This is a genomic window from Bacteroidota bacterium, from assembly GCA_005882315.1.
Taxonomy (GTDB): domain Bacteria; phylum Bacteroidota; class Bacteroidia; order Chitinophagales; family Chitinophagaceae; genus VBAR01.
This window is the reverse complement of record VBAR01000001.1, coordinates 115,344-173,014: the sequence shown is the minus strand read 5'-3', so window position 1 is coordinate 173,014 and position 57,671 is coordinate 115,344. Positions and strand designations below refer to the sequence as shown.

General features: G+C 38.7%; 48 protein-coding genes (2 of these 48 cut by a window edge). 19 read left to right on the top strand and 29 right to left on the bottom strand.

What is annotated here, in order from left to right:
• A protein-coding gene (locus tag E6H07_00720) for a hypothetical protein (protein ID TMI64472.1) crosses the window boundary here: on the top strand, positions 1-2,947 show its 3' portion. The gene continues 434 nt to the left of window position 1, outside the view; 2,947 of the gene's 3,381 nt are visible here — the last part of the coding sequence; its start codon lies off the left edge, out of view; it ends in the stop codon at positions 2,945-2,947.
• A 219-nt stretch (positions 2,948-3,166) separates the two neighbouring features.
• Here E6H07_00720 and creD read toward each other — a convergent pair whose 3' ends face one another.
• The 4 genes from creD to E6H07_00700 all read right to left on the bottom strand — a co-directional run bounded on the left by creD (position 3,167) and on the right by E6H07_00700 (position 6,190).
• Positions 3,167-4,579 (bottom strand): cell envelope integrity protein CreD, encoded by a 1,413-nt coding sequence (creD, locus tag E6H07_00715; GenBank protein ID TMI64471.1) that lies wholly within the window; start codon positions 4,577-4,579, stop codon positions 3,167-3,169.
• A 111-nt stretch (positions 4,580-4,690) separates the two neighbouring features.
• Complete coding sequence (locus E6H07_00710) at positions 4,691-5,194, bottom strand: hypothetical protein (protein ID TMI64470.1); 504 nt, start codon at positions 5,192-5,194, stop codon at positions 4,691-4,693.
• Between the two features lie 40 nt (positions 5,195-5,234).
• Complete coding sequence (locus E6H07_00705) at positions 5,235-5,537, bottom strand: transcriptional regulator (protein TMI64469.1); 303 nt, start codon at positions 5,535-5,537, stop codon at positions 5,235-5,237.
• Positions 5,538-5,545: 8 nt separating this feature from the next.
• Complete coding sequence (locus tag E6H07_00700; protein TMI64468.1) at positions 5,546-6,190, bottom strand: hypothetical protein; 645 nt, start codon at positions 6,188-6,190, stop codon at positions 5,546-5,548.
• A gap of 128 nt (positions 6,191-6,318) precedes the next feature.
• Between E6H07_00700 and E6H07_00695 the strand changes: the two genes are divergently transcribed.
• The 5 genes from E6H07_00695 to E6H07_00675 all read left to right on the top strand — a co-directional run bounded on the left by E6H07_00695 (position 6,319) and on the right by E6H07_00675 (position 13,198).
• Positions 6,319-8,814, top strand: coding sequence for a carboxypeptidase-like regulatory domain-containing protein (locus E6H07_00695; protein TMI66427.1), 2,496 nt, complete (start codon positions 6,319-6,321; stop codon positions 8,812-8,814).
• A 75-nt stretch (positions 8,815-8,889) separates the two neighbouring features.
• Complete coding sequence (glpK, locus tag E6H07_00690) at positions 8,890-10,386, top strand: glycerol kinase GlpK (GenBank protein ID TMI64467.1); 1,497 nt, start codon at positions 8,890-8,892, stop codon at positions 10,384-10,386.
• Positions 10,387-10,395: 9 nt separating this feature from the next.
• Complete coding sequence (locus E6H07_00685) at positions 10,396-11,955, top strand: glycerol-3-phosphate dehydrogenase/oxidase (GenBank protein ID TMI64466.1); 1,560 nt, start codon at positions 10,396-10,398, stop codon at positions 11,953-11,955.
• A gap of 11 nt (positions 11,956-11,966) precedes the next feature.
• Positions 11,967-12,680: an aquaporin family protein gene (locus E6H07_00680; GenBank protein TMI64465.1), complete on the top strand. Its 714-nt coding sequence runs from the start codon at positions 11,967-11,969 to the stop codon at positions 12,678-12,680.
• On the top strand, positions 12,677-13,198 hold the full coding sequence (locus tag E6H07_00675) for a RidA family protein (GenBank protein ID TMI64464.1): 522 nt from the start codon (positions 12,677-12,679) through the stop codon (positions 13,196-13,198). Before E6H07_00680 ends, E6H07_00675 begins: the two co-directional genes overlap by 4 nt.
• Positions 13,199-13,200: 2 nt before the next feature.
• Here the strand turns inward: E6H07_00675 and E6H07_00670 are convergent, their stop codons facing one another.
• Together E6H07_00670 and trpS are read right to left on the bottom strand one after the other, a co-directional pair.
• A complete protein-coding gene (locus E6H07_00670; GenBank protein ID TMI64463.1) occupies positions 13,201-13,839 on the bottom strand; it encodes a deoxynucleoside kinase in 639 nt (212 codons plus the stop codon).
• Positions 13,840-13,936: 97 nt separating this feature from the next.
• On the bottom strand, positions 13,937-14,941 hold the full coding sequence (trpS, locus tag E6H07_00665) for a tryptophan--tRNA ligase (protein ID TMI64462.1): 1,005 nt from the start codon (positions 14,939-14,941) through the stop codon (positions 13,937-13,939).
• A gap of 156 nt (positions 14,942-15,097) precedes the next feature.
• Between trpS and gatC the strand changes: the two genes are divergently transcribed.
• Genes gatC through E6H07_00650 form a run of 3 tightly spaced genes read left to right on the top strand, consistent with a single transcriptional unit; the run spans position 15,098 to position 16,742 of the window.
• Positions 15,098-15,394 (top strand): Asp-tRNA(Asn)/Glu-tRNA(Gln) amidotransferase subunit GatC, encoded by a 297-nt coding sequence (gene gatC, locus E6H07_00660; GenBank protein ID TMI64461.1) that lies wholly within the window; start codon positions 15,098-15,100, stop codon positions 15,392-15,394.
• A 59-nt stretch (positions 15,395-15,453) separates the two neighbouring features.
• Positions 15,454-16,164: an ABC transporter ATP-binding protein gene (locus tag E6H07_00655; protein TMI64460.1), complete on the top strand. Its 711-nt coding sequence runs from the start codon at positions 15,454-15,456 to the stop codon at positions 16,162-16,164.
• Positions 16,165-16,181: 17 nt separating this feature from the next.
• Positions 16,182-16,742, top strand: a complete 561-nt coding sequence (locus E6H07_00650; protein TMI64459.1) for a cob(I)yrinic acid a,c-diamide adenosyltransferase — start codon at positions 16,182-16,184, stop codon at positions 16,740-16,742.
• Positions 16,743-16,847: 105 nt separating this feature from the next.
• Here the strand turns inward: E6H07_00650 and E6H07_00645 are convergent, their stop codons facing one another.
• Complete coding sequence (locus E6H07_00645) at positions 16,848-17,498, bottom strand: ABC transporter ATP-binding protein (GenBank protein TMI64458.1); 651 nt, start codon at positions 17,496-17,498, stop codon at positions 16,848-16,850.
• 205 nt (positions 17,499-17,703) lie between these two features.
• On the opposite strand from E6H07_00645, the gene E6H07_00640 reads away from it, so the two are divergent.
• Positions 17,704-17,928 (top strand): DUF2795 domain-containing protein, encoded by a 225-nt coding sequence (locus E6H07_00640; GenBank protein ID TMI64457.1) that lies wholly within the window; start codon positions 17,704-17,706, stop codon positions 17,926-17,928.
• Positions 17,929-17,980: 52 nt separating this feature from the next.
• Here the strand turns inward: E6H07_00640 and E6H07_00635 are convergent, their stop codons facing one another.
• The 15 genes from E6H07_00635 to E6H07_00565 all read right to left on the bottom strand — a co-directional run bounded on the left by E6H07_00635 (position 17,981) and on the right by E6H07_00565 (position 30,134).
• Complete coding sequence (locus tag E6H07_00635) at positions 17,981-18,430, bottom strand: DUF1569 domain-containing protein (GenBank protein ID TMI64456.1); 450 nt, start codon at positions 18,428-18,430, stop codon at positions 17,981-17,983.
• 11 nt (positions 18,431-18,441) lie between these two features.
• Complete coding sequence (locus tag E6H07_00630; GenBank protein ID TMI64455.1) at positions 18,442-18,828, bottom strand: hypothetical protein; 387 nt, start codon at positions 18,826-18,828, stop codon at positions 18,442-18,444.
• Positions 18,829-18,842: 14 nt separating this feature from the next.
• The gene (locus E6H07_00625) at positions 18,843-20,246 is read right to left on the bottom strand and encodes an NADH-quinone oxidoreductase subunit N (protein TMI66426.1); all 1,404 of its coding nucleotides are present in this window, start codon (positions 20,244-20,246) and stop codon (positions 18,843-18,845) included.
• A 6-nt stretch (positions 20,247-20,252) separates the two neighbouring features.
• Positions 20,253-21,749, bottom strand: coding sequence for an NADH-quinone oxidoreductase subunit M (locus E6H07_00620; protein TMI64454.1), 1,497 nt, complete (start codon positions 21,747-21,749; stop codon positions 20,253-20,255).
• A gap of 63 nt (positions 21,750-21,812) precedes the next feature.
• Positions 21,813-23,732 carry an NADH-quinone oxidoreductase subunit L gene (gene nuoL / locus E6H07_00615; protein ID TMI64453.1) on the bottom strand — a complete coding sequence of 640 codons (1,920 nt, stop codon included), beginning with the start codon at positions 23,730-23,732 and terminating at the stop codon, positions 21,813-21,815.
• 61 nt (positions 23,733-23,793) lie between these two features.
• Positions 23,794-24,108 (bottom strand): NADH-quinone oxidoreductase subunit NuoK, encoded by a 315-nt coding sequence (gene nuoK, locus E6H07_00610; protein ID TMI64452.1) that lies wholly within the window; start codon positions 24,106-24,108, stop codon positions 23,794-23,796.
• On the bottom strand, positions 24,105-24,620 hold the full coding sequence (locus E6H07_00605; protein ID TMI64451.1) for an NADH-quinone oxidoreductase subunit J: 516 nt from the start codon (positions 24,618-24,620) through the stop codon (positions 24,105-24,107). Before E6H07_00605 ends, nuoK begins: the two co-directional genes overlap by 4 nt.
• Complete coding sequence (locus tag E6H07_00600) at positions 24,617-25,087, bottom strand: 4Fe-4S dicluster domain-containing protein (protein TMI66425.1); 471 nt, start codon at positions 25,085-25,087, stop codon at positions 24,617-24,619. The genes E6H07_00605 and E6H07_00600 overlap by 4 nt, the downstream gene beginning before the upstream one ends.
• Before the next feature lie 17 nt (positions 25,088-25,104).
• The gene (gene nuoH, locus E6H07_00595; GenBank protein TMI64450.1) at positions 25,105-26,181 is read right to left on the bottom strand and encodes an NADH-quinone oxidoreductase subunit NuoH; all 1,077 of its coding nucleotides are present in this window, start codon (positions 26,179-26,181) and stop codon (positions 25,105-25,107) included.
• An 86-nt stretch (positions 26,182-26,267) separates the two neighbouring features.
• Positions 26,268-26,765: a hypothetical protein gene (locus E6H07_00590; GenBank protein TMI64449.1), complete on the bottom strand. Its 498-nt coding sequence runs from the start codon at positions 26,763-26,765 to the stop codon at positions 26,268-26,270.
• Positions 26,766-26,799: 34 nt separating this feature from the next.
• On the bottom strand, positions 26,800-27,939 hold the full coding sequence (locus E6H07_00585) for an NADH-quinone oxidoreductase subunit D (GenBank protein ID TMI64448.1): 1,140 nt from the start codon (positions 27,937-27,939) through the stop codon (positions 26,800-26,802).
• A complete protein-coding gene (locus E6H07_00580; protein ID TMI64447.1) occupies positions 27,939-28,397 on the bottom strand; it encodes an NADH-quinone oxidoreductase subunit C in 459 nt (152 codons plus the stop codon). The genes E6H07_00585 and E6H07_00580 overlap by 1 nt, the downstream gene beginning before the upstream one ends.
• Complete coding sequence (locus E6H07_00575; protein TMI64446.1) at positions 28,397-28,969, bottom strand: NADH-quinone oxidoreductase subunit B; 573 nt, start codon at positions 28,967-28,969, stop codon at positions 28,397-28,399. Before E6H07_00575 ends, E6H07_00580 begins: the two co-directional genes overlap by 1 nt.
• Positions 28,960-29,310: an NADH-quinone oxidoreductase subunit A gene (locus E6H07_00570; GenBank protein TMI64445.1), complete on the bottom strand. Its 351-nt coding sequence runs from the start codon at positions 29,308-29,310 to the stop codon at positions 28,960-28,962. Before E6H07_00570 ends, E6H07_00575 begins: the two co-directional genes overlap by 10 nt.
• 101 nt (positions 29,311-29,411) lie before the next feature.
• Entirely contained in the window at positions 29,412-30,134 is a 723-nt protein-coding gene (locus E6H07_00565; protein ID TMI64444.1) for an oxidoreductase, read from the bottom strand.
• Between the two features lie 255 nt (positions 30,135-30,389).
• Between E6H07_00565 and E6H07_00560 the strand changes: the two genes are divergently transcribed.
• From E6H07_00560 to E6H07_00550, 3 genes are all read left to right on the top strand, one after another.
• Entirely contained in the window at positions 30,390-33,014 is a 2,625-nt protein-coding gene (locus E6H07_00560) for a T9SS type A sorting domain-containing protein (GenBank protein ID TMI64443.1), read from the top strand.
• Between the two features lie 132 nt (positions 33,015-33,146).
• On the top strand, positions 33,147-36,593 hold the full coding sequence (gene mfd / locus E6H07_00555; GenBank protein ID TMI64442.1) for a transcription-repair coupling factor: 3,447 nt from the start codon (positions 33,147-33,149) through the stop codon (positions 36,591-36,593).
• An 88-nt stretch (positions 36,594-36,681) separates the two neighbouring features.
• Entirely contained in the window at positions 36,682-42,045 is a 5,364-nt protein-coding gene (locus E6H07_00550; protein TMI64441.1) for a T9SS type A sorting domain-containing protein, read from the top strand.
• Between the two features lie 58 nt (positions 42,046-42,103).
• Here the strand turns inward: E6H07_00550 and E6H07_00545 are convergent, their stop codons facing one another.
• From E6H07_00545 to E6H07_00525, 5 genes are all read right to left on the bottom strand, one after another.
• Entirely contained in the window at positions 42,104-42,310 is a 207-nt protein-coding gene (locus E6H07_00545) for a hypothetical protein (GenBank protein TMI64440.1), read from the bottom strand.
• Between the two features lie 135 nt (positions 42,311-42,445).
• Positions 42,446-44,425, bottom strand: coding sequence for a DNA topoisomerase (ATP-hydrolyzing) subunit B (gene gyrB, locus E6H07_00540; GenBank protein ID TMI64439.1), 1,980 nt, complete (start codon positions 44,423-44,425; stop codon positions 42,446-42,448).
• A 269-nt stretch (positions 44,426-44,694) separates the two neighbouring features.
• Positions 44,695-46,098 (bottom strand): bifunctional UDP-3-O-[3-hydroxymyristoyl] N-acetylglucosamine deacetylase/3-hydroxyacyl-ACP dehydratase, encoded by a 1,404-nt coding sequence (locus E6H07_00535; GenBank protein ID TMI64438.1) that lies wholly within the window; start codon positions 46,096-46,098, stop codon positions 44,695-44,697.
• 55 nt (positions 46,099-46,153) lie between these two features.
• A complete protein-coding gene (gene lpxD / locus E6H07_00530) occupies positions 46,154-47,197 on the bottom strand; it encodes a UDP-3-O-(3-hydroxymyristoyl)glucosamine N-acyltransferase (protein TMI64437.1) in 1,044 nt (347 codons plus the stop codon).
• Between the two features lie 73 nt (positions 47,198-47,270).
• Positions 47,271-48,485, bottom strand: a complete 1,215-nt coding sequence (locus E6H07_00525) for an HD domain-containing protein (protein ID TMI64436.1) — start codon at positions 48,483-48,485, stop codon at positions 47,271-47,273.
• A gap of 213 nt (positions 48,486-48,698) precedes the next feature.
• Here E6H07_00525 and E6H07_00520 point away from each other — a divergent pair, with 213 nt between their 5' ends.
• Entirely contained in the window at positions 48,699-50,255 is a 1,557-nt protein-coding gene (locus E6H07_00520; GenBank protein ID TMI64435.1) for a bifunctional response regulator/alkaline phosphatase family protein, read from the top strand.
• Between the two features lie 3 nt (positions 50,256-50,258).
• On the opposite strand, the gene E6H07_00515 is transcribed toward E6H07_00520, so the two are convergent.
• Complete coding sequence (locus E6H07_00515; GenBank protein ID TMI64434.1) at positions 50,259-52,262, bottom strand: DUF3857 domain-containing protein; 2,004 nt, start codon at positions 52,260-52,262, stop codon at positions 50,259-50,261.
• A gap of 80 nt (positions 52,263-52,342) precedes the next feature.
• Between E6H07_00515 and E6H07_00510 the strand changes: the two genes are divergently transcribed.
• The 3 genes from E6H07_00510 (at position 52,343) to E6H07_00500 (ending at position 54,674) form a co-directional block, all read left to right on the top strand.
• Positions 52,343-52,624: a hypothetical protein gene (locus tag E6H07_00510; protein TMI64433.1), complete on the top strand. Its 282-nt coding sequence runs from the start codon at positions 52,343-52,345 to the stop codon at positions 52,622-52,624.
• A gap of 47 nt (positions 52,625-52,671) precedes the next feature.
• Complete coding sequence (locus E6H07_00505; protein TMI64432.1) at positions 52,672-53,457, top strand: MBL fold metallo-hydrolase; 786 nt, start codon at positions 52,672-52,674, stop codon at positions 53,455-53,457.
• Positions 53,458-53,534: 77 nt separating this feature from the next.
• Positions 53,535-54,674: an acyl-CoA dehydrogenase gene (locus E6H07_00500; GenBank protein ID TMI64431.1), complete on the top strand. Its 1,140-nt coding sequence runs from the start codon at positions 53,535-53,537 to the stop codon at positions 54,672-54,674.
• Between the two features lie 75 nt (positions 54,675-54,749).
• Here the strand turns inward: E6H07_00500 and E6H07_00495 are convergent, their stop codons facing one another.
• Positions 54,750-56,576: an ABC transporter ATP-binding protein gene (locus E6H07_00495; protein TMI64430.1), complete on the bottom strand. Its 1,827-nt coding sequence runs from the start codon at positions 56,574-56,576 to the stop codon at positions 54,750-54,752.
• Positions 56,577-56,659: 83 nt separating this feature from the next.
• Here E6H07_00495 and rbfA point away from each other — a divergent pair, with 83 nt between their 5' ends.
• The gene (gene rbfA / locus E6H07_00490) at positions 56,660-57,040 is read left to right on the top strand and encodes a 30S ribosome-binding factor RbfA (GenBank protein TMI64429.1); all 381 of its coding nucleotides are present in this window, start codon (positions 56,660-56,662) and stop codon (positions 57,038-57,040) included.
• A 35-nt stretch (positions 57,041-57,075) separates the two neighbouring features.
• On the top strand, positions 57,076-57,671 hold the beginning of the coding sequence (locus tag E6H07_00485) for an ABC transporter permease (GenBank protein ID TMI64428.1). 649 nt of this gene lie beyond the right edge of the window; only the first 596 of its 1,245 coding nucleotides appear in the window; the start codon lies at positions 57,076-57,078; its stop codon lies beyond the right edge, outside the window.

The window sequence follows — 57,671 nt, the reverse complement described above, 5'->3', positions numbered from 1 at the left end:
GGTAGATAATGTGCTTTTTGGTGATGATCTTGGTGAGTTTGCTGCCAACCAGGCACTGCTTGATCTACCCAAATGGCTTACCGACGGGTATGTTGCTTATGCTGCAGAAAACTGGAGTTCAAAACTGGATGATGAATTTCGTGCCGCCGTGCTTTCTGGTAATTATAAAAATTTTTACCAGTTTGGTTTTAAAAACCCCTTGTTGGCTGGTCATGCCTTCTGGAATTATTTTGCTTCAAAGTATGGAAAAAACAAAACAACCTATTTTTTATACCTGTCCCGGATCTATCGTAACCTGAATAATGCTTCAGTTAAGATCACAAAAAAGAAATTTAAAGTAGTGCTGGAAGAAATGATGCGGGATGAACAGGAACGATACTTTAAAGATATCCGTGGAAGAAGGAATGCACCAAAAGGTACTGTTGCTATTACCGAAGTGGTAGGACGCAAAGATTATTACCGGTTTAATGCCAACCCGGTTCCCCGCAGTTTTGCTTATGCAATGGTAGAATTTAAACAAGGCAAGTATTCAGTGATAATGGTTGAAAACTTTGTGAACCGCAAAGTGCTGCTGAAGTTTGGTGCCCGCAGCCGTGAAGAAGAAGTGAACCCTAACCTGCCCATCCTTGCATGGGATAATAAAGGAACAAGGTTGGCTTGTATTTATAATACCAATGGCAAATTGAAATTGTTTGTATGGGACAATGCCAACCGTACTAAATATATTAACGAAAGAGAGCTGACACAGTTTGACCAGGTGCAGGATATGAAGTATATGCTGGATGCTAATACGCTTATTTTAAGTGCTGTGAAAGGCGGGCAATCAGATATTTTTGTTTATCATCTTGATAAGGAACGTGTAGAGCAAATAACAAATGATGTGTATGATGACCTGGATGCTTCTTATGTTGCTTTTCCTAATAAATCAGGAATTGTTTTTGCAAGCAACCGTCCAAGTCCAAACGCTGCTTCTGCAGATGATTCATTGGCGGCAAAATACCGGTTCAATATTTTCTTAGTGGATAACTGGAATAAATCTGATATAAAACAGATATCACAGCTTACCAATATGAAATATGGTACTGCCCGTTATCCTTCCCAGTACAATACATCGCATTTTACTTTTATGAGTAATGAGAACGGTGTAAATAACCGCTATGCGGGTTTCTTTACTACCGAAAGAGCGGGACTCGATACACTGATATTTGTGGGAGATGAAATGTTGCGTAATCCACCGCAGGCCGAGTTGGACAGTGCTTTGAAAGAATGGGATAAGTCTGAGCCCGATTCCATCGGTTATGTTTCTGTAACGAATGACTCTACTTATGTGTTTCCGCTCTCCAATTACCAGAGCAGTATGCTGGAAACTCGCAGCGCTGGTGATAACAGCCATGTAAGTGAAACAGTGAAAGTGGGTGATATGAAATTACTGTACCGTTTAAGAGTAGATGAAAGTACACTACGTAAAAGAAATGTAACCGCCAAACCCACGGAATATATGAAGCGGGTATTGGAGGATGACAAGCTGAAAGAGGGTATAGAGGAAATAGAAAATCCAAAACCTACGATTGATGATAAAAAGAAAAAGGATGATTTCTTCCAGACAGAGTTTGATGAAAAAACAGATTCAACAAAAGCAGCTCAGAAAAAAGCAGATCCTGTACTGGTAGAGGCAACCACGGATGAAGAAATAAATGTGCTGAAGAATGCAAAACTGTATGAGTACCGTCCTCCGAAATATTTTACTGATTATGTAGTAGCTGGATTTAATAATACGGTGTTTACCGTTAATAAATTTCAGCCTTATGGTGGTGGCGCCGGACCGATCTATTTGTCAAACGGAAATAGTTTTAATGGGATGGTAAGAATGGGAACCAGTGATTTGTTTGAGGATTACAAATTTACAGGTGGCTTCAGGCTGGCTGGAAACCTGAGCGATAATGATATTGTATTCTCCTTTATGAACCAGCGGAAACGTTTTGACTGGGGGTTTACTTATTATCGCAGCAGCACATCAGTAGCTGTTGGTACTAATGCGGGTGTGTTTCCCGGTAAGCAGGTGCAGGTATATTACCTTGCAAATATTAAATACCCATTGGATAAAGTAAGAAGCATAAGGGCAACCGTGGGACCAAGATTTGACAGGCTATCATTGAACGCAAGGGATATCAGTACACTAGAGGCAGAGGATCTTAAAAATGTGTATGCACAAGCAAGCCTGGAATATGTATATGACGATGTGGTGAACCCTGCATTGAATATCTGGAAAGGGCTACGCTATAAAATATTTACTGACATATTTTCACAGATCAATGAAACAAGTTCAACCGAAGGCAAGTTACTTTTCAATGCCGGTTTTGATGCAAGACATTACCTGCCTATCTATCGGAATATTATCTGGGCTGTACGTGGCGCAGGCGATTTTTCATGGGGTGACCAGAAAGTAATTTATTATGTTGGAGGTATTGATAACTGGTTTAAACCAAAATTCAATAATGCAAATACACCTGACCCGGACAATAATTATACTTACCAATCACTTTCATTGAACCTGCGTGGCTTTAATCAAAACGCAGCCAATGGAAATAATGCAGTTACCATCAACAGTGAAATAAGAATTCCCGTGTTTACATCATTTTTCAATAAACCTATCAACAATGCTTTCCTGCGCAATTTCCAGATCGTTCAATTTATTGATCTGGGTACTGCCTGGAACGGTAAGTATGATAAAATAGAAAGGCCAAGTGTTATTTATGCCGATCCTGCTAATCCATTCCTGTATGTAAAAATTAAAACACCGGGGATAGGTCCTTTTGCCGGTGGTTATGGTTTTGGGGCAAGAAGTACAATCCTTGGTTATTTCTTAAGAATGGATTGTGCATGGCAAATGGATGGTTTCTTTAAAGGAAAACCAATCTGGTATTTTGGAATGGGTATAGATTTCTAATCCCGATAATTATAAAATTAGAAAGCCGTCCTCCTGCAAGTGGGACGGCTTTTGTTTTCACAAGCTCCGCCATTTTATATGGCATCACTGGCGGACAAAACCAACTGATTAGGTGCTATCTTATTCTATTATCGTAAAACAGGTTCTAATGGATGCCTTGCCTGTTTATTTTCAAAATATTTTGCCCAATATACATAGTTCATAAAATGAGTTTAAGTGTTACCATGAAATTTTTCTTGAGAAATACATGATAACTGCCAACGTAAGGAATAAACCGATGCTGCCGAATAGCAAAGCATAATCCTGCAATTGTAAAATGCTGAATACATAGGAATAAATAAGAACAAGAACTACAGACAATACAGTTGTTGGTTTGGTAGATTGTAAAATTCCTTTTACAAACCATGCAATCAACCCGATCGTGGCTACTGATGCTATCAGGTAAGCGGTATTAAAACCTGTGTATTCAGAAAATGAAAGCAGTAACGTATAAAACAATACTAAGGCTAAGCCAACAAGTCCATATTGGAAAGGATGTGCCGATTTTTTATGTACTGTTTCTATCAGGAAGAAAGCTGCGAATGTAAGCAGTATGCAGAGGATAGCATACTTAACTGTTCGAAGCGTTTTCTGATAGCCATTGACGGGGATAAATAAGTTAACTCCGAAAGTGGCATTACTTGTTGAATTTGATGCCTGATTAGTATCGCTGCCGCTTATCCTTACTGCGTCTCTGCTGAAATCATTTCGTTCAGAATAAAAAAGAACAGGTACATGCGAATCAATTTTAAAAGCATCATCGATCCATTGCTGGGGGAAGCTTCGTGTATGGGCCATGCTTTTCCAGGTAGCAGAAAATCCTGTGTCTTTTAATTCGGTTGCCTGGGGTAAAATACTTCCATTAAAACTCGGGTCTTTCCAATTTGAATTGATGTTTACAGTAGTTGATTTCCCCAACGGTGTAAAGAGCAGTTGCTCCGAGCCATTCAAATCAATATCAGCGGAAAAAGAAAGATCCTGCAAGTCATTAATGGATGCTGCATTAACCAAAGCGGAAACACCATCTTTAGCATTCACTGTATTCTGCGGAGAAAGTTCTATCAGGCTATCTTTCCATTTCAGTTTTATGGGGTCATTCAAACCTTTGATATCCGTCAGATTCAGTTTTACAAAAGCTTCATTCCAGATAAATTTATCAGCACCGACTCCAAGTTTCTCCAAAGCCAGCTTTCCAAAACTACCAGTTAATTTTGTTTTAGTATTATAGAGCATTACTTTAAAAATGCCGCGGTGTTTTTCTGTAGGGTTAATGGAAGAATTAACAGTTAATACATCGGGCAGAAAACTAGCGATATATTTTGTCGTAATGGATTTTCCTTCATTGGTGATATGGATTTCATTGTAAGGAACGCAAAGTACCGGCCCGGCAATATTCTGCGGACCTGCCCATTTGCTGCTGATCTCATTGGTTACTTCACGTTGCCGCTCTTCTCTTTCTATGATCAGGTTTTTTACATAAAGCATCGGAATCATAAATAGAATGGCCATCAGGCCTACAATACATCCTTTAATGATCCATTTACTTTTTTGCCAGACCATGCCGGCGGTAGAGGTTTCTGCTGTTGTTTCCATGGCTATACTTTTTATTATTTATAGAATTGTTTTTCGGATGTGGTGTTTTCAGTCTCAGGCTCAGAAAATATTTTGAAGAATTGCTTATACCTGATGAGCACAGTAAACCAGTTAATACGATAAGCTGTTTTCATAATCTATTTTTTTAGTTTCAGCGTTTTCGATGTGGTTTATTTTTCTGAGACAAATAGAAAGGGGAATAAGACCAACAATACCAAATGAACAATCAAGCAGCCGCCACCAGAAAGGAATATCTCGCATATAACCGGCTATAAAAGCAAAAGGAATAATAAGTACGCAGGCTATGATCCCAAATTCAATCACCCATTTATTTCTTACAGGATCTTTTAATGGACCTATAAAAAGAATTGCTAAAACAAAATGTGCAAAGGCAAGCCAATCATAACCATAAAACAAAAAAGGATAGTGTTGAGCGGTTGTATTGATCCCTTCATTCAACTTTTCCATCCAGGGTTGTATGAAATCAATGTCTTCTGTCCATTTATACAGAAAATTTATCTCTGCCTGAACTGGCATAGCTGTTAATCCGCTAATGAATAAGGCGACTATAAAGAAAATCAACCATTGTTTAATAATTCGTTTATCCCTTTCCATATAATCCACTTTGTAGTACAAAGTGAAAAGGCAAAAAAAATCATTTCACCCCTTTGATCATGCTTTCAAGTGCAGTGATATGATCTGTAAATGCTTTTTCACCTGTCTTGGTTAATGTATAAGTAGTATTCGTTTTTTTCCCCACAAACCCTTTATGTATTTTAATAAACCCGTTCTCCTCCAGGTTTACAAGATGCGTTGCCAGGTTTCCGTCCGTTACTTCCAGCATCTGTTTCAGGTCATTGAAGTTTACCTCCTCATTCATCATCAGGACACTCATCACACCGAGGCGGATGCGGCTTTCAAAAATTTTATTTAAACCTGTGATCGGATTTTTCAACATTAAATTTTTTAATTATTTCTTTCATACTTCCACCACATAATTGCGCCATAAATAATATGCAGGATACCAAAACCAATGGCCCAGAAATAAAGACCATAACCGATATAAAGCATATTGATCAATCCAAGTATTATCTGTCCATATCCTAAATATTTCACATCAGTGAATGTGTATTTGCTGGCATTTACCAAAGCCAGCCCATAAAATATTAAACAGGCAGGTGCTATAAATGCATATTCATCATATCGCAACATGCCAATAATAAACAACGCACCGGAGATCAGCGGAATCATCATATTCCATAATAGTTTCCGGCTCGTCATATTCCACAAGGGGATGTTTTGTTTTTTTGCTTTTTGCCAGGTAAAAATAAATGAGCCGATAAACGCTGCAAGGAAAGTGATAACGCCAAGTATCAGCAATTGAATTTTCAACTTACTGAATTCATCTCCTGAAAAAAAACCGGAGCTATTATAACCACCATAATAATTCTCGAGAATGCTTTTTGCCTTTAATGCACCAGCGAGGGCACAACCACCTGCGGCAATTCCACTCAAACCACTTAATGAAATAAAACGACTGCTGCGTTCCATCATTCGTTTGATGTCTTTCAGCTCCTGCAGGGGCTCTGATTGTTGGTTTGGGTCTAACATAAAAAAGTGCTTTGTAATACAAAGTAAACCTCTCTTTTGCAAACTCCCAAATGAATTTTATCAACCCGGTTACTTTAACGGCCAATTTAACATTCAGCCTTTCAGCTTTGTGGGCTAAATTTGTAACGATGCTGAAATCGTTATTTTTTTTTCTCAGTTTGTTCATTTTGAGCTTTTTCCTGTCGCCTGGTTCTGCATCAGGTCAGCAAAAAATCATATCTGGTATTTTAAAAGATAATCATAGCGAAGAACCGGTCCCTTTTTCTTCCATTCAATTTAAAAATAGTACCGTTGGCAAACTCAGTGATTCAGCAGGAAGATTCTCATTTATACTTACTCACTGGCCCTCCGATACACTGGAGATAACCAATGTTTCTTATCAGCAGGTATTATATATTATCGATAAATCGAAGGATTCTATATTTATTACAGTAATGCTTGAGCCGCGAAAGATAAATGATAATGCAACAGTAAAGATCAAGATCAACAAGGGGCTTTATTTATGGAGAAAAATAGTGGAGCATAAACCGCAGAACGATAAATTCCGCTTTGATAATTTTTCTTATGAACTTTATAATAAGCTGGAGTTGGATCTGAAAAATTTTAGTACAGCGAAGATATCTAAATTCAAACCGCTTCGGCCAGTCACCAACATTATCAACCAGAATATTGATTCCTCCGACGGGGTGAAATATCTTCCTGCTTATCTCACGGAATCAATTTCAGATTATTATTACCAGAAAAAACCATTGAGGAGAAGAGAGATAATTAAAGCCGCTAACACCAATGGTATAAAGAATGAAAGCATGCTGAAGTATTTGGGAGGCACTGATCAGAATGTAAATGTTTACAACAATTTCATTCCTGTATTTGATAAACAATTTGTAAGCCCTGCCAGTGATAATGGTGATAAGTATTATAATTACTCTGTTACAGATACACAGTATATAGGCAAGAAAGCTTATTTCCACCTTGTGTTTGCACCTAAAAGAAAAGGGGAGAATACATTTGATGGTGATTGCTGGGTACAGGCGGCAACATTTGGTATTCAGAAAATGAATCTTCGTCTTGAGAAGGATGCTAATGTAAATTTCCTTGAACGCCTTAGCATGATACAGGAGTATCAGTTATTAAATGATACTACCTGGTTTTTATTGAAAGATAAATTTGTTGCTGATGTTTCCCCGATTGGTGATGAGAGATTGGGATTTATTGGCAGAAAGACAACTACCTACCAGGATATTGTAGTGAATAATAGTTCAGTCATAAAGGAATTAGATAAGAACACTATCCAGGAAGAGATCATTACACTCCCCGGTGCTGCAGAAAAATCAAAAGAATTTTGGGATACGGCAAGACATGAAGAGCTTACCGAGAATGAGAAAGGTATCATTCACATGATTGATACACTGACTAATTCCCCCCATTTTCAAAAATTCACAAAAACACTTGCTTTTATTGGTACCGGTTATTTCAACGTAGGTAATTATCAGTTGGGTCCCTGGTATTATTGGGTTTCATCTAATGGTTGGGAAGGTTTCCGGCTTCGATTCGATTTAGCTACAAACCGCCACTTTGATAAAAAAATATGGCTACATGGTTATCTTGCCTATGGATTTGGAGATAAGGCATTCAAAGGAAAAGCAGAAGCGTTTTACCTGCCAAAAAAAAATCCAAGAACATTTCTCTATGGTTCATACACCGATGACCTTGATTTTGGACAGACCTATTATGGTGAAATAACAAGTGATAATATTTTTTCTCTGGCTATTCACAAACCTGGTATTCCAAGAAAATTTATACGCATCAATGAGAAAAGGTTTGAATTTTATCATCAGCGGAAAAATGGTCTTTCGGGCTTCTTTATTTTTTCTCATAAAATTTTTTATCCATTGATGGGTCTTCCGGGAAAAGAACAGTATGTCACACCAACAGATCCTGACCCATTGCGGACATTCGAAGCAACTTTTCGCCTGCGCTTTGCTTACCTCGAAAAATATTTGGAAAATACTTTTTTTCGCACAAGCCTTGGCAGCCCTTATCCGGTAGCAGAATTATATTTTACCCGAGGTATACAGGGTATTTTTAAAAGCGGTTATAGTTATTCTAAAGTTTTTGCGAATGTTTCGGACAATTTTAAAATATCACCATTCGGCACCATTAGTTATTTTGTCTTTGCAGGAAAAACATTCGGCACCCTGCCTTATGTTCTTCTGGACATTGCACCGGGAAATGATTTGTATTATTACAACAAATACGCCTTTAGTATGATGAACAGATGGGAATTCCTGCATGATCGTTATGCAGGATTAACTTTTGAACATAATTTCGGAAGCGGCATATTTAAATGGTTTGGGCCAACACGTAAAATGAAATTGCGTCAGTTCTGGACGGTAAAACTTTTAAATGCAGATCTTTCTGATGAGAATACTGCTCTCAACTTCAAAGCAGGGCATAATTTTCAAACTCTTGATGGAAAAACTTATATGGAGTTTGGAACAGGGATAGATAATATTCTCCGCGTACTGCGTATTGATTTTATCTGGAGGTTATTGCCAACACCTTTACCACCACAACGGATCAGGAGATTTGGCGTGTATGGAAGTGTTAGAATTGGGTTTTGATCTACTCCTTCTTCTTTTAATGAATCATAGTGGAATTGATTTTTTATCCTAACTTCCTTTCACTAAAGCATATTTATGTCTGATAAATTTATACTGGCATTAGACCAGGGTACTACCAGCAGCCGAAGCATTGTATTTGATAAGCAGGGGAATATTATAAGTGTAGCACAGAAAGAGTTTAAGCAAATATTCCCTCAACCCGGTTGGGTGGAGCATGATGCTGAGGAGATCTGGGGTACACAATTTGGCACAGTGGCTGAAGCAGTGGCGAAAGCGGGTATTACAATGAAGCAGGTAGCAGGTATTGGTATTACTAACCAACGTGAAACAACCGTGGTATGGGAACGCAGTACCGGTAAGCCAATTTATAATGCAATTGTATGGCAGGATAGACGGACTGCGGCTTTTTGTGATGAATTAAAAGATGCAGGTCATGCAAAATCGATACAAGAAAAAACAGGATTAGTGATCGATGCTTATTTTTCTGCAACTAAATTAAAATGGATCTTAGATAATGTGAACGGCGCAAGAGAAAAAGCAGATAAAGGTGAATTGGCATTTGGTACAATAGATAGTTGGTTGGTTTGGAAGTTAACTGTTGGCAATGTTCATGTCACTGATGTTTCAAACGCATCACGTACGATGTTGCTGAATATTCATACTTGCCAATGGGATGAGGAGTTACTAAAACTATTCAATATCCCAAAATCAGTTTTGCCTGAAGTAAAACCATCCAGTAAGATTTATGGAACTACAGGTAACATTGTTCCTGAAATAAAAATACCTATTGCAGGTATTGCCGGGGATCAGCAAGCAGCATTGTTCGGGCAAATGTGCACAAAACCGGGTATGGTGAAGAATACATATGGTACAGGTTGCTTTATGCTGATGAATACAGGCACAAAAGCAATTACATCAAAAAATAATCTGCTTACAACTATTGCATGGCAGATCGAAGGCAAAACAGAATATGCGCTGGAAGGAAGTGTATTTATAGCCGGCGCTGTAGTTCAGTGGCTGCGTGATGGGTTAAAAATTATCGGCAACTCATCAGAAGTTGAGCCATTAGCAGCAACCGTAAAAAATTCAGAAGGAGTTTATATCGTTCCTGCATTCGCCGGATTGGGTGCGCCGCACTGGAACCAGCATGCAAGAGGAAGTATTTTTGGCTTGACAAGAGGAAGCACTAATGCACATATTGCAAGAGCTGCACTGGACAGTATTGCATACCAGGTTTATGATGTACTAAAAGCCATGGAAGCAGATGCAGGAATAAGTATTGCAGAACTAAGAGTAGATGGCGGAGCTACAGTAAATAATAACCTGATGCAGTTTCAAAGTGATATACTCAATACAAAAGTGATTCGTCCGAAAGTAACAGAAACAACGGCACTCGGCGCTGCCTATTTAGCCGGGCTCGCTGTTGGCTACTGGAAAAACGTAGAAGAGATACAAAAGCAATGGCAGGTAGATAAAACATTTTCATCAGGCATGAATGACAAAGGAAGAAACGATTTAGTGAATGGATGGCAACGAGCAGTGACGGCAGCAATTGCATGGGCGGATGAGTAATAATTCTGTATGAAAAGACAAGAACAATTAGAAAAGCTTAGTTCGATAAAGGAATTTGATATTTGCATCATTGGTGGTGGCGCTACGGGTTTAGGTATTGCTGTAGATGCAGCATCAAGAGGGTGTAAAACTATTTTACTGGAGAAATATGACTTTGCAAAAGGAACGTCATCAAGAAGTACAAAGCTGGTGCATGGCGGTGTACGTTATTTACAACAAGGAAATATCAAACTGGTGATGGAAGCCTTGAAGGAAAGGGGCTTGCTTAAAAAGAATGCGCCCCATCTCGTAAAAAATCAATCCTTCGTTATTCCTAATTATAAATGGTGGGAAAATCCTTTTTATGGAATTGGATTAAAGGTTTATGATTGGATGGCGGGTAGTTTAGGTTTAGGGCCATCAGAATTTTTAAGCAAAGAAGAAACATTAAAACTAGCTCCTAATCTTGATGAAGAAGGATTACGGGGCGGCGTATTGTATCATGACGGGCAGTTTGATGACGCAAGATTGGCGATCCATTTAGCAATGACCGCAGCCGATCATGGAGCTGTTGTTTTAAATTATATAAGTGTTGAAGAATTAATGAAAGCAAATAACATCATTTGTGGAGTAAAAGCAAAAGATGAGCTTGATGGAAAAGAGTACGAGATCAGATCAAAGGTTGTCATCAATGCAACAGGAATTTTTTCTGATAGTATTGCACGAATGGATAATACAGAAGCAGAACCAATGATCTCTCACAGCCAGGGCATTCATTTAGTTTTTGATAAAGAGTTTTTACCAAGCGATACAGCGATCATGATCCCGAGAACAGATGATGGCCGTGTATTATTTGCTGTGCCCTGGCATAATAAAGTAATTGTGGGTACAACCGATACACCTGTTCCGGGAGCATCTATAGAACCGATAGCTTTGAAAAGTGAAATTGAATTTGTAATGCAGCATATTGCCCGTTATCTGAGGAAAGATCCTTTGCTATCGGATGTACGCAGCGTATTTGCCGGATTAAGACCCTTGGTAAAAAGTAATAGCAAAATAACAGCAGCTATTTCCCGTGACCATCATATCTCTGTTTCTGATTCTGAATTAATAAGTATTACCGGGGGTAAATGGACAACCTATCGAAAGATGGCAGAAGATGTAATGGAGATCGCTATAAACAAAGCTGGTTTATATGATAAGGAATGTGGGACAAGAGATTTGCATATACATGGATATAAAGAAAATAATGATTATAATGCTGCATTGTATTATTATGGCAGTGATGCGGAAGGAGTTGAATCGCTGGTAAAAAATAATTCAGTACTCGGAGAGTTGATTCATCCGTCACTGCCTTATATAAAAGCAGAAATTGTATGGGCTGTGCAAAATGAATTGTGCATGACGGTAGAAGATGCGTTGGTAAGAAGAACAAGAGCATTGTTACTGGATGCAAAAGCCGCTATTGAGTCAGCGCCTTTGGTTGCTGGTATGATGGCAAAAGAAATGGGTAAAGATGATACGTGGATAAAAAAGGAGATCGATAATTTTAATTTAACAGCAAAGAACTATCTTCCTATTATTAACTAAAACGATTGCTTATGTCTTCATTTATTCCTGAATTTGTCGGCACCGCTATTCTTATAATCCTCGGCGCTGGCGTAATAGCCAATGTGGTATTAAATAAAACCAAAGGAAATAATAGCGGATGGATAGTAATAACATTTGGCTGGGCTATGGCTGTGTACATGGGTGCATCGGCTTCTCTTGCTTTAGGCGGAAGCGGTCATCTGAATCCGGCCGTTACAATTGCGATGGCTACAATGACAGATTTTGATAACAGCAAAGTGCTTCCATTTATTGCCGGCCAGTTTGCAGGTGCCATTGTCGGGTCGATCATTGTATGGATCGCATATAAACAACATTTTGATGAAACGGCAGATGCCAGCACACAGCTTGCTGTTTTTTCAACTGCACCAGCTATCCGAAATACAGGATGGAACCTTATGACTGAAATAATTGGAACATTTGTCCTCGTATTAGGGGGATCATTACTTTCAAAACCCGCAAGCAATACCGGATCGTTGGGTGCTTTGCCTGTCGGGTTATTAATATTAGCAATTGGTTTATCGCTTGGAGGACCGACTGGTTATGCTATTAACCCGGCAAGAGATCTGGGTCCACGTATTGCACATTTTATTTTGCCTATTAAAAATAAAAGAGATAGTGATTGGAGTTATAGCTGGATTCCGGTTGTAGGACCAATTATCGGAGCATTGATTGCTGCATATGTGTTTAAAAACTTTTTATCATGAAAAAGATCTTATTCATTTTATTTTCTATTTGCATTTTAAATATTCAATCTATGTCACAGGATGCAGAAGCAAAACTGAAAGAAAAAGGAATTGTATTAACAACTCCAGGAAAGCCCGTAGCCAATTATGTGAATGCAGTTCGTGTAGGTAATCTCTTATTTCTTGCAGGCAAAGGCCCTACAAAAACAGATGGAAGCAATATTACTGGCAAAGTCGGTAAAGACTTGACTATTGAACAAGGTTATGAGGCAGCAAAACTTGCTGCTATTAATCATCTTGCTGTTTTAAAAGCCGAGCTGGGAGATCTGAATAAAGTAAAACGTATTGTAAAAGTGTTGGGTATGGTTAACTGTACTGAAGATTTCAAAGACCAACCAAAAGTAATTAATGGCTATAGTGACCTGATGGTTGAGATTTTTGGTGATAAAGGAAAACATGCACGGTCGGCCGTAGGCATGGGATCACTGCCGATGAATATTGCTGTAGAGGTTGAAGTAATTGTAGAAATAGAAGATTAAAATCAGAATAAGCCATACAACTGCCCATCTATCTTGCGAATGATATCGCCAAAGTCTTCATCTTTTTCAGCGAACTTGTTTTTGTCAACATCAATTACAAGCAGCGGGCCTTCTTTGTAGTCGCCGATCCACCGGTTGTAGTATTCGTTCAGCTTTTTTAGGTAATCGAGGCGAATATTCTCTTCATACTCCCGGCCTCTTTTTTGAATTTGTCCTACCAGTGTCGGCACGGAGGCATTCAAATAGATCAGTAAGTCAGGAGGGTTAACTAATGTCTTAAGTGTTTGAAAGAATTTATAGTAATTATCAAAATCTCTTTTGCTCATCAATCCCATTTCATGAAGATTGGGTGCAAATATGTGTGCATCCTCATAGATTGTTCTGTCCTGGATAACAGTTTCAGTTCCTTTTAATATTTCAACCAGCTGCTGTAAGCGACTATTCAAAAAATAGATCTGCAGGTTAAAACTCCAGCGGGGCATGTCCTCGTAAAAATCATTGAGGTAGGGATTATGGTCCACATCTTCAAAGTTGGGTATCCATTTATAATGCTTGCTCAGCATTTCCGTTAATGTGGTTTTACCGGCACCAATATTTCCGGCAATCGCTATATGCTTTGGTTTTAATTTTACTTTCGCCATACCATAAAAAAATTCCAATGAACAAAATATAAACTTCTAGAGGACTGAGTTCAAAGTAAGCCCTTTTTCGGAATTTGAGATTTGAAATTCTGGTTTTTTAAAAATAATTCAACCCGATTGCCTGGCGTACCGCTTCCATTGTAGCCTTCGCACTTTTACGAGCTTTTTCAGCTCCTTTCTCCATTACTTCCTTCAGATATTTTTCATCACCCATTATGCTGTTTACTTTTTCGCGGATTGGGGAAATGAACTTCGCCATGTCTTCACCCAATTTATCTTTTAATACACCGTATTTAATGGTACAATTATTATAGTCATCCTCGAATTGCTTAACTGTATCAGGGGAGCTGACCAGTTTTAGCAATAAAAAAATATTTTCAACTTCGGGGGATTTTGCTGAATTCATTTCTTTTGGCCCGCTATCCATTTTTGCTTTCTTGATCTTTGTCCGGATTGTTGTATCATCATCCGCCAGGTAAATAGTCGCATTCTGGTTTTCGCTTTTACTCATCTTACCTGTACCATCAAGACTTGGTACTTTTATCAGTTCACCGCCATAGTTAAATGCAAACGGCTCCGGGAAAACTTCACCATAACGATGATTGAAGCGGTTCACAAAATTGCGGGCCATTTCAAGATGTTGCTCTTGATCTTTACCAACTGGCACCAGCGATGCACGGTGAAGTATGATATCAGCGGCCTGTAAAACAGGGTAGGTGAGCAGGCCGGCATTGATATTATCCGGTTGTTGTCTTGCTTTGTCTTTAAAAGTAGTAGTCTTTTCCAATTCACCTTTATAGGCCATCATATTCAGATAGAGATATAGCTCAGCTGTTTCATAAATATGGCTCTGGCAATAAAGAGTTGCTTTATCAGGATCGAGTCCGCAGGCAATATTCTCTGCCAGTACGCGGTGAACATTCTCCTTGAGTTCTTTTGTATCCGGATGGGTCGTGAGGGAATGCAGGTCAGCTACCATAAAATAGCATTCAAATTCATCCTGCATCCGTACAAAATTTTTTATAGCCCCGAAATAATTTCCAAGGTGTAAAAAGCCCGTCGACCGGATGCCACTCATTACGATTTGTTTCTTCTTTTCCATTTGCGGCGGCGAAGATAGGGATTAGTTCAGAGTTGGTAGTTCGGAGTCATGAGTTAGTAGACGGGATTCCGAACTCACCGCTGACTTATCAAACATCCTGGTAAAAAACTCTTGACTCCGAACTCCCAACTCATGACTCCTAACTATATTTGTTGAATGGAAGTAAACGATAAACTGGTAGAGAAAGTAGCACATCTGGCCCGGTTGAAATTTGATGAATCAGAAAAAGAAACTATCAAAACAGACCTGCAGCGAATGATCGAATTTGCAGATAAATTGAATGAACTCAACCTTGATGGCGTTGAGCCGTTATTGCATATGAGTGAAGAGGCAAATGTGCTGCGTGAGGATCAGATCAAGGGTTCGATCAGCCGTAAGGAAGCATTAAAAAATGCACCTGAACATGATGATCAGTTTTTCAAAGTACCGAAGGTTATTAAAAATCCCAAATAGGAAATTCCAAATTCCACAGCGAACTTCGAAATGGAATTTGGAATTTGATTTTGTTATTTATGAGCTCAATAATCCATCTCGAAGGAATCCGCAAAAGCTATTTCATGGGTAAACAGGAATTGCCCGTGTTGAAAGGTATTTCGCTGGATATATTAAAAAACGAATATGTGGCTTTAATGGGACCATCGGGATCTGGCAAAAGCACATTAATGAATATTATTGGTTGCCTGGATTCACCAACAGCCGGAACATATGTCCTTAATGGCAAAGCAGTGAGCAGAATGGAGGATAATGAATTGGCTGAGATTAGAAATAAAGAGATAGGATTTGTATTTCAACAATTCAATTTGTTGCCACGATTAACAGCATTGGAAAACGTAGCTCTGCCGCTTGTATACGGTGGTGTTGGAAAAAAACAAAGAAACGAAAGAGCTTTGCATGTGCTGGACCTGGTTAATCTAACAGACAGGAGCCACCATAAACCCAATGAATTGAGTGGTGGCCAATGTCAGAGAGTGGCTATTGCAAGAGCATTGGTGAATAACCCTTCACTCATATTGGCTGATGAACCTACAGGTAATCTTGATACGACTACTTCCTATGAGATCATGGAGATATTTGATAAAATATATTCTGAAGGAAACACGATTGTGCTGGTAACACATGAATCCGATATTGCTGCTCATGCCCGCCGTGTTGTAAGGTTAAGAGACGGATTGATTGAAACTGATAAACAACAGGCAGGCAAACTTGCAACTGCAGGAGCATAAATTAATCTTTCAAACCAATGGCATTTAAAATTTATACCAAAACAGGTGATAGAGGAAAAACTTCTTTGATCGGTGGAACGAAAGTTCCCAAATCACATCGCCGTATCGAAGCTTACGGTACAATAGATGAATTGAACTCTTTTGTTGGGTTGTGTTTTGATCATTTACAGGATAATAAGATCGATAATATACTTTCTGAAATACAAGACCGGCTTTTTACGATCGGCTCTGCATTGGCTTGTGACCCGGATAAAGAAACAAAACTGAAGATCCCTGACCTACTCGAAACAGATGTGGTATTGCTCGAAAAAGAGATTGACAGAATGAATGAAGTATTGCCCGAAATGAAATCATTCATTCTTCCCGCTGGTCATGTAGCTGCATCAACACTGCATGTTGCAAGATGTGTTTGTCGCCGTGCCGAAAGATGCATTGTAAGAATGCAAAAGAAGAATGATGAAGTGCCTAACCTCATTATCAAATACCTTAATCGTTTAAGTGATTATCTTTTTGTACTGGCAAGGTATGCAGCACATAAACTGAATGCTATAGAAATCCCGTGGAAACCGAGGATTTAATGTGCAAATGTGCGGATTAGCAAATTTGCGAATGAAAGAAGGTTTAAAGCTATTCGATTATTTGTGTTTTTAATTCGCAAATCCGCACATTGATAAATCCGCAAATCAAACAATCTTCCCATCCATCATATGCAGTACCCTGTCGCTTAGCTGAGCTAATTCTTCGTTATGTGTAACTATCAGGAATGTCTGGTTGAACTGTTTTCTCAGATCGAAAAATAAATGATGCAGTTCTTTTGCATTTGCTGAATCGAGATTGCCGGTGGGTTCGTCAGCCATTACGATATCAGGTTTATTGATCAATGCTCTCGCTACAGCTACTCGCTGTTGTTCACCCCCGGAAAGTTGATTGGGTTTATTATGAAGCCGGTTTGAAAGCCCCAGCATATTTAATAGTTTTTCTGCTTCTTCCATCACTTCTTTCTTTTTTCTGCCAGCCAGCCATCCGGGTATAGATGCATTTTCAAGCGCTGAAAACTCGGGCAGCAAATGATGAAACTGGAACACAAAGCCGATATGTTTATTCCTGAAGGAAGCCAGTTTGTTGCCTGATAAAGCTGTTAATAATGTATCATTCATGCGGACCTCGCCGGTATCTGCTTTGTCCAGCGTACCGAGGATGTGAAGGAGGGTGCTTTTTCCAGAACCTGATGGGCCAACAATAGAAACAACCTCGCCCCGGTTAATCTCAAGGTCAACTCCACGCAATACTTCCACCGTTCCGTATTTCTTATGAATGTTACTGGCTTTAAGCATGCCGCGAATTTACATTAACAATCATAAGCGCAGGCAAATCGACGGCAAATCGTCTTAAAACTTTAAGAATGAATTAAAATGGATGTGTAATGTTAGATTTGGAAAATTCGTTAAGAAGCCTACTTTTGCCGAAATTTTGGGAGGTACGGCAGGTGAAGACATTACAAGCCCCGTATTTTTAATAACCTAAAACCCTTACGAAAATATGTTCTGGACACTTGAACTTGCATCATATCTTGAAGACGCTCCATGGCCCGCAACCAAAGATGAGCTGATTGACTATTCGATCCGTAGTGGAGCCCCGCTTGAGGTAGTTGAGAACCTGCAAGAGCTGGAGGATGACGGTGGTGAAGTGTATGAAAGCATTGAAGATATCTGGCCGGATTATCCGACACAGGAAGATTTTCTTTTTAATGAGGATGAGTATTAAGCGAACTCATTGCTTATAAATAACTGATCCCGCAGAAGGCGGGATTTTTGTTTTAAACACCAAATTGCTTAAGATGATGATCTATATGCTTCCAGGTGGCTTTACTCCAGTTTTCTTTTGACATCTTACCAAATACAGGATGTCTTTCACCAGCTACAGCTGATTCTGTAAAGCGATTTATCATATCCACCAACGCAACTTTTTCTTTTTCAAAATCTTTATCACTGCTAATCATTACAAAAGTAGGGTCAGTCGGGAGGCTTTGTTTGTAGGGGTTTTCATCCCACAATTTGCTTTTAAAAAGCGGGCCAATTAATCTTAGTAAAAAACTTCCTTTAGGCTGGTGAGTGCCATAAGCAATCCCAATCGGCATTTGCAAATGTGCCAGCATTTGTGATACATTCATTTTACCCCATAGCGCTTTTGATTCGGGTGTAAGTTTGTTAATACGTTCAATAATATCCTGCTTTGCTATAGGATCAAATAAATTTTTTACTTCCATTTTATCGTTGATTAGAGTTTCGATTCGTAGTAAGGAATTTCATCATGACTCACATTTTCTTTCTGATACCAGTAAACCTGCGTCACGATATGTCCGTCTTTGGTTCTAAGTAATTTTCCAAAAATAGCATTGGTAGGGTTAAAAGAAACATTGGTTACACCAATGGTAAATGTTTCAGGGGCAGGAGGGGTTTCAATAACTGGTGCTGTCTCGCCTTCAATTGGTTTTGCCGCTGGTGCAGCTTTTGGCGGAGGCGATGGAACAACTATGACTTTAAAATTATTATGTTCCAGTAAATCTTTTAAAAAAGCAACTCTTTCTTTCGAAGCATTCTTTTCTACGATGGCACATTTCACTCCATCCAGATCTTCAAATTCGTGATTTTTATTAATGGCCATAATCTGGTTACTAGTTATTTTACCAAAGAATAAATATACTGATACGCACCGCTTGCTAATCCCGTAATTATAATGCCAGCTATACAAATTACAATCGCAATTCTTGGTGACCAGCCGGCATGTATTTTTTCAATCGGATTTTCATTTGCATCCATAAACATGGCTTTTATCACTTTTAAATAATAATAAAGCGAAATGACCATGTTCAGGGCTGCAATTCCGATCAGTAAGTAATTTCCTTTTCCTGCACCTGCAAGCAATAAAAAGAATTTACCAAAGAAACCAGCAGTGGGTGGAATACCTCCCAATGAAAACAAACCGATAGCCAATACCCAACTTAAACCCGGATTAGTTTTATAAAATCCTTTATAATCATCTACATTTTCTTTTCCCGTTACCGCACTTACCAGGTTAATAACACCAAATGCGGCAAGATTGGAAAAAATATAAACCAGTACAAAATAAATTACTGATGCACTTCCTTCTACCGATTGCCCGGTGATGCCAATCAATATAAAACCAACTTGTGCAATCGAAGAGAAAGCAAGGAATCGTTTCATATTTTGTTGACGCAAGGCAAACAGGTTACCAATGATCATCGTTAACACTGAAATCAGGAAGAGCATATTGTACCAGGTTTCGCTTAATGGTGCAAAAACTTTGTATAAAACTGATACGAGTACAAAAAGTATTGCACCTTTTGAAATAACAGATAAATAAGAAGTCACTGCTACCGGCGAACCTTCATATACATCGGCTGTCCATAAATGGAAGGGTACAGCAGAAATTTTAAATCCGAATCCTGCTATCAGCAATATGAATGAAAATATTTGCAAAGGGCTTCCATTTAATTGAACCGGTAATTCAGCAAGATTCAGTGTGCCGGTGGTTCCATACAGCATAGAGATACCAAAAAGCAATAATCCCGAAGAGAATGCTGAAGAGATTATCATCTTGAACGCCGCTTCAGAAGAACGTCTTTTCTCCAGATCAAAATTAGCCAATGCTGCTAATGGAATAGTTGAAAGCTCCAGTGCCAGGTAGAACATTAAAAGATTATTGCTGCTGATCATCAACTGCATTCCCAGTAAAGTTGAAAGGATCAGCATGTAAAATTCAGGAACATGTTTATGATCTTTCAGCCAGTTATAAGATTGCAGTGAAATGATCAGGGTGCCAAGATTTAGCAGATTTTTTTCAAATGTTATCAGCTCATTGGTATAAAACATATCACCGAATAACCAACCGGTTTTCTGAAAAATAAATCCGGAGGCAAGGTTGGTGAGCAATAAAACATTGACAAAATTGATCAGTGTTCCATTTTTTATTTCCTTGTTCCCTAACTTAAGGAATAATAGGATAAAGATGATGATCGTTATCATCAGTTCCTGTTTCATCAATATGAGAAAATCGTTCAGCATGTATTATTTTATTGAGCCAGCTATTTTTTGAATGATTATTTCAGTTCCGGGATTGATCAAGTCTTTTAATAAGAAAGGAACAATACCAATTATTACAATCCCTGCAATTAGTAACACTGCAGCCAGTTTTTCATTCCACGCTGCATCACCGAGTGATAAATGTTCCTTGTTTACAACCGGCCCCATGATCGCTTTGCCGGTTGCTCTTAATATATATACAGCCGTTACTACAATGGAAGCACAGGCAATGATGGTGGCAATACGATAAAAAGCATCTGCTTTTTCCCATGAACCCATGAACACAGTCATCTCCGCAACAAAGCCGCTGAATCCCGGAAGACCCAATGAACAAAGACCAGCAATTACAAATACCGTTGAAATAAAAGGCATCATCTTCATCAACCCGCCCAGTTGAGCAACTTGTCTTGTATGTGTTCGGTCATATATCATTCCGATCACAGCGAAGAAAAGGGCTGTCATCAATCCGTGTGATACCATTTGCATTACCGCACCATCAATCGCAGTCTTCGTTAACATGCCGATACCAAGCAAAACAAAACCGCAATGGCTGACAGAAGAGTATGCGTTAATATATTTCAGATCAGTCTGCATCATTGTAGCAAAGGCGCCATATAAAATAGCGATACATGCCAGTACAATAATGATCGTTGAATATTGTTGTGCCGCATCAGGCATTAAATAAGTAGCTACACGCAGGCAACCATATCCACCCAATTTCATAGAAATACCGGCAAGGAACATAGAAGCTGCTGTTGGTGCCGATGAGTGGCCATCGGGAACCCATGTATGAAAAGGAAACAGTGCAGTGAAAATTCCAAAACCAATAAATGCAAAAGGGAAAAACAATTTCTGGACATCAGTAGAAATATTCATTCCGGCGATCTGTAAAATATCAAAGCTGTGTGCACCGTTTACATCGGTATTAAAATATAATCCTGCTAAACCCACAAACACTAATGCGGAACCGCCCATCAGCATCAATGCAAGTTTCATGGCACTATATTCTTTCTTGCCGCTTCCCCAGATACCGATAAGTAAGAATTTCGGAATTACCGCTACTTCAAGGAAGAAGAAAAGAGTAAAAAGATCGAGTGAGATGAAAAAGCCATATGCACCAAGACTTAAAAATATAAGCAGGAAGAAAAATTCTTTATTCATTTTTTCCATCTTCCATGACACCAATACACCTGCAATTACAACAAATGCTGTCAGCAAGATCATAGCAATCGAAATACCATCCACACCTACATGATAATTGATGTGCAGTGCTTCATACCATGTATAATTATATTCGAAAAGAAATGCCGCAGCATTGCCGGTAGCCCGTTCCTGTTGGTAGAAATAAAATAAAATAAAACAAAGGATCAATTGTGCTGCCGATCCCAATAATGCAACTGTTCTTACCTGTTTCAAGCCTTTTGCAGACAGTAAAGCAAGCGCAGTCAGTAATGGAACCAATATCAGTATTGAAAGATTCATATTATCAACTTAAATAATTCCGTTCATCTTCAAGTTTTCAAATCCGCCATCATTAAATCATTCTTATTTCCACAAATACAAAAACACAATTGCCAGCGTAACAATTCCCCCGAAGAAATAAATTGCATAACTCTGCACCTTACCAGACTGTATGCCTTTTATCCATCCCGAAACGGTTGCTGTTGTATTCGCAATTCCATTCATCAGTCCGTCAACTATATTCCTGTCTATCCACGCTGCGGGCCGGCCAATGAGGTTGAAAATTATTTTTTTAGTTATGAAGAGATATATCTCATCAATATAAAATTTACTATAAGCTGCTTTATACAACCCGCCGAGTGATTGTGAAAATTTCTCCGCTTTGTCGTTTTCATTTTTGTACATCCACATTGCGAGCAATATACCGGCAACACCAAATGCAACCGGTGCAATGGAAAACATCGGATCAAAATGTGATTCAAGAATTTTACTGTCAGCTGAAACAAATTCACCAAACGGAATAAAACCGGCACCAGCTGATAAAATTGCAAGGATTATCAATGGCATTTTCATAGTGACTGGTCCTTCACCATGATGATTGTGTACTTCTGCATTTTTATTCCAGAAGATAGAGAAGTATAAACGGAACATATAAAAAGCTGTAAGACCTGAAGTAAATAGTGCTACGCCATAAACAATTTTATTGGAATGAAATGCCGCCAGTAAAATTTCTTCCTTACTGAAAAAACCTGCGAACGGCGGAATACCAGCAATAGCAAGACAGGCAATAAGAAAACAGATATTAGTGATTGGTAAATATTTTCTCAACCCGCCCATATCCTTCATTTCATTGCTATGAATAAAATGTATCACAACGCCGGCGCCAAGGAATAATAAAGATTTAAAAAAAGCATGAGTGAACAAATGGAACATAGATGCTGTATAACCTAATCCATGTTCACCTCCATAACCTGAAACACCTAATGCAAACATCATGTATCCTATCTGCGACATTGTAGAATAAGCCAACACTCTTTTGATATCAGTTTGTGTGCAGGCAATAATAGCAGCGAGAAATGCGGAGAGTAAACCAATAAATGTAACAACCGATAAGGATACTCCATTAATATGAAATAGCGGAAACAATCTTGCGACCAGGTAGACACCTGCTACTACCATGGTTGCAGCATGTATCAATGCCGAGACAGGAGTAGGGCCTTCCATCGCATCAGGCAACCAGATATGTAAGGGGAACATTGCTGATTTACCGGCACCGCCTATAAATACCAATGTTAATCCCCATGTCAAAGCGCTGATACCAAAAAAAGACATTGTTGCAGCAGCATTAAATTCTGGCGAACTTAAATTGCTGATCAAAGTTGAGATGTCAAGCGATTTTCCCGAGAAAGCAAGAATTAAAATGCCGATAAGAAAACCCAGGTCAGCAAAACGGGTAACGATAAATGCTTTCTTTGATGCAGCAACAGCAGAAGGTTTATCGTAATAATATCCGATCAGTAAGTAAGAGGATACACCCACCAGTTCCCAGAACATATAGATCTGGAACAGGTTGCTTGACACAACAAGCCCCAGCATAGAAAAAGTGAATAAGCCAAGGAATGCATAATAAGTAGGGAACCGTTCTTCACCTTTCATATACTCCAGGCTGAAAATATGCACCATCAGTGAAACGAATGTAACAACCACAAGCATCATCACTGATATAGGATCGAGAATGATACCCATATCAATACTTGCATCTTTTGAAAAATTAAGCCAGGTATATTTAACAGCGACAATGGTCTGATAGCTGTCACCAACTTTTCCATCAACAAAGAAGTAATTATATGCTGTATATAATGCAAGAATGGTTGAGACAAGTAGTAAGCCTGTTCCGATAATTCCAGAAGAACTTTTCAAATACTTTCTTCCAAATAAGCCCAGCAAAACAAAACCTGCCAGTGGCAGTAAAGGAATTAATGCTATGTATGACGAATAGTTCATTTAATACTAAAAACTCATTTTTAAATCAAGAACACAAAACTTAAAACTTATAACCTAAAACTTAATACTTCATCTCCGAAGCATCTTCCACATCAATTGATTTATGACTACGGTAGAGATTGATGATAATGGCTATTGCCACTGCTGCTTCTGCTGCCGCAATCGTAATAATAAATATGGTAAAGAAAATGCCGTCGAGTTTATCGGGCCATAAATATTTATTGAATACAACGAAATTTATATTCACACTATTCAGTATCAGCTCTACTGACATCAGCATAGTAATCATGTTACGGCGGGTAAATAAACCGTACATGCCGATAAAGAACAACGCTGTGCTTACAAATAATATATGGCTTACCGGTACACTACTCATTTTTCTTCCGGTTTAGATTTTAGTGCAATTACGATACAGCCGATCATTGCTGCGAGCAGCAACATACTCACTACTTCAAAAGGCAGGGCATAACCATGTTCGCCTGTCTGAAGCATTTGATTACCGATACGGTTTACACTCAGATCAAATTTTCCATCACCACCAATAAAATCGTTTTTATAGATCAGTAAATACGTTAAGGCAAAACCAAACAAGACAGCCAACACTGATGAAATAGTTCTTGCCAACGGAGCTTTCGGCATTTCTTTGCCTGATTGTTGTGTTAGAAAAATAGAAAAGATGATGAGTACTACAATACCTCCAACATACACTACTATCTGGACGGCAGCAATAAACTCAACTTCCAGCCAGAAGTATAGACCCGCCACGCCAATTAATGAAAACAATAACCAGATAGCAGAACGGAAAATTTTTCCCGATGTAACGGAAAGAATAGCCGTGGCCAGTATAAAGGCGGAGAGAAGATAAAATATGACTTGTGATGCCGTCATTCAATTCCCTCCCTTATTTTACTTCCTTCGTTATTTAGTTTTTTTGTCAGTTTAGTTCTATCAAATACACTATGTTCAAATGTCTGTGCCATTTTAATAGCATCAGTTGGGCAGGCAACTATACATAAATTACACATGGTGCATAACTCCAGGTGGTAAACAAAAGTGTCTAATGCTTTTTTCTTTTTTCCTTCGGGTGTTATATCAAACTTAGTTACAATCTTGATCGTTGCATTCGGACAGGCAAGTTCGCAAGCAGTACAACCTGTGCAGGCATGCTCATTATTTTCATCATGCAGCATCACCACTTCACCGCGGAAGCGTTCTGCCATATGAAGTGTTTCTTTATTATCCGGGTATTGCTGGGTAAGTTTTTCTTTATGATGACGCATGGCATAGCCACCTGTAAGCTTCATGCCAGTGAGCAGAGACTTTACTCCGCCAAAAACTTCTTTTATGTATTTAATTATATACATTATTCAAACTAAAAATGCCAGCCCATGATCGCTATCAATGTTGCCAGCAATAAATTGATCATACTGATCGGTAATAAATATTTCCATTCAAGATTCAATAGCTGATCGATCCTCAATCTCGGGAATGTCCAACGGAACCACATGATAACAAAAATTAAAAAAAATGTTTTTCCTAAAAACCATAAACTTGATGGAATATAATCCATGATCTCATTGAATTTCGTTCCAGTTCCAAAATGTAATGGTTGCCATCCGCCAAGAAATAATGTGGCGCCAATGGCACAAACCACAAATATGTTTACATATTCAGCTAAAAAGAACAAAGCGAATTTCATTCCTGAATATTCGGTGTGAAAGCCCGCAGTTAACTCTGATTCTGCTTCTGCCAGATCAAACGGTGCCCGGTTTGTTTCTGCGGTTACTGCAATTAAAAAAATTACAAATGCGATCCACACGGGCAGGTGTCCTTTAAAAAGCCACCAGCCATCTGCCTGTGAATCTATTATTGCAGAAATTTTTAAATCACCGGTTAAAATGACAATCGTAAGAATAGCAAAGCCTGCAGATAATTCATAACTCACAATTTGTGCGCCACTGCGCATAGCACCCAGTAAGGAATATTTATTATTGCTTGCCCAGCCTGCCATCAGTATTCCAATCACAGACACAGATGAGATGGCAGTAAAAAATAAAATACCAATATTAATATCCCAGATCTGTAAACCTTTTGCAAACATCAGCGGCGCCATAATTACCATCGCAATTATCATCACGATAAACGGAGCCAGGTTGAATAAAAATTTATCAGAGCCACCAGGGGTCATCCCTTCTTTTACGATCAACTTCAGTGTATCGGCAACTGTTTGAAACATTCCAACAGGCCCAACTCTATTTGGCCCGAGGCGAAACTGCATCCACGCAGAAACTTTTCTTTCCATCATGATAAGTACCAGTCCAAGCATTGCAAACAAACTAATAATACAAACACCAACAATCACAAATTCAAACAGTATCGCCCATGTGGAGCTGAATGTGCTGGTGAGCCATTCATGAATATTGTTTGATATGTTTTCTAAACTCGGCATCTATGATTTTATGTACTTAGCTTTTGTACTACTATTGAACTTTTGTTGCGTCGCACTCTTGTACTTTTAGTAATTCTGGTCGGCTATTAATTTCCACTATTTATTTTGTCGGGTTTATTCAGTGTAAAATGTGTTATATTATTTATTATTTTATAATAGGATATTAAAACTTCTTTCTCAGGCTCCCATTCTTCAGTTTCGGATTTTCCGTGCCCTAAAGTTTCATAATCAATTAATTTCTTTATCCGGAAGTAATATTTTCCAGCCCATGTTACACTATCACTCCCGTAGTATGTTACTTCTTTTTCAGTTGAAAATATTAATCCTTGTTTATTTGTACAATAAAACTTTTTTGTTACAGTTTTGGAATCAGATTTAAAAGAGCAAATCATTTTTACCATTACGCTATCTTTTGTTTTCCATTCGTAGTACTCAGAGCCGTACCAAAAATTTTCGATTTTGCCATCAGCTTTATCTATTTCTTTAACTGTTGAATCAATCTTTTTCCTTATTAATTGTTGGTCGCTTTGAGAAAATAGATTCGTTGCTAAACAAACAAATACCATTATTAAAACCCTTTTCATTTTCTTTAATATGTTTTGAAAGAGCCAATGAATATTATCTGTCAATATCTGGTATCACCAGATCCAGCGTCCCCATCATCGCCACCATATCACCAATCTTACTTCCTCTTGCCATATGATCCAATGCACTTAGATTACTAAAGCCCGGTGAACGGAATTTTATTCTATGAGGAGTAGTTCCGCCTTCACTCACGATATAAACTCCAAATTCACCTCTAGCGGTCTCTATCCTGCTATAAAATTCCCCTTTGGGTAATTTTAATACAGCTTTTGTCTTCGCCTGGAAATCGCCTTCGGGAATATTATCTATTAATTGATCAATGATAGATAATGATTGATGCATTTCTTTCATCCGCACCATATACCTGGCAAAAGAATCGCCTTCAGTTTCTATTATTTCATCAAACTGAAGTTTATCATAAACTTCATATGGAAATAATTTTCTTATATCGCATTGTACACCACTGCCTCTTGCAGATGGGCCGGTCATTCCAAAAGAGATCGCATCTTCTTTTGAAATATATCCAACACCTTTTGTACGATTTTGAAAAATCACATTATTTGTTACCAGTTCATCATACTCACCAACCTTCGATTTAAAATGCGTAACAAACTCTTTTACCTTTTTTTGAAAACTCGGATGAATATCTGCCATTACTCCCCCGGGAGTCATATAGTTCATCGTTAACCTTGTCCCGCATGTTTCTTCCATAATGTCAGTGATCATTTCCCTGTCACGAAATGAAAGAAAGAAAGGAGTGAGTGCCCCAACATCCATCGCAATTGCTCCCCACCAAAGTTGATGAGATGCAAGTCTTGTCAGTTCATCCATCAGCACTCTTATTACCTGTGCCCGCGGCGGAACTTCGATCTGCATTCCTTTTTCTACACACAAACAGCATCCATGATTGTTTATATGTGAAGAGAGATAATCCATCTTGCTGGTAACATAAATGAACTGCCTGTAACTAAGGCTCTCACACATTTTTTCAATCGAACGGTGTATATAACCAAGATGCGGTTCAACTTTTTTTATCGTTTCTCCATTTAATGTAATGACAAGGTGCAGCACACCATGTGTGGCCGGATGCTGTGGCCCGATATTAATGATCATATCGCCAAACCCATCGGGTCCTGCAACAGCTTCCTTTATTATTTCTGTTTCCCTGTACATTACAATTTTATCATGTTAACTGGGTCATCAAAATCTTTAAGCATAGGATTCTTCCCTTCCCACCCATCAGGTAATATTAATAAGCGCAGATCGGGGTGGTTGAGAAAGTTCACACCAAACATTTCATACATTTCTCTTTCATGAAACTCGGCTGTTCTCCAGATATGCGATATCGTTTCTATTTCAGGTTTGTTTCTGTCCAGTTGCACTTTCATCACTACCTGGTGACGGTATTTTGTTGATTCAAAATGATACACCATTATAAGATGTGTTTTAAAGTCTATGCAGGTCAGGCAAAAGACATAATCAAAAACCAATTCGGAATTATTGCGGAGTAGTTCTGCTGTTTTTAAAAAATCATTGACAGCAATATTCATATTCAACCATTCACCTGTTTCATCAAAGGTGGCAGCAGGCAGCAATTCAGTTAATTTTATTTTCAGTTCTTCTTTTGTCATTAAAAACTTTGTTCTGGTTTTTCCATTTTGATCTGTTCTCTGGTCATGCCACTTTTTATTTTTTCCTGTAAACTTATCATTGCATGTAATAAGGCTTCAGGCCTTGGTGGGCAACCTGCAACATATACATCAACAGGTATTACATGATCTGCACCTTTAACAACGGAATAAGTATTATAAAAAAACGGGCCGCCGCTTGTGGCACATGCACCCATGGCAATTACATATTTCGGATCGCCCATCTGGTCGTATAACCTTTTTAGTACCGGCGCCATTTTATTTACAATGGTGCCGGCTATTATTATTACATCTGCCTGGCGCGGTGTTGCTCTTGCTACTTCAAAACCAAATCTTGACCAATCATATTTAGCAGATGCAGTACTCATCATTTCAATAGCACAACAGCTGGTACCAAAAACCAATGGCCACAAAGAATTACTTCTTGCCCAATTGATCACATCATCCAGTTTGCTAACCAATACTCCCCCGCTAGGAGTAGGGTGAACCTCTCCTGGAAATGCAAGCTCTGATCCTGATTGAAATTTTTCTGTCATCTGTATAATTATTGCCATTTTAATGCCCCTTTCTTGTGAGCATATAAAAATCCCATAAACAGGATAAAAAAGAAAATTACTATTTCAATTAATGCAAGCCATCCAACGCTTTTTACCACAACTGCCCACGGGTATAAAAAGATAAGCTCAACATCGAAAATTAAAAAGATAAGTGCAAATAGATAATAGCCAACATTGAACTGTACCCAGCTCGGACCGGTAGTTGGTATACCACATTCGTAGGGCTCAGCTTTTTGCTTATTAGTTGTAGGTTTTAAAACAAATTTGGAGACAAGTATTGCCATACCGGAAAAGGCAACAGCAGAAATCATTAGAACAATGAGTGAAGAAGCACCCATAAACGGATTGATTTGTACGAATATAGCAAGTACGGCTGAAAAACGAACATGACGAGTATCATTTACTCACATGTAAATACTCAAATAAAAATTTGGAGTGTTTAGCCGTAGAGTTCCTGGTGGATTAATTTTTTATCGTATCCCATTGCAGTGATTCTTTGCTTCGCTTCATCAATCATGTTTTTCCATCCGCATAAAAAGAAATTGGCAGGCTGGTGTCCAGCGCATAGTTCTTCATAGACAGGGTGTACATAACCTTTTTTGCCATCCCAATCTTCTCTTGAGAGTATTGGTATATAATGAAAGCCGGGAAGATCTTTTTGTAGTTGAGAGAGTTCATCAAAATAAAGCAGGTCAGGTTTGGTTCGGGTGCCAAATAACAGGTAAATATTTTTATGCGGCACATTATGAAGCTTTATATAGTGAGCCATACTCCGGAAAGGAGCAATGCCGGTACCTGTACAAATCAGGAACAGATCTTTATCCAGGTTATGTTCTTTTAATGTAAAGACACCCAGTGCCCCCCGGAAAATGATCTCGCTGCCGACACTCACTTGATTGAATAAATAATTTGTGCCTGCACCATCTTGCAACAATACAATTACCAGTTCATATACATTCGAACCATCCGGCCAGCTGGCAATGGAATAGCTTCTCCAACGTTTATTTACTTTTTCATGGATTGGGAGATCAAGAGTTACAAACTGACCGGGAATAAAATCAAAATTTGTTGTTTCAGTTGCTTCGATCCAGAACCGTCTGGTAGATTCTGTTTCATTTTCAATCCTGATTACTTTTCCTTTTTGCCAGGGTAATAGAGCCATCGTTGGTTTTATTAAATATAAAAATAGCTGAAACTAAAGAGTCGTTTTTTCGGGAACAGGAAATAAAAAGCGGCTTTCCTTATTTAAGGGATACCGCTTTTTAGCCTTACGGCAAGCAATCGATAGGTAAATGTATAATTTTTTCATAAACCATAGCTAAGCAGCCTAATTAATTCTACAAATCAGATAGGTGGAAGGCTTATTTTTAGCCCGGAACATCGAACTTTGCCCCCTTATTTATAACTCCTAAATTAAATGATCCGAATAATGAAAAGGTTTGTGAATTACATTGCTGCTGCTGTTTGTGTTGTTTTATTTTTTTCATGTACTGGAAAACAAGATCCATCCATACCCGAAGAAGATGAAATGGATGATGTAGAGCTGGCTATACAACAAGAGCTAAGAATGACCCGTGACCCGCATACCAATACTGTTCCATCAGAACGTCTTATAGCCGCAAAGAATTATATGAATAGCCTCCAGGCAAGGGTTACAAATATTACTGCGCTTACCTGGCAGGAACGTGGACCGAATAATGTTGGTGGACGTACCCGTGCTATTATGATCGACAGAAGGGATGCAACGGGTAACACGGTGTTTGCCGGATCGGTAAGTGGTGGTTTATTTAAAACCACCAATTTCACAAGTGCTTCTGCAACATGGGCACCTGTAAATGATTTTATTTCCAACCTTGCTATTACTTGTCTTCTCCAGGATAGAAATAATGCAAACATTATGTATGCAGGAACAGGTGAGGGTTGGTTTAATATTGATGCCGTAAAAGGAAGTGGTATTTTAAAAAGCACTGATGGCGGTGTTACATGGACTGCTTTGCCTTCTACAATCATCACAACACCTACTGAATTAACTTTTGAATATGTACAGGACCTTGCACAGGATAATAATGGAAACATTTATGCTTCGCTCAGAAATATTATTGGAATATCAAGAGGAGTGCAAAGATCAACAGATGGTGGTACTACATGGACGCAAGTATTGGGGGCTCCATTGCCGGGTTTTGTAACAGGTCGTGCCAGCGATTTAGAAATTGCCAGCAATGGAGATGTGTATGCCTGCCTCGGAATTTTTGGCCGGAGTATGGTTTGGAAATCATCTGCAACCAACGGCGCTAATACAGGTGCATTGGGTGCCTGGGTAGAAATTACTCCTGTAAGGACAACTATAACACAAAGAGTTGAACTGGCAATTGCTCCAACTAATCCGCAGAAATTATATTTATTGATGCAGGACAGCGCAAATGACACCCAAGTAGGGGCTATTTATCGTTCTGTAAATGGAGGAACATCATGGGATTCATTAGGTGCACCTGCTGAATTAAATAATGGTGTCAATTCACAGGCTTGGTATAACCTGATAGCTGCTGTCGATCCGAATAATGAAAATATTTTAATTGTCGGAGGACTAAACCTTGCAAGATCAACTGATGGTGGGAATACATGGGGTGCTTATGGCATTGGCTCTTATCATGTGGATCAACATGCACTTGTTTTCAATGGAAGTACAAAATTGATTGTTGGTAATGATGGGGGTATATACATGGCAGATAATGCAAACACATTTACTCCATCATTTACTACAAAAAACGATGGATTTAACTGTACGCAATATTATGGGGTGGATTTACATCCAACTAATCCCAATTATTTTTTAGCAGGTGCACAGGATAACGGCACACAGAAATTTACATCAACCGGAATAAATACAACGACTACTGTTACTGGTGGAGATGGCGGTTGGCCGCATATAGATCAGACAGATGGCCAGTTACAGATAACTGCCAATACAGGCAACCGATATAACTTTTCTACTAATGGTGGCGCAAGTTTCACTTTTGCAAGTGCTGTTTTTAATACAAGAGGCCAGTTTATCAATCCAACAGATTTTGATGACCAATCCGATATTTTATATTGTGGCGATGATGCAGGACAATATTTTTTCATTCGCAACTGGACAACTACACCGGTTGGAACAATTGTACCGTTTGCTGGTTTTGGCGGACGAGAAGTAACATTTATAAAAGTTGACCCCGCGGGAGGCAATAATATTTGGGTCGGCTTATCTCCGGTAAATGCTACTTCATTACCAGTGGTAATGAAGTTATCTAATGCAAATACAATTCTCCCGACCATTTCAAATATTGGTACTATTGGAACTACGGTAACCACTGATCCAAATTTTACAGCCGGCGGAGCATTATCATCTTTAGATATTGATCCTTCAAACTCCAATCATATTATTGCCACGTTGGCAAATTATGGCGCCAGGAGTATATGGGAAAGTACAGATGGCGGCTCTACTTTCAGCAGCATTGAGGGCAATCTACCCGATATGCCGGTATGGTGGTGTATGTTTCCTCCTGCCGGGACACAACTAAATGGTGCAACAGGCGGTAATGGCGGAATTTTACTTGGAACAGAACTCGGTGTTTGGACCACATCACAAATAAATGGCGCTGCTACGCAATGGATGCCTAATAATGCTGGTCTTGCAAATGTGAGGACCTATATGCTTAAATACCGCAACAGTGATAAAACATTGGTTGCAGCAACACATGGCCGTGGCCTGTTTACGACTACATTGACTGTAATAAATGTTACAGGTGTGCCCAATGTTCCTAATACAAAAGATTTTATCAAATATGTTTCTGCTGATAATAACCAGTTGCAGGTTGTTGTTGGAAACCTTACTACAAAAAATATAACACTTGAATTATTTGATATGAAAGGGAGGCTGATGATGCAACGCAGGCAAGCCTATGCAAATACACAGCTTGACGTAAGCAGGTATACAAGCGGTTCATATATATTAAAGATATGGGGAGATAAGAATGAACGGTTTGTAAAACAGGTGATCAAGTAATCAGTCTGCAGTTCGCAAGCAGCAGCCGGAATATTCATTATCTTCCAACTTTTTCATTGATATGGTCTTCAAATTGCAGACCAGAGATTGCTGACTGTCGATTGCCGACTGATACTTATCTTTGTTGCCTTCATGAGTGTTCAGGATTTGCTGGAGAACTATATTCATTCCCCCCGCCTTTTTCAGATTGCGGACAGGATCTCTTTTTCCCAACCTCAAAAAATACAACTTGAAAATCTGCATGGCAGTGCTTCGCAGTTTGTAGTAGCAGCTACTTTTTTAAATCCTATTTGTGCGCAGCTTAATCATCTTGTTATTTGTAATGATGCGGAAGAAGCAGCTTATTTTCATAATACACTGGAGAACCTGACGAATGCATTAGATCTGTTTTATTTTCCATCTTCTTTTAAAAACAGGAAAAACTTTCGATTGCTGAACTCATCGCATGTAATGTTGCGTACTGAGGCATTGACAAAAATTGCAACAGGAACCAATAAAAAAATATTGATCACTTACCCGGAAGCATTACATGAAAAAGTAGTTGTGCCGGGGAAACTTTCAGCCAATATTATTTATATCAAGGCAGGTGATGTGCTGAATGTGGATCAGTTGCTGCTGAAGCTGGGCGATCTTGGTTTTGAAAGAACCGATTTTGTTTATGAACCAGGGCAGTTTGCCATTCGCGGTGGCATACTCGATATTTATTCATTCGGCAATGATAAACCCTATCGTATTGAATTATTCGGTAATGATGTAGATTCTATCCGCATCATTGATCCGGAATCGCAGCTGAGTGAAAGAAAACTATTACAGCTTAGCATCATTCCTAATGTTGATACCCAATTTGAAAACGCTGACAGGGTTTCACTACTTGATTTTTTACCGGAGAACACGGTTGTTTGGATGCAAGATTATGAAGTTTGTAAAGAATGGTTGTTGGATTGTGAGGAAGATCTTCAATTGGCATTCAGTAGTTGGCAATCATCAGTCAGCAATTTAGCAGCTGAAGTTTCAACAAAAGCAACTCGTCAGATAGCAGATATTGATGACAAGCTGATGAAAAAAGAAATAAACCCGGATGAATTTATTAATGTAAAAGAGTTCGAAAAAAATATTGAAAGCAGGCATATAATTGGTTTTGGACATTCACCACTCGCAACTCATCATTCTCCACTTGCAATAGTATTCTCTACTAAAGACCAACCTGCATTCAACCGCCAGTTTGATTTCCTGATTCGTGATTTAAAAAATTGGGAGAGCAAAGGGTTTCAGTTATTCATTTTTGCTGAAAATCCAAAGCAACTGGAAAGATTGCATTCTATTTTCACTGATCTGAAAGCAGAAATAAAATTTAACCCTATTGCAAGTTCAATTCACGAAGGGTTTATTGATGAAGATTTAAAAATCATCTGCTATACCGACCACCAGATCTTTCAACGCTATCATAAATACAAAGTAAAACAGGCCTACAATAAAAATAAGGCGATCACTTTAAGAACACTTCGTGAATTACAACCAGGAGATTTTGTTACACATATTGATCATGGTGTAGGAGTGTACAGTGGCTTACAGAAAATAGAAGCGAATGGAAGATTGCAGGAAGCAGTAAGATTGATCTATAAAGACAAGGATATTTTATATGTCAATATCAATTCGCTTCATAAAATTGCCAAGTTCACCGGCAAGGATGGAACCGTTCCGAAAATAAATAAACTAGGCAGTGATGTTTGGGGGAGGCTGAAAGAAAAAACAAAAGCTAAGGTTAAAGAAATTGCTTTTGATCTGATCAAGCTATATGCAAAACGAAAAGCACAGCAGGGTTTTCCTCATACTCCTGATAATTATATGCAGACCGAGTTGGAAGCATCATTTATTTATGAAGATACTCCGGACCAGGGCAAAGCTTCTGCTGATGTAAAAAAAGATATGGAATCATCATCACCAATGGACAGGTTGGTATGTGGTGATGTGGGTTTTGGTAAAACAGAAATAGCTATCCGTGCCGCATTTAAAACTTGTTTGGATGGAAAACAGGCTGCTGTGTTAGTGCCTACAACTATTCTTGCTTTTCAGCATTTTAAAACTTTCGGCGAACGGTTAAAAGATTTCCCGGTCACGGTTGATTATATAAACCGTTTCAAGTCTGCTAAAGAAAAAAAGGAGACAATGAAAAAACTGGAGGAAGGAAAGATCGATATAATCATTGGTACACATGCTTTGTTGGGAAAAGAAGTGAAGTATAAAGATCTTGGTTTACTCGTTATCGACGAAGAACAAAAATTTGGTGTAGGTCATAAGGAAAAAATTAAAACATTAAAGACTACAGTGGATTGTTTAACACTGACAGCAACGCCAATTCCAAGAACATTGCAGTTTTCATTGATGGGAGCAAGAGATCTGAGTATAATCAATACACCACCGCCCAACAGGCAACCCATACAAACAGAGGTGCAGGTTTACAATGAAGATGTGATACGTGAGGCTATCTACTATGAAACAGAAAGGGGAGGCCAGGTATTTTTTATTTACAATCGCATAGCAGGTCTTGCTGAAATGTGTGCAATCATCCAGGCTTTATGTCCCGATCTGAGTATCGGATATGCTCATGGCCAAATGGAAGGGCATGAATTGGAAAAACATATTTTGGATTTTATAGAAAGAAAATATGATGTGCTTGTTTGTACCAATATTGTTGAAAGTGGTGTTGATATTCCGAATGTGAATACGATCATCGTAAACAATTCACACCAATTCGGCTTAAGCGATCTGCACCAGTTGCGAGGCCGTGTAGGCAGAAGTAATAAAAAAGCATTTTGTTATTTGCTGGCACCACCGATGAGCACATTGCCGGATGATTCAAGAAAAAGATTGCAGACATTGGAGCAGCACAGTGAGTTGGGTAGTGGTTTCCAGATCGCAATGCGTGACCTCGATATACGTGGTGCCGGAAATTTATTAGGTGGCGAACAAAGCGGCTTTATGGCTGATATCGGTTTTGAAATGTACCAGAAAATTCTGGACGAAGCGATACGAGAACTGAAGCGAAGTGATTTTAAAGAATTATTTAAAGAAGAAATAAGCAAACAGGATGATTTTGTGCAGGATTGTACAATTGATACAGACCTGGAAATTTTGATACCAGATGATTATGTAGAAAATATTACAGAACGTTTATCCCTTTACACAAGACTCGATAATTGCGAGACTGATAATGAACTCGATCTCATGAAACAGGAATTGCTGGATCGCTTTGGCCCGGTACCTAAACCTGTAGATGATCTTTTTATAACAGTGCAATGCAGAAGAGCTGCCGTAAGTCTTGGTTTTGAAAAAATGAGTTTGAAAGAAGAAACATTGCGCTGCTTTTTTATCAACCGTCCTGATTCGCCTTATTTTGAATCGGGAACTTTTCAGAAAATACTTTCTTTTCTGCAGGTTGGGACTAATAAAGCAAAACTGAAACAAACCGGCCGCTTGTTTTTGTTGGTAGTGGAAAACATTAAAGGGATGGGTGATATGCACCGCTTTTTGAAACAAATGAATGAGTTTGTGATCGAAAAAACAGGCGTAACTGCGTAAATTTCCTGAGTAGCCTCGTTAAAATCTGTGGAAACTACTAAGGAACTAACAGGGCTTTATTTTACCTTTATTCATCATTCTTGTGTCTATGAAATCCAAGCCATTATCCTTACTAGCTGCCTTACTCTGCCTGTTTTTTTCTGTTTTCGGACAGGATGAAAAACAGTACCAGTTAAAATTGCAAAGTGGAGCCCAAATTCCACAGCAAAATATTTTAGCCCAAAATATTCTTGAGTTCAACAACAACGTAAAACGTGTAAACGGAAAAGCTTTTGTTGTTCTCCAGTTTGAAAAAATACCTACCGATACTGATAAAAAATATTTAGCTCAAAGAGGGATTCAACTGCATGATTATATCTCTGCAAACGCTTATACTGCTACCATTACAAATACGATTGATGCTTTTAGTTTACTAAATGTAAAAGCAAGGGCCATCTTTGAAATGAAACCTGCAGATAAAATGCAGTATGCTCTTGCAAAAAATAGTATTCCTTCATGGGCAGTAAAAGTTCAGGGCACAGTTGATCTATGGATAAGTTTTCCTTCTTCTTTTTCTTTTGAGGAAATACGAGATCAATTAGCAGCAAGAAATTTCGATCTGCAATCGATGCGGTTTAAAGATTATCGCATACTTGAATTAAGGATTTCAACAGAACGTATTAATGAATTAGCATCTCTTCCATTTGNNCAGGAAGACCAGCTATTGAATAACAGGAGTCGTAACGGATCAAGAGCAAATATTGCAAATGCATCATCGGCAGTGGGCGGAAGAAATTTACATGGCGAAGGAATCGTGATCGGGATCGGGGATAATGCAGATGCCCAGAACCATGTTGATTTTACAGGAAGAGTCATCAGTCGCTTTGGAATCAGCAGCGGACAGCATGGGATACACGTAGCGGGTACTGCAGGTGGTGCAGGAATATTGACTGATACATTGGCTGGGTATGCACCTAAATCTACATTGGTCATACAGGCCGTTAATCATATACTTGATAATGCACCGACTTATGTACAGGATTACGGAATGGTGCTTACTAATAATTCTTATGGAGCAATAGTAGGCCAATGTGATTATAATGGAGTGTATGATCTGTATTCAAGAGTCGTTGACCAGCAGATGTTAGATTTTCCTAACCTTACACATGTTTTTGCAGCAGGTAATAGCGGTGCATCTACATGTCCACCTTATGCACCAGGATTTAAAACTGTGCTGGGCAGTTATCAGTCAACAAAAAATGCATTGATAGTTGGTAATGTAACCAGCGCAGGTATTGTGGCTCCCGGATCAAGTCGAGGGCCGGTAATTGACGGGAGAATAAAACCAGAGATAATGGTACAGGGATCAGCGGTAATCTCTGCTGGCTTTGGAAGCTACTGGAGTAATAACGGAACCAGTATGGCATCACCGGGTGCGACAGGTGGATTGGCCTTGTTATACCAACGATACCGGCAACTGAACAGCGGGGCAAACCCTAGAAATGTATTGATGAAAAACATTATTTGTAATTCAGCAATGGATCGTGGTAATGATGGTCCTGATTTTACTTATGGATTTGGTTGGATGAATGTTGCAAGAGCATTGGAGATAATGGAAAATAACAGGTATTTAAATGCGACAATTGCTAATAGTGCAACAAATAACCATATCATATCCATTCCTTCAAATACAGCGCAGGTAAAATTTATGCTGAATTGGAATGACCCCGCAGCATCTGCGGTTTCTAATATAGCACTTGTAAATGACCTTGATCTGGAAGTAGTGAACCCTTCCGGTACAATTATACTTCCAAGGATTTTAGATACAACTGTTGCCAATGTAAATAATGTAGCAGGCAATGGTGCGGATCATATCAATAACATTGAACAGGTAACAATAAATAATCCGGCTGCAGGTAATTATACAGTTCGTATAAAAGGAACAGCGATCACACAAAATCCAACGCAAGAATATTTTGTAAGCTGGGATATTATTCCTGTTTCTACTAAGATCACTTTTCCTATTGGTGAAGAAAGCTTCAAGCCTGGTCAGGGAATAACTATTCAATGGGAAAATTATGGTTCTAATTCCACTTTTACTTTACAATACTCGACTGACAACGGTGCAAGCTGGAGTAATATTGATGTAAATGTCCCAGCAGCCTCTTTTCAATATGACTGGTTAGCTCCATCAATAACATCAGATTTGATAAGAGTAAGAATTATTAATAACACAACCAATGCTATCAGCAGCAGTGCTTCATTTTATTTAATGGATGTACCTGTCGTATCCCTGGCGGCTGTTCAATGCGAAGATTATATTTCTATGGACTGGACGGCCGTACCTGGTGCAACAGATTATGAAGTGATGCGGTTGATCGGTGATGATATGGTTTCTGTAGCCCTCGTTCCGAACTCATCAACCAATTATGCTTTTACAGGTTTGTCAAAAGATTCTGTGTATTGGGTAAGCGTAAGACCTCGCCTGAATGGAAAACCGGGAAGAAGAGCAACGGCTATTTCAAGGCAACCTAACAATGGTACCTGTGTAGGTTTTATTTCTGAAAGTGATATTAAAGTAGATGCTATTGTTTTGCCAGCATCTTCAGGCCGAGTGTTTACTTCTACAGAACTGACAAGTACAGTCCCCGTTACTATCCGAATAAAGAATCTTGATGATGTAACAAGAAGCGGAACGGTTACTGTAACTTATACACTAAATTCAGGCACACCAGTTACAGAATCCTTCAGCGGCATATTTGCACCGGGAGCCACTTACGATCATACATTTAGTTCTACGATCAATCTTTCTACTCCGGGCACTTATACATTAAATGTTACAGCTTCTGTTTTAGGAGATATGAACCTTTCGAATAACAGCGTTACAAAAGTTTTTAAACAACTCAATAATTTACCAGTTACATTAACCCCATCTTTTTTAGATAATCTTGAATCAACAACATCTCAGTCGGTTCAAACAAATCAAATGGGACTGACGGGTTCAGACCGGTATGATTATTCAAATACAAATGCATTGGGAAGATTAAGGACTTTCATAAACTCAGGAATTGCTTATTCAGGTAACCGTGCTATTTCATTGGATGTTAGTAACACAGCAAGTGGTGGAAATTCCAATTTTCTTGATGGGACATTTAATCTTGCCGCATATACTGTTGCATCGGATGAAGTGAGGCTGGATTTTCGTTATAAGCATCATGGACAGGAAAGTAATGCAAACAATAAAGTCTGGGTTCGGGGTAATGATACACAACCCTGGGTACAAGTATATGATCTGTTCAGCAACCAGGGGAACATTGGTAATTATAAAAAAACCAATAGTATAGAAATTTCTGATTTATTGAATAACAATGGTCAGAATTTCAGCAGTAGCTTCCAGGTACGTTGGGGACAGTGGGGACAGCAGCAGGCAGCTGATAATAAAAGCGGTGCTGGTTACACGATTGATGATATACAAGTTTATAAAGTGACAGATGATATGCAAATGGTAAGTATTGATTCACCATTTGTGAGTAGTTGCGGATTAAGTGCTGCTACAACGGTAAAAATTACTGTGAAGAATAGCATGAGTAGCGTAAAAAATAATATACCGGTGAAAATGCGGATTGACGGAGGCGCTGTTATCTCAGAAACTATTTCATCTGTTGCAGCGAATTCAAATTTGCAATACAGGTTTACGGCAACAGCCAACCTTAGTGCTTTTGGTAACCATATAATACAAGTATGGGTTGATTATCCAACAGATAGTTATAGAGAGAATGATACACTATCAGCAACTATCATAAACAGTCCGCTTGTTTCCAGTTTTCCTTATCTAGAAAATTTTGAAACCAATAATGGTAAGTGGTATCCTGGTGGAATTAAAAGCAGTTGGGAATATGGTACACCCGCAGCTTACCGCATTAAAGGTGCTGCGAGTGGAAGCAAAGCATGGAAAACAAGATTGAACGGAACTTATAATGATAATGAGAAATCTTATCTCTATTCCCCTTGTTTCAATATTGGTGGATTAACAAGTCCAACGCTGAGCTTCAGTACAGCAATTGATATTGAAGATTGCGGGGCTGCAGGTTTATGCGATGCAGCTTATGTTGAATATTCAACTGATGGAACTAACTGGATAAAACTAGGTGTAACTGGCCAGGGTTATAACTGGTACAACCGTAATTATGGCGGCAATCATGTTTGGAGTACACAGAATTACACCCGCTGGCATGTAGCTACTATCCCGTTGCCGACCGGGCAATCACAAATACGGTTACGTTTTGCTATGCAGTCTGACGATTTGGTAAACCGTGATGGCATTGCTGTCGATGATATTCATATTTATGATAACCCATTTGGCATCTATGATGGAATAACGATGGCTTCGCCGGTGCCCCAAACAATTAATGGAGGTAATAGCTGGGTTAATTTCTTAGCATCCGGAAAACTCGTCGCATCTATTCATCCGAATAATCAGAATATGGGTGTTACTAATGTGCAGGCCTATATCAATACAGGTACTGATCGTTCAACCAATGGTCAATATTATCATGATAGGAGTATCACGATCAATCCTGCAACGAAATCATTAAGTGATTCCGCTACAGTTCGCTTTTATTTTTTAGATAAAGAAACTGACTCACTCATTTTTGCTACAGGCTGTACTGTTTGTACAAAGCCAACACAGTTTACACAGTTAGGTGTTACGAAATACAGTGATTCGACAAATACGACTGAGAATGGGTTGCTGACAGATAACGGGCCCGGAAGCTGGTATTATTATGCTGCGAATCGTGTTACAAAAGTTCCTTTTGATAAAGGCTATTATGCAGAATTTAAAGTAAAGGACTTTTCCGAATTCTGGCTGAATGATGGCGGTCTTGATAAAGCACATGCATTCCCGGTTGAACTGCTAAACTTTACTGCAATAAAACTGGGAGATAATAATGCACAATTAGATTGGCGTACTGCATTTGAATTCGGTATCAGCAGAACCGAAATAGAAGTAGCAAAGGGAAGCAACGATCTGCAAACCGGAAATTTTGTAACTATTGGAACGGTAAACAGTGCAGGTAATTCGTCACTGCCACAGAATTATACATTTATTGATAATGAAGCTAACAAGAGTGGCGTTCGTTACTATCGGTTAAAAATAATTCATAACGAAGGTGTATATAGTTATTCATCGGTTAAGCCAGTTGTATTTGAGAATACATTGATAGGAATTATTCATCCCAATCCATCCAATGGAAATTTCCTCCTGGCATTCCAGGCAGCAGCTGGAGAAAAAATACAGGCGAAGATCTATAATGCAGCGGGGCAAGAGATAAAAAATATGGAAACCATTGCGATCGGAGATGTGCAGAAGTTCATTATAGATATAAGTGATGGAAAATATCCTGCAGGCGTATATATGATTCGTGTAAGCCTGGGATCGATCGTTAAATCGTTCAAGGCAGTAAAACAATAAAACAAAACGGTGAGAGTTTATTAACCCTCACCGTTTTGCAATTTGCTACAATAATATTTTATTCCCAACCCTTCTTTGCAATACCGGCTTCAATAGCAGCCAGTGCCTTTGCCTCATTTACAAGGGTTGTCAGTTTGTTGCCTTTACCATCATTGCCCTGCACCATATAAGCGCCTTTGGCAGTTTTTGTAACTACTGCATCCAGGATGGGCACTCCTTTTTCTTTCGTTTTTACATTGTACGCTGTCAGTTGAACATCACTCATGATTAATAGTTTTAGAGTTAGGAATGGCTGAAATTACCGAAATATGCCCCTGCGGGTCAGAAAACTTCCTAACAATTCTGGAAAAATAAAAAACCAGTCTAATAGACTGGTTTGCAGAAATCAGTGTCAATATTTTTAAACATCCAGTTTCGCATATTTTGCATGGGTTTCTATGAATTCCCTTCTTGGGGCTACTTCATCGCCCATCAGCATACTAAAAACACGGTCAGCTTCAGCTGCGCTTTCAATTGTTACGAGCTTCAATGTTCTTGTATCAGGATTCATTGTTGTATCCCATAATTGGTTTGAATTCATTTCACCCAAACCTTTATAGCGTTGAACATTCACAGTATCTTCTTTACCGTTGGCAAATTTTTCAATATAGCCTTTGCGTTGTTCCTCGTTCCATGCATAAGCCTGTTCTTTTCCTTTCTTCACCAAATACAATGGTGGTTGAGCGATATATACATAACCCTGCTCGACGAGTTCTTTCATATAACGGTAAATAAAAGTAAGGATCAAAGTTGCGATATGGCTTCCGTCCACATCGGCATCGGTCATGATGATAAGTTTGTGATAACGAAGCTTGTTTATGTTTAATGCTTTAGGATCTTCCGCAGTACCAACTGTAACACCCAAAGCTGTATACATGTTTCTTATCTCTTCGTTTTCGTAGATCTTATGCTCCATTGCTTTCTCTACATTCAGAATTTTACCACGCAAGGGAAGAATAGCCTGGTAACTTCTGTCACGGCCTTGTTTGGCTGTTCCACCGGCACTATCACCCTCAACTAAAAACAACTCACAACGCTCCGGGTCACGGTCGCTGCAGTCAGCCAATTTACCCGGCAAGCCACCACCTGTCAATACAGATTTCCGTTGTACGAGTTCTCTTGCTTTGCGTGCAGCTGCTCTTGCCTGTGCAGCCAATATCACTTTGTTGATGATGTTCTTTGCGTCTCTTGGATTTTCTTCGAGGTATGCTTCAATCACTCTTGATACAGTTGAATCAACCACACCACTTACCTCACTGTTACCGAGTTTTGTTTTTGTTTGCCCTTCAAATTGCGGCTCAGGAACTTTTACAGAAATGATAGCACTTAATCCCTCACGGAAATCATCCCCTTCAATTTCAACTTTGGCTTTTTCAAACAAACCGTTTTTATCACCATATGATTTAAATACTCTTGTTAATGCCCTGCGGAAACCGGCCACATGGGTACCGCCTTCAATAGTGTTAATGTTATTTACATACGAATAAATATGTTCACTGTAAGAATCATTATAGTTCAGTGCAACTTCTACCATTACATTCGTGGTAGCATCATGTCCTTCTACAAACAATACTTTTGGAATTAATGTATTGCGTCCGGCATTTTTATCCAGCATTTCCACGAACTCAACGATACCGCCTTCACTGTAAAATGTTTTGCTCCAGGTTGTATCATCATCATTTTTTTCCCGCTTATCATTCAGTTTTATTTTAACTCCTTTATTTAAGTAAGAAAGTTCACGGAGGCGGCCTTCCAGTATTTCTTTTTTATAAACCATGACTGTGAAAATGGAATTGTCAGGCCAGAAATGAACGGATGTACCTGTCAAACTGCTTTTGCCGATCTCACGAACAGGATATTGCGGAACACCGATATGATACTCCTGTTCATATATTTTTCCATCGCGGTGAACGGTTACCTGCAGCTTGCTGCTTAATGCATTTACACAACTTACACCCACACCATGCAAACCACCGGATACTTTATAAGAACCTTTATCAAATTTTCCACCGGCATGCAATACCGTCATTACTACTTCCAATGCACTACGTTTTTCTTTTGTATGCATAGCTGTTGGAATACCACGACCATCATCTGCAACAGAGATAGAATTATCCTCGTGAATAGTAACGGTTATGTTTTTACAGTAGCCAGCTAATGCTTCATCAATTGAGTTATCAACTACTTCATACACGAGATGATGTAATCCTTTTTCGCTGATATCACCGATGTACATGGCGGGACGTTTACGAACCGCTTCAAGGCCTTCCAAAACCTGGATACTATCGGCGCCATAAGATGCCGGTTGGGGAGCTATTTTTTCTACATTTTCTGTGCTCATAAATAACCTTAAAAATTGTGATTTTCCGAATGAAAAATGAGGTATGCGAATGTACGGAAAGAGCTGCTCAAATGTGGGTTTAAAGCTCTCTATTTTTGTTATTTTTTTGCACTGAAGTGGATAAGGAAATGTGATAAAAGATGGTTGATTTCAGGCCTAAAAAATGGTCGTAAAAAGCACATTTTTTGGGGTTGCTGAACAGAATTTCGAAACGATGAATGGAGCGTCTCAACAGGTGTTCAATAGTGCAATTCAGCTTAGTCAAGAAGTTATTTCTTTACTATCTGCGCTACCATATCAGCTTCTGTACATACTTTATTGCCGACATATACAGTGCCACGCATTTCGCAGATACCGCGGCGGATTGGCGCCATCAGTTCCATTTTCAGGATCATGGTATCACCCGGCACAACTTTCTGCTTGAATTTGCAATTGTCTATTTTGAGGAAATAGGTATCATATGAACCATCACCGGAAAGATTGATGGCGAGAATGCCTCCTGTTTGAGCTAAGGCTTCTATCTGTAGCACACCGGGCATTACAGGGTTATTGGGGAAATGGCCGGCAAAGAACCATTCATTAAATGTTACATTCTTTATTCCTACGATTTTTGAATCGCTTAATTCAATGATCTTATCAACCAGCATAAAAGGATAACGATGCGGCAGTCTTGCTTCTATCTGCTGCTGATTATAAATCGGTGCCAGAGTAGGATCGTATACCGGTACATCTTTTATATGTTTATTCTTTTTGATATACTGTTTTATCTTTTTTGCGAACTCAACATTAGTACTATGGCCGGGTCGGCTGGCAAGAATTCTTGACTTGATAGCATAGCCGGAGAGTGCAAGGTCCCCAATTACATCCAATAATTTATGGCGTGCCGGTTCATTGGGGAAACGTAGTTCAAGATTATTCAGGTATCCTTCACTCTTTACTTCAATCTTATCCTTCTTGAAAACTTTCTGCAACCGCTCCATTTCTTTTTCATTCACAGGCTTGTCCACCACCACAATTGCATTGTTGATGTCACCACCTTTGATAAGGTTATTATCCAGTAGCATTTCCAGTTCATGTAAAAAACAAAATGTGCGGCAAGGGGCAATTTCATTTTTAAAATCACGAATATGTTTTAGGCCCGCATGTTGTGTACCCAACACAGGACTATTGAAATCGATTAGGGTAGTAACTGAATATTCGGTGGAGGGCAGGGCTGCCATTTCCACTCTTTTCTTTTCATCGTAATGAAAAATATTTTCATCAATGCTGTACCATGCTTTTGCTGCATCCTGTTCTATTACGCCAGCCTGTTCTATTATTTCTACAAAAGGCTGCGAACTGCCGTCCATGATCGGCATTTCGGGTCCATTAATTTCAATAAGGCAATTATCAACTCCCATTCCTACCAATGCAGCTAATACATGTTCTACTGTACTTACTTTGGCGCCATTATATTCAAGCGTAGTACCTCGGCTTACATCGGTTACCAGATCACAATCGGCTTTGATGATGGGTTGATTCGGCAGATCAATTCGCTGAAACTGGAAACCAAAACCGGGGCTGGCAGGTTTCAATGTAAGATCGGCCAGAACACCGGTATGTAAACCTGTGCCGGAAATGCTTGCCTCTGTACCAATCGTATGTTGTTTATCAGGATTGAAATTTGCCGTCATGAATTTTAATTGAAGGTGGGCAAAGATAAACGGAAAGAAACAAAGAAGAAACCTATTATACTTTCTCTGCTAACAGTTGTTTTACAATCGCTTCCAGCTCCTGAATTCGTTTTTCCATCTCCGGCAGGTTACGGGCCATAGCCTGGCTGCGGATCGCTTTATTATAATCATAAGCAGGAGAACCGGTAACAGAACTTCCGGGTTTCAATGATTTACCTAAGCCTGATTGTGCATTGATTTTCGATCCATCGGCGACTGTAAGATGTCCGGCCAAACCAGCCTGTCCGCCAATCATTACACCCTTGCCGATTTTTGTACTGCCGCTAACCCCTGTTTGAGCAGCAATAACGGTGCTGTTACCTACTTCTACATTATGTGCAATCTGTACAAGATTATCAAGCTTGGCTCCGGCTCTGATAATTGTTGAACCCATTGTGGCACGATCAATAGTTGTATTAGCGCCAATCTCAACATTATCTTCTATAACTACATTACCAATTTGCGGCACTTTTATATAATTACTATCAGCTTGTGGTGCAAATCCAAATCCATCACTGCCGATAACAATACCGGCATGAAGGATCACATTATTTCCAATCACACAATCATTATAAATTTTTACTCCTGCATGTATGATTGTATTATTACCAACTTTTACATTGGCACCTAAAAAAACATTCGGGTAAATCTTTGTGTTATCACCCAGCGTTACATTATCGCTGAGATAAGCAAATGCTCCGATAAAAACATTTTTGCCATACGAAGCAGACTTTGAAATATAAATGGGTTCCTGTACACCAACCATCTGTTGTTGAGTTATTTCCTGGTACTTAGTTAAAAGTGCTGCAAAAGCAGAGTAAGCATCTTTTACACGGATAAGTGTTCCCTTCACGGGTTGTTTCAATTCAATGTTATCATTGATGATGATAACAGAGGCGCCGGTGGTATATAAATATTCTTCGTATTTGGGGTTCGCAAAAAAACTAAGCTGTCCAACTGTTGCTTCTTCAATTTTTCCAAAAGATGTAACGGATGCATTGGCATCTCCTTCAATTCTTCCGTTGGTAAGCAGGGCTATTTGTGCTGCGGTAAATGTCATGGTTGTTTAAAGTTTCAGGTTTAATGTTTAAAGTTGCTTCGGAACGAACATTAAACTTTAAACATATTAAACATTAAACCCGTGAGTAGCAAATGTAATATTTTTTAACAGGGGCTGACAAATGATGATGAATAAGTGCATTATCAACCTGTGAAATATCTTTAACAGTTCCGTCTTTGAACAGAATATTTATTTTCTCCTCGATCGGGTTATACGTGGTATTTACAGCTTCTCCTGTGAATACAAAATAGTTTGTTTCTTCTTCCGTTATACCAAATTGCTTTGCGGCTTCTTTTTTCTTTTCTGCAATAAATTTTTCATCGATCGGTTCTGCCTGCAGTTTTACTTTCAGCAGTTTTCTTTCTACAATAAAATGGCAAAGGGCTGACAATATTTTATCCGGATGGCTGCACCAATTTTTGATCGTTGCGAGTACATCCACATCATCAAGCCTACAGAATTTATCTAAATGGTTTTCAAGATCGACAGGCCCTGATTGATGCAGAAAGAAATTTAGATCATCGGTAGCAGCAGACACCTGTACACCGTTTTTGATAAGCTCTTTTGCACGATGTATGATCTTTACCAGCAAATTTTCTGATGCAAGGACTGTTTTATGTAAGTAAACCTGCCAATACATTAGCCTTCGCGACACTAAAAACTTTTCAATAGAGTAAATAGCTTTTTCCTCAATCATTAATTCACCATTATGAACTATCAGCATTTTTAAAATGCGGTCATGACCTATCACTCCTTCAGCAACACCAGTAAAAAAGCTGTCACGGGATAAATAATCCAAACGATCTACATCCATTTGCCCGCTGATGAGCTGGTAAATAAATTTTTTAGGGTGTTTATTAGTGAAAATATCTATGGCCGTCTGTAATTGTCCTTTGAATTCTTCATTCATCTTTTTCATTATGAGCAAAGAGATCTGTTCATGATGAATATCTTTCAGCAGTTCAAATTCCAAGGCATGAGAATAAGGGCCATGGCCGATATCATGCAGTAATATGGCAATCTTTGCTCCCAGTTCTTCTTCAGCAGTTATCTCAGTGCCTTTGCTTTTTAGTTCATTTAGTGCAATACGCATAAGATGATAAGCGCCGAGTGAATGATGTAACCTGCTATGTTTGGCTCCCGGGTAAACCAAATGCGCAAAAGCCATCTGATGAATATTGCGCAGTCGCTGGTACCAGGGATGTGAAATAACCTGCAAAATCAACGGGTGATCAATAGTAATAAAACCATGTACGGGGTCGTTGATGATTTTGCGAACTGTGCTCATGCTGTTGTGAGTTTGTTAAAGGAGCCACTGAGGCTGGCGACAAATGTACTAACCATAAAACTAATAAGCTACTTTTGACGATTGATGAATAGACACGATAGCTATCGGGTTACAGAAAGATGATCCGCCAAAGGCGGACGCAACAATGGTTCAATAGTTGCAATGTAGCCGGTGGTCTTAAACAAAAAGCAATAAATTATAAACATACTCCGAATGGCATTAGCAAAAATTCTCTGGGTGGATGATGAAATAGAAAGTCTGCAATCACAAAAACTTTTCCTGGAAGGGAAGGGTTATGAAGTGAATACCGTTACAAATGGCTTTGATGCTATTGATTTTGTAAAAGAAAACCTGGTAGATGTGGTGTTGATGGATGAAAGTATGCCGGGACTTACAGGATTAGAAACACTGGCAAAGATCAAAGAGGTCAATCAACAAATACCCATTGTACTTATTACAAAGAATGAAGAGGAAAACCTGATGGATGATGCGATCGGTTCACAGATCAGCGATTATCTCATTAAACCGGTCAATCCCAACCAGGTTTGGTTGAGCCTTAAAAAAATTATTGACAATAAAAGACTGGTTTCTGAAAAGACGACAACGGCTTACCAGCAACAGTTTCGTAACCTGTTTATGGTATTGAACAGTAATCCCGATCATAACGAATGGATGGATATTTATAAAAAGCTGGTGTATTGGGAACTGGAGATGGCGAAAAGTGACAGTCCTGAAATGCGTGAAGTATTGCAGTCACAAAAAAGTGAAGCCAATACCGAGTTCTTTAAGTTCGTTTCAAGGAATTATGCATCATGGGTGAATCCAAAGAGTGCTGATGCGCCGGTGATGAGCCATAATTTGTTTCAGTTTAAAGTTCTGCCGCATGCAGAGAAGGGCACACCTTTATTTTTTGTATTGATCGATAATCTTCGTTTTGATCAATGGAAATCCATTCAGCCCATTTTTGCCGAGAGTTTCCGCATACTGGAAGAAGATAGTTTTTATTCAATACTGCCAACGGCTACACAATATGCCCGCAATGCCATCTTTGCCGGTATGCTGCCGGCTGAAATTGAAAAACAATTTCAAGCCGAATGGAAAAACGATGAAGAAGAAGGCGGAAAGAACCTACATGAAGAAAAATTTTTCCGGGCACAACTAAAAAGATTGAAGAGAGATGATCTGAAAGTGACTTATACAAAAGTGACGAATAACCAGGCGGGTATTGATCTGCTCAATAATATTCATAACCTGCTGAATAATGATATCAACGTTATCGTTTATAATTTTGTAGATATGCTAAGCCATGCAAGAACGGAAATGGAAGTGCTGAAGGAACTTGCTGGCGATGAAATGAGTTATCGCAGCATTACTACGAGCTGGTTCGAACATTCACCGTTACACCAGGCATTAAAAAAGATCGCTGATAAAAATATCAAGGTTGTTTTGGCAACTGACCATGGAAGCATTCGTGTAAAAACGCCGAGTAAAGTAATTGGTGATAAGCAAACGACTGCCAACCTACGCTATAAACATGGGCGCAATCTGAATTATGAACCAAAAGAAGTATTGGCTTTCCGTGACCCGAGAGAAGCAGGTTTGCCTGTACCAACTGTAAATTCATCTTTCATTTTTGCAAGGGAAGATAATTTCTTATGCTACCCGAATAATTACAATCACTATGTGAATTATTACCGTAATACTTTTCAACACGGCGGTGTGAGCCTTGAAGAGATGATAGTGCCGGTGATAAAGATGCAGAGTAAGTAGGGATTACTTTTTCTTAAGTATTAGTTGTTCTTTTATTGCTCCATACATTTTTCTGAAAATATCATGTAAAGGGAAATATTCCTCCTTTGAAAACTCAGCTCTTTTAACCTCAAAACTATGTTTAAATACAAGGATATTGTCTTCCTGTAATATTTGTCTTTTAAAAATAATAGTTGAGTCACTTGAAATAACAATAAGGGATTTGGGCACCCCTTCTATTCTGTAATTTTCTGGTATGGTAAGATGTACGTAAATATTATAATACTGGTTACTTCCAAAATCAATATCAGTTCGTCGAATAGAATCAGTGAATGGATTTTTTCGAAAAGGCGATAAAAAGAATGGATCTATAAACAAAAAATCATCAGTTGATTCAGGGTTGTAAGTAAAAGCAAATCGGTGGTTAAGTGGTAATAACTCATTGGGAGGTGCATCTTCAATAAGGCTGTCAATTTTTATATCAACCGGGCTTCTGTTAATAAAATCTTTTTCTTCCTGCGCCATAATTTTTTCCCCTTCTTCTTTTTCCGTAAGCTTAAAATCCTTCAAGTAATCGAAAAAGGAAACAAATGCGTCACCCTTTATTTGTCCCGAACTGTCCACAGCTGCCTTTATCGAAATGGTTTGTTTTAAAAAAGGACGATCATCTACAATGTTTAGCCATTTGGTACTTGCGGCATCTATAAGCAACACATTTCTATTCAGTACTTCAAACGGAGGTGTATTATAAGAAAGGTGTTTCTTGGTTGCATCCAGTATATAAAAGTTTTCTCCATTGAATACAACCACATTTACATTATTAAATTGGCTTATTGAATACAAAAGCATGTTTGCTTTACCATATTCGCGGGAACGAACAATAACAGGAAAACTATTTACACCAGATTTTCTAAGCAGGTTCAGCAACAAGAGATTTATTTCGGCATTGCTACCTATGGCTGTTTTCCAGGCACGGTCAATACTTTCAGCAAAAATATTGGATTCATTGTTCCATGAAATTCTATCCCTGACCGATTTATATATCAATTCAACTTTACTGGCTATATCTTTTATTTTTTTTGCCGAGTCAATAAGTGATCCGGTACCGGCAACTTTTTTCTTAATTTGTTCGCCGAAATTGGGATGATTTATCAACCAACTGTCAATGGCTTCCCACAATAAATTTTGATCGGGATATTTCTTAAGAAGCGAATCCCTCCAATCTGCCCGGTATTCAAACCTTAAAGTCATATACTGGAGGTTATCTTTTACAGCACTCATCAAAGGTTCATCTCTGAATGAGTTGATATTGGTTCCAGTTATAGTTTGTGTGTTTTTATATTCGACCGGGGTTTTTTCTTCTATACGGGATTCGAGATTTTCATCGCCACCGATAAAGGTCAGGTTTGCTTTTATATATTCAGAATTATGGGCCAATTTAAAAATACACAACTGAACAGGTATCACATCCTGAAAAAACTTAGTATCACTGTAATAAGGTTCTTTTTCGAGTTCTGTGTATTTATATTCAATCACGCAGCCGGGTTTTACACCGGGAAATGTAAAAACAAGTGAACCCTTTTTTTTCTTTTTATCTGATTTTTTAAAGATGTCATCACTGTCAATTTCTTCAGTTGTGATCTTGCCTGACTCATCAAGGGTATAGATATAGGCTACCAGTTTTTTTATTTTATTTTTTTTTGCAAAGGGGATTTCAATATCGGCAAACGAGTACCCAGCCTGGCTCAATATTTTTACACGTTCCCATTTTTCAGTACGTACCGACCAATCATTATCAGATACAAGATCAACATATTCATATTTCAAGATCTTCATCGCTGAGACTCCCGGTTCAAACTCACAGTCCTTCATCAACAATTCCTTCATATCGGGTTTGCCAAATTCAGGTAGTTCTTTCTGGGAGTAGATTTGGGTAAAAAATGTAATAAGAATAAGAGTTGTGATTAGTTTCCTCATGTAGTGGTCAAATGAATATTCTAAAATAAGAAATGATTGTGGAAAAATCATTGTCTGGGTCGTACTATATAAGCCCTTGTAAGGTTAATTTTGTTTATTCTGGTAATCCTTCTAAAAGGGAAAAAGCAAAAATGAAATACACTCAAACAACTCTCGATAAGTTAGAAGCCGTCGTTGAAGAAACCGGCTATGTGCTGCGCTATGAACGAGGTAATTTCCAAAGCGGCTATTGCATTCTTGAAGCAAGAAAGGTAGTGGTCCTTAATAAATTCCTGCAGGTTGAAGGCCGCATTAATACCATGCTGGACCTGATCCCTCAACTGACAATAAACCAGGAAATGCTTTCAGAAGAATCAAAAAAGCTCTACGCCAGTATTATTTCAAAACTGGAAGCTGAGAATAACGGAGCCTAAGCCGTTTTACATTTTACATTCTTCATTTTGCATTTTACATTTGCTGAGTGATATGTCCCCCTTTAACAATAACTATACTCGGCACCGGTACAAGTACAGGCATACCGATGATTGCATGTGAATGCCCGGTTTGCACTTCAACCAATTCAAAAGACAAACGATTACGGTGCAGTATACTCGTTGAATCAGCCACCACAACTTTTGTTGTTGATACCGGCCCGGATTTCCGGGAACAGATGCTCCGTTATAAAGTAAAAAAATTAGATGGAGTATTGTTTACTCATCCGCATAAGGATCATGTAGCAGGATTGGATGATGTAAAGGCTTATAATTTTTTTCAGAAGAAGACGATGGAACTATATGCTAATTCGCTTACTGAAGAAGCATTACGCCGTGAATTTTATTATGCTTTTTCCGATACTAAATATCCAGGTGTGCCTGAATTGAATTTAAATACGATTACAGAAGAACCTTTTTTTATCGGTGATATTCCAGTGATGCCGGTTCTTACCTGGCATTTGAAAATGCCGGTGCTGGGTTTCCGGTTCGGAAAATTTACTTATATCACCGATGCAAACAGGATAGAAGAAAGTGAGTTGGACAAGATCCGTGGAAGTGAGGTAATGGTTGTAAATGCATTGCGTAAACAATCACATATTTCTCATTTCAGTTTGGGAGAAGCCATCGAAATAGTACAGGGATTAAAAGTTCCAACTGCCTATTTTACCCACATTTCTCACCAAATGGGCCTGCATGAAGAAGTGGAATCAGAACTGCCAGATGGAATTCATTTATCGTATGATGGGTTGCATTTGGAGTTCACCAAGGTTTAATTTTCCTAACGATTGTTAGGTTTCTGATAAAATTCCTTTTCTTTGCAGACTTAATAATATAATGCCATTGATCATCTATGAATTTTCAACTTTCAGAAATAACACAACAGATAGCACAAGCCGCAAAAGATTTTGCCAACCAGCATATCAAACCACATGTAATGGAATGGGACGAAACCCAGGAGTTCCCGGTTCAGACTTTTAAAGAATTGGGTAAACTCGGAATGATGGGTGTGCTGGTACCTGAACAGTACGGCGGCTCGGGTCTTGGTTATTTTGAATATAAAGTCGTGATCGAAGAAATAGCCAAAGTATGCGGTTCAATTGGCCTGAGTGTAGCTGCGCATAATTCTTTATGTACTGGTCATATTTTATCTTTTGGAAACGAAGAGCAGAAGAAAAAATATTTACCCAAACTGGCAACTGCAGAATGGATCGGTGCATGGGGATTGACAGAAGCGAATACCGGCAGTGATGCCGGCAATATGAAATGTACGGCTGTGAAAGATGGAAATGATTGGATCATCAATGGAACAAAGAACTGGATCACTCATGGTAAAAGTGGAGATATAGCTGTAGTGGTTTGCCGTACCGGTGAACCAAGATCTAAGAATAATGCAACATCATTTGTTGTGGAGAAAGGAACGCCGGGCTTTAGCGGTGGTAAAAAAGAAAACAAACTGGGTATGCGGGCAAGTGAAACGGCGGAAATGATCTTTGATAATTGCAGGATACCTGATGCAAATCGTTTGGGTAAAGTAGGTGATGGGTTTAAACAATCGCTGAAAGTATTAGATGGTGGAAGAATTTCAATTGCATCACTGGCATTAGGTATTGCAAAAGGTGCTTATGAAGCTGCACTTAAATACTCACAGGAACGTTACCAGTTTGACCAGCCGATCTCGAATTTCCAGGGTATATCATTTAAACTGGCAGATATGGCAACAGAGATTGCTGCATCAGAGTTGCTGATCATGCAGGCATGTGATCTGAAAAACCGCAATAAACCAATGACCAAGGAAGCGGCCATGGCAAAATATTATGCAAGTGAAGTCTCTGTAAAAGTTGCGAATGATGCGGTACAGGTTTTTGGCGGCTATGGTTATACCAAAGATTTTCCGGTGGAGAAATTTTACCGTGATTCAAAACTCTGTACAATAGGCGAGGGGACGAGTGAGATACAGAAGGTTGTTATTTCGAGAGAGGTTTTGAAGTAGATGATAACTGATAGATAATAGATGATAGTTGTTTATAGGATTGAATTATCATCTATTATCTGAAAAACTATCATCTTACCTCACTTCCTGCATCTCCACCAACTTTCTATAAAATCCATTTTGCGCAAGCAACTCTTCATGATTACCTCTTTCCACGATCTTTCCTTTTTGTAAAACAATAATTTCATCTGCATGGCGAATGGTACTGAGGCGATGGGCAATTACAATACTGGTACGGTTCTGCATCATATTATTAATTGCATCTTGTACTAAGCGTTCACTTTCTGTATCGAGTGATGAAGTGGCTTCATCAAGAATTAATACCGGGGGATTTTTTAAAACAGCTCTTGCAATAGTCAATCTTTGTCTTTCGCCGCCACTGAGTTTACTGCCGCGGTCGCCGATATTGGTATCATAACCATTTTCTTTATTGATGATAAACTGGTGTGCATTAGCAACCTTTGCTGCATTGATAATTTCTTCTTCAGTTGCATCGGGCTTGCCGAGTTTGATATTATTAGCTATTGTATCATTGAATAAGATCGGTTCCTGCGTTACAATGCTCATCTGGTTGCGGACAGATTGCAAAGCAAAATCTTTAATATTCATTCCATCTATCAATACTTCTCCACCTGTTACATCATGAAAACGTGGAACCAGGTCAGCTAATGTTGATTTACCTGCTCCACTTGAACCTACCAATGCAATTGTCTTTCCTTTTCCAACAACAAGATTAATATCATCGAGTATCACCGCATCTTCATAAGCAAACCTTACATGACGGAATTCAATATTTTCTTCAAAAGATTTTAGTTGTTTGCCATTTACATTATCATCAACTGTAACAGGTGTTTTCAGTATTTCTTCAATACGGTTAATGGCTGCGGCTCCTTTGCGCATATTGCTGAAAGAAGTTGACAACGCTTTTGCAGGATTGATGATATTGTAAAAGATACCGAGATAGCCAAGAAATGCAGATGCTTCCAATGCAATTTCATTATTCAGCACCAGCCGACCTCCATAATATAAAATGGCTGTGAATAACATGACTCCCATCACTTCTGAAAGAGGCGATGCCAAGTCCCTTTTTTTACTGATATTATTTTTTGCCTGCAAGAGATCTTCATTAGCAGAAAAATATCTGCCTCTTAAAATTCTTTCAATGTTAAAAGCCTTGATAACACGTAACCCACCTAATGTTTCATCCAGCGTAGAAAGTGTTTCTCCATATTTATCAGCAACTAACTGCGATTGTTTTTTTAAAGACCGTGTAATGCGTCCTATAACTAATCCTAAAACAGGGATCAATAATAAAAGAAATAATGTAAGCTGCGGGCTGATTATAAAAAGTACGATCAGTGTAACAATTATTGTCAACGGGTCCCGTATCCATCCTTCCAGTGTACCCACAACAGATGCTTCTACTTCGGCTACATCATTGGTCATACGACTCATCAGGTCGCCTTTTCTTTTTTCGTTAAAATATCCAATAGGCAACTTCAGTATTTTGTCATACAGATCTTCACGAAGATGATTAACGATTTTATTCTTTAGCGGGTTGAGTATATAATAAGAAAGATAGAGAAACAGGTTTTTGAGAATAATAAAGATCACCATCAACACACAGATAATACCAAGCGTTGTTATTTTCCCATTTTTGTCTAAAGATGTATTTAGGAATGTTTTTACACTATCAATGACAGCATTGCCGCTATGTTTACCCATCATGTTACAGGTAGCACAGGCGGGGTCGGGATTAGTAAAGATCAAATCCAAAAAAGGCATCAGCATACCGATGGATACAATGGAGAAAAAAATACTAAGCAGTGTACAAAGAAAATAAAGTCCGATCTTTCCTTTATAACCCCTGAGATAGGTGAAAATCCGTGAATATTGCTTCATTGAAAACGAATACTGATAAGAACGGCAAAGTAACTAATTTTACAGCCAATAACCAGAAACAAGTAACAAGAAACGAGTAGTATATGATTGAGGGTAAACGTCAGAAGCAGATCGGCAGCGTAATTCAGAAGGAAATGAATGAAATATTTCAGCGATTGAGTTTGAATATGCTGGATGGAGGTCTTGTTTCTATTGCAGATGTAAAAGTGACACCTGATCTGCTGGAAGCCAGGATCTACCTGAGCCTTTTCCAGGTAAAAGACGTAAAAGAAGCGATGAAAAAGATTGAAGATAGACACCATGAAATAAAAAGAGAACTGGCGGCAAGGGTAAAGCAACAGTTACGCCGCATACCCGAATTAAAATTTTTCCATGATGATACGCTTGACCACGTTTTCAAAATGGAAGAGATCTTCAAACAAATACATGAAGAAAAGAAACCGGATGATAAGAAAGAAGAATAAGATACCGGTGTACTTAATAATAAAACCTTTTATTCTTGAATCTCTCATTTTTATTTGCCAGCAGGTATTTCAAATCTAAAAAATCAACCAACGCAATTAATATTATTGCATGGATAAGCATCCTTGCTATCGTAATCGGAACGGCCGCATTGATCACTGTGTTAAGTGTATTCAACGGATTTGAAGGATTGGTGAAATCATTGTATTCTTCCTTTTACACAGATTTAAAGGTGTTGCCAGCATCAGGAAAAACGATCACACTTTCTCCCCAGCAACTTCAACAACTGCGGATAGTGGAAGGAGTAAAAAATTTTTCATTGGTGATAGAAGAAAAAGCATTGCTGAAAAACAATGATGGCGATAAAGATTATCAGAATGTGGTAGTAGTGAAAGGTGTAGATGATAATTATCAATATGTATCGGGTGTGGCAGAACATATTATCGGCGAAGGGATTTATGATATTGGAACGTTAGATACTCCTCGCATTATTTTGGGAGCAGGAGTCGAAAATTCACTTCATATTTATGCTGAACGAAATATTATTCCACTTACCGTATTTCTGCCAAGAAAGGGTACAACCGAACAGATCGACCTGTTAAATGATATCAGCAGCAGTTATATAAATACATC

What these genes read in the sequence shown, in the direction of transcription:
- rbfA (TMI64429.1), top strand. Translation starts at nt 56,660, where the DNA reads ATGATTGAGGGTAAACGTCAGAAGCAGATCGGCAGCGTAATTCAGAAG.
- E6H07_00705 (TMI64469.1), bottom strand. Translation starts at nt 5,537, where the DNA reads ATGTTGAAAAATCCGATCACAGGTTTAAATAAAATTTTTGAAAGCCGC.
- E6H07_00515 (TMI64434.1), bottom strand. Translation starts at nt 52,262, where the DNA reads ATGATTTTTCCACAATCATTTCTTATTTTAGAATATTCATTTGACCAC.
- E6H07_00680 (TMI64465.1), top strand. Translation starts at nt 11,967, where the DNA reads ATGTCTTCATTTATTCCTGAATTTGTCGGCACCGCTATTCTTATAATC.
- glpK (TMI64467.1), top strand. Translation starts at nt 8,890, where the DNA reads ATGTCTGATAAATTTATACTGGCATTAGACCAGGGTACTACCAGCAGC.
- E6H07_00510 (TMI64433.1), top strand. Translation starts at nt 52,343, where the DNA reads ATGAAATACACTCAAACAACTCTCGATAAGTTAGAAGCCGTCGTTGAA.
- E6H07_00585 (TMI64448.1), bottom strand. Translation starts at nt 27,939, where the DNA reads ATGTACAGGGAAACAGAAATAATAAAGGAAGCTGTTGCAGGACCCGAT.
- E6H07_00620 (TMI64454.1), bottom strand. Translation starts at nt 21,749, where the DNA reads ATGAATCTTTCAATACTGATATTGGTTCCATTACTGACTGCGCTTGCT.
- gyrB (TMI64439.1), bottom strand. Translation starts at nt 44,425, where the DNA reads ATGAGCACAGAAAATGTAGAAAAAATAGCTCCCCAACCGGCATCTTAT.
- E6H07_00685 (TMI64466.1), top strand. Translation starts at nt 10,396, where the DNA reads ATGAAAAGACAAGAACAATTAGAAAAGCTTAGTTCGATAAAGGAATTT.
- nuoL (TMI64453.1), bottom strand. Translation starts at nt 23,732, where the DNA reads ATGAACTATTCGTCATACATAGCATTAATTCCTTTACTGCCACTGGCA.
- E6H07_00590 (TMI64449.1), bottom strand. Translation starts at nt 26,765, where the DNA reads ATGAAAAGGGTTTTAATAATGGTATTTGTTTGTTTAGCAACGAATCTA.
- E6H07_00495 (TMI64430.1), bottom strand. Translation starts at nt 56,576, where the DNA reads ATGAAGCAATATTCACGGATTTTCACCTATCTCAGGGGTTATAAAGGA.
- E6H07_00500 (TMI64431.1), top strand. Translation starts at nt 53,535, where the DNA reads ATGAATTTTCAACTTTCAGAAATAACACAACAGATAGCACAAGCCGCA.
- E6H07_00645 (TMI64458.1), bottom strand. Translation starts at nt 17,498, where the DNA reads ATGCTTAAAGCCAGTAACATTCATAAGAAATACGGAACGGTGGAAGTA.
- E6H07_00580 (TMI64447.1), bottom strand. Translation starts at nt 28,397, where the DNA reads ATGACAAAAGAAGAACTGAAAATAAAATTAACTGAATTGCTGCCTGCT.
- E6H07_00545 (TMI64440.1), bottom strand. Translation starts at nt 42,310, where the DNA reads ATGAGTGATGTTCAACTGACAGCGTACAATGTAAAAACGAAAGAAAAA.
- E6H07_00700 (TMI64468.1), bottom strand. Translation starts at nt 6,190, where the DNA reads ATGTTAGACCCAAACCAACAATCAGAGCCCCTGCAGGAGCTGAAAGAC.
- E6H07_00670 (TMI64463.1), bottom strand. Translation starts at nt 13,839, where the DNA reads ATGGCGAAAGTAAAATTAAAACCAAAGCATATAGCGATTGCCGGAAAT.
- trpS (TMI64462.1), bottom strand. Translation starts at nt 14,941, where the DNA reads ATGGAAAAGAAGAAACAAATCGTAATGAGTGGCATCCGGTCGACGGGC.
- lpxD (TMI64437.1), bottom strand. Translation starts at nt 47,197, where the DNA reads ATGACATTTACCGCAGCACAAATAGCCCTGCTTACCAACGGAAGAATT.
- E6H07_00535 (TMI64438.1), bottom strand. Translation starts at nt 46,098, where the DNA reads ATGACGGCAAATTTCAATCCTGATAAACAACATACGATTGGTACAGAG.
- E6H07_00520 (TMI64435.1), top strand. Translation starts at nt 48,699, where the DNA reads ATGGCATTAGCAAAAATTCTCTGGGTGGATGATGAAATAGAAAGTCTG.
- E6H07_00570 (TMI64445.1), bottom strand. Translation starts at nt 29,310, where the DNA reads ATGGGTGCTTCTTCACTCATTGTTCTAATGATTTCTGCTGTTGCCTTT.
- mfd (TMI64442.1), top strand. Translation starts at nt 33,147, where the DNA reads ATGAGTGTTCAGGATTTGCTGGAGAACTATATTCATTCCCCCCGCCTT.
- E6H07_00630 (TMI64455.1), bottom strand. Translation starts at nt 18,828, where the DNA reads ATGGCCATTAATAAAAATCACGAATTTGAAGATCTGGATGGAGTGAAA.
- E6H07_00605 (TMI64451.1), bottom strand. Translation starts at nt 24,620, where the DNA reads ATGACGGCATCACAAGTCATATTTTATCTTCTCTCCGCCTTTATACTG.
- E6H07_00560 (TMI64443.1), top strand. Translation starts at nt 30,390, where the DNA reads ATGATCCGAATAATGAAAAGGTTTGTGAATTACATTGCTGCTGCTGTT.
- E6H07_00675 (TMI64464.1), top strand. Translation starts at nt 12,677, where the DNA reads ATGAAAAAGATCTTATTCATTTTATTTTCTATTTGCATTTTAAATATT.
- E6H07_00565 (TMI64444.1), bottom strand. Translation starts at nt 30,134, where the DNA reads ATGGCTCTATTACCCTGGCAAAAAGGAAAAGTAATCAGGATTGAAAAT.
- E6H07_00640 (TMI64457.1), top strand. Translation starts at nt 17,704, where the DNA reads ATGTTCTGGACACTTGAACTTGCATCATATCTTGAAGACGCTCCATGG.
- E6H07_00710 (TMI64470.1), bottom strand. Translation starts at nt 5,194, where the DNA reads ATGGAAAGGGATAAACGAATTATTAAACAATGGTTGATTTTCTTTATA.
- E6H07_00525 (TMI64436.1), bottom strand. Translation starts at nt 48,485, where the DNA reads ATGAGCACAGTTCGCAAAATCATCAACGACCCCGTACATGGTTTTATT.
- nuoH (TMI64450.1), bottom strand. Translation starts at nt 26,181, where the DNA reads ATGCCGAGTTTAGAAAACATATCAAACAATATTCATGAATGGCTCACC.
- E6H07_00635 (TMI64456.1), bottom strand. Translation starts at nt 18,430, where the DNA reads ATGGAAGTAAAAAATTTATTTGATCCTATAGCAAAGCAGGATATTATT.
- nuoK (TMI64452.1), bottom strand. Translation starts at nt 24,108, where the DNA reads ATGAGTAGTGTACCGGTAAGCCATATATTATTTGTAAGCACAGCGTTG.
- E6H07_00695 (TMI66427.1), top strand. Translation starts at nt 6,319, where the DNA reads ATGCTGAAATCGTTATTTTTTTTTCTCAGTTTGTTCATTTTGAGCTTT.
- E6H07_00575 (TMI64446.1), bottom strand. Translation starts at nt 28,969, where the DNA reads ATGGCAATAATTATACAGATGACAGAAAAATTTCAATCAGGATCAGAG.
- creD (TMI64471.1), bottom strand. Translation starts at nt 4,579, where the DNA reads ATGGAAACAACAGCAGAAACCTCTACCGCCGGCATGGTCTGGCAAAAA.
- E6H07_00650 (TMI64459.1), top strand. Translation starts at nt 16,182, where the DNA reads ATGGCATTTAAAATTTATACCAAAACAGGTGATAGAGGAAAAACTTCT.
- E6H07_00655 (TMI64460.1), top strand. Translation starts at nt 15,454, where the DNA reads ATGAGCTCAATAATCCATCTCGAAGGAATCCGCAAAAGCTATTTCATG.
- gatC (TMI64461.1), top strand. Translation starts at nt 15,098, where the DNA reads ATGGAAGTAAACGATAAACTGGTAGAGAAAGTAGCACATCTGGCCCGG.